Here is a 57,453-nt window from a genome sequence, read left to right on the forward strand (position 1 = left end):
CGCTCTATCTGGCCCGTACGGCGCCCGAGGACGCGTTCAGCGGCGCGGCGTTCTGGGTCGTCCTCGCCACGATCCTCGTCGGCACCGTGGGCAGCGTGACCCTCGGCGTCCTCGCCGCCCTGGCCCGCTTCCCGGACCTGCACCAGCGGTGGATGCTGCTCTGCTACGGCTACCTGATGACCGCGCCGCTGCTCAGGCTCGAATGGGGCGGCCTGCCCTGGCTGTTCCCCGGTCTCTCCATGGCCGAGATCAACCGGATCGCGGTCATGCACCTCGGTTCCGTGGTCGTGTTCGGGGCGCTGCTCGCCTCGCGCGCCCTCGACCGGCGGACCCCGGTCCCCGGCGTCGAGGGCACCTGGTGCCCGACGCCCGTCCTCGTCGCCGTGCACGTGGCGGGCGCGGCGGGCCTCGCCTGGATCACCGTGGCCCTCCTGGACGGCCCCGGGCCTGAGGGGCCGAGGCTGCTCCTCGGGTACCTGGTCCCGTACGCGGTGACGTACGCGGTCATGGCCGCCCGGCACGCGCGCGCGGGGCGGCGGGGCGCCGCGTGGGCGCGCGAGGAGTGGCGGCTGCACCTCGCCGCGCTCTGCCTGGCCCCGGTGTTCTCGGCGGGCGCGACGCTCGTACTGGAACGACTCGTCCACCTCGACGCCTGGACGTCCCTCGTCGCGGGCGTGGCCATCGGCTGCGGGGTCATGGCGTTCGCGGCGACCTGGGTGGTGAGCCTGCGGGTGATGCGCGGCCGCGAGGTGCCGGCGCGGCGGCGGGAGCGGTCACCGCTGGGTGAGCCGGCCGAACTGGGGATCTGATGTCCCGATCCTTGCGAAAGCTGTCATTCGGGCCAATGGTGGGGAGGGGTACGGCCCAGGAAGCTGTGTGACGTGCCCCAGACAACCAACACCTCCGCGCCGCTCACCCCCACCCCCAAGTCCTCCCGCACACACCGAGTCCACCGCGCGTGGTTCGTGGCGGTCGTCACCTTCGTGACGATCATCGGGGCGGCGGCCTTCGCCTCGTTGCCGGGGCTGCTGATCGAGCCGCTGCACGGCGAGTTCGACTGGTCGCGCGGCACGATCGGCTTCGCGGTGTCGGTGAACCTCGCGCTCTACGGCCTGACGGCGCCGTTCGCCGCCGCGCTGATGGACCGGTTCGGCATCCGCAAGGTCGTCGCGGTCGCGCTGAGCGTGATCGCGCTCGGCTCGGTGCTCACGGTGTCGATGACGGAGCCGTGGCAACTCGTCCTGTACTGGGGCATCCTGGTCGGTCTCGGCAGCGGCTCCATGGCGCTCGCGTTCGCGGCGACGGTGACGAACCGGTGGTTCGTGGCCCGGCGCGGTCTGGTGACCGGCATCCTGACGGCGGCCGGAGCGTCGGGCCAGCTGGTGTTCCTGCCGCTGCTCTCCTGGCTGGTCGAGAACGAGGGCTGGCGCCCGGCGGCCGTGACCGTCGCGCTCTCCGCGCTCGCGGTCGTCCCCTTCGTGTGGCTGCTGCTCCGTGACCACCCGGCGGACGTGGGCCTCGCCCCCTACGGCGGGGAGTACGTTCCGAAGCCCGCCCCGGTCACGGGCGCGGCGCGGCGGGCCGTGACCGTCCTCCTCAAGGCGGCCCGCACCGGCCCCTTCTGGCTCCTGGCAGGCACGTTCGCGATCTGCGGGGCCTCGACGAACGGCCTGGTGAAGACCCACTTCGTACCGGCAGCCCACGACCACGGCATGCCGATCACCGCGGCGGCCGGGCTGCTCGCCGTGATCGGTGTCTTCGACGTCGTCGGCACGATCGCCTCCGGCTGGTTCACGGACCGCTTCGACGCACGCCGCCTGCTGGCGGTGTACTACGCGCTGCGGGGCGTGTCCCTCCTGTTCCTGCCGATGCTGCTCGCCCCCACGGTCCACCCGCCGATGCTCTTCTTCATCGTCTTCTACGGCCTGGACTGGGTGGCCACCGTCCCGCCGACGATCGCCCTGTGCCGCGAGCACTACGGCGAGGACAGCGCGATCGTCTTCGGCTGGGTCCTCGCCTCCCACCAGGTCGGCGCCGCGGTCATCGCCTTCGCGGGCGGCGTGGCCCGCGACGTCTTCGGCTCCTACGACGTCGTCTGGTACGCCTCGGGCGCCCTCTGCGCGGCAGCGGCCCTGATGGCCCTGGTCATCCGCCACCGCCCCACTCCGGTCGCCTAGGAGACTCCCGCTACAGTGCGCGCCGTGGACATACCCGACTGGCTCGTCTGGATCGCCCTGGGCCTGGCCGCCCTGCAGGCCCTCGCTCTCGTCCCCCACGTCCGCCGACTGCGCGGACCCGACCCCGCGGTGCGCTCCAAGGCGCGGCTCGACCTGGTGGAGTCCGTCGGCAATCTGCTGCTCTTCGGCGGCATGATGCTGGCCCTCTTGGTGGCGGACCGCTGGTTGTGGCTCGGCCTCGCCGGCATCGTGCTCATGGGCGCCGTCTTCGCCGTGAAGGGCCTCCACCTGCTCCGCGCCCGCCGCCGCCCCACGACCTGAAGCTCCTAGCCGCTGAACCGCCCGAACCGCCCCCGGTGGAAGAGCAGTGGCTCCCCCTCCGGGGCGGCGCCCAGGGCCTCCACCCGTCCCACCACGATCAGGTGGTCGCCGCCCGTGTGGACGGTGGCGATCGTGCAGTCGATCCAGGCCGGGGCGCCGGTCAGACGGGGGGAGCCCGTCGCCGGGGCGGCGTCGTAGGGCACCCCCGCGAACTTGTCCGCGCCGCTCTTCGCGAAGCCCAGGCACAACTCCCGCTGGTCCGCGCCCAGGACGTTCACGCAGAAGACCCCGGCCCGGGCGAGCCGGGGCCAGGTCGTCGACGTACGGGCGACCATGAAGGCCACCAGGGGCGGGTCCAGGGAGAGCGACGCGAACGACTGGCAGGCGAAGCCGGTCGGCCCGTCGGGATCGAGGGCCGTCACGACGGTGACCCCGCTCGCGAAGTGCCCGAGCACGCGCCGGAACTCGGCGGGATCCACGAGCAGCCGCTCGTCCTCCCCGACCGCCCGCAGCCGGGGCCGCGGCAGCGCATCGACGGCCGTCGGCGACCCGGCCGACCTGAGGTATCGGACGGCGGTGGCCGCCATCCCAGCGTGTCCCATCACATCTCCCATTGAAGCTGACGGATCGTCAGATGGGAACCCGTGTACCGAGGGCGTCCCGTCCGCCGCATGGCGGGTACCGGGCCGTGGTGATCGAGTGAAGCGGCCGAGGCGCCCGTAATCGGACCGTCACCCGGTGCGTTGCCGACGTGCAGGAATCCGTGGACCGCGCCGCTGCCCAGCAGTCCGAGCCGGTCGTGACGGACCCCCCACACGACAGGAGACGTACATGGCCACGCACACGTTCAGCCGCCGGATGTCGGCCGTCGGCACCGTCCTGGGGCTCGGCCTCGGGCTGCCGTTCGCCTTCGGGGTCACCCCCGCCTACGCGGCGGCCCAGCTGGAGATCACGAAGACCCACACCGGCGACTTCGCCCGGGGTGGGGAGGGCGTCTACCGGATCACGGTCACCAACACGGGCGACGAGGCGAGCAGCTCGACGGAGATGTCGGAGACGCCTCCGACAGGGCTCCAGATCACCGACTCGAGCGTCACCGACAACAGCGTCGGGGTCAGCTGCTCCTTGGACCAGACGCTCACGTGCAGCACCGACGCGATCCCCGCCAGTGGGGGCTACACCGTCGTCGTGACGGTCTCGGTCGCCGCCGACGCTCCCTGCAGCGTGACCAACACCGCGACCGTGCGGGACGAAACGAGCGGCGCCTCGGACAGCGCGAGCGACCCCACGACCGTCACCGGTGGGGACTGTGACGACGACGGAGGGAACGGAAGCCTCCTGTCGATCCTCCCCGTCAACCTCAACGGCGTCCTGCCGATGTTCAACAACATCAGCACCAACAACAACATCAACAGCCCTGGCGCCAGCAACACCACCGGGCAGAAGTTCTCGCTGACCGCGCCCTGACACCTCGCGGGCCCCGGCCGCGGTCCGGCCCGGGGGCGTCTCAGCGTCCCTCGTACCGAGCCGTCCGCCGTTCCACGAAGCTCGCGACGCCCTCGTTCGCGTCCCTGGTCGTCATGTTGATCTCCTGCGCCGCCGCCTCCGCCGCGAAGGCGGCGGCGCGGTCGGCGTCCAGGGAGGCGTTCACCAGCTGCTTGGTGAGCGCGAGCGCGCGCGTCGGGCCCTGGGCAAGCCGCTCGGCCCATTCCCGCGCGGTCTTCTCCAGCTCCTCCGCCGGCACCACCCGGTTCACCAGGCCCAGTTCCCTTGCCTCGGGGGCCGTCACCGCGTCGCCGAAGAACATCAGCTCCTTCGTCCGCTGCGGCCCGATCAGCCGGGGGAGCAGGTACGCCCCGCCGCCGTCCGGTACGAGGCCGCGGCGTACGAAGACCTCGATGAACTTCGCCGACTCGGCCGCCAGCACCAGGTCGCACGCGAACGCCAGGTGCGCCCCGATCCCGGCCGCCGTCCCGTTGACCGCCGCGATCACCGGCTTCTCGCAGTCCATGACCGCCGCGATGAACCGTTGCGCCCCCAGCCGGATCGTCCGCGCCACGTCCCCGGGGACACGGTCCCCGGACGCCGGTGCGCCCCGCAGGTCCGCGCCCGCGCAGAAGCCCCGGCCCGTGGCCGTCACGACCACCGCCCGTACGTCAGGGTCGGCCGAGGCCTCCCCGAGGAGCGCGATGATCCGCTCCCGCTGGTCCCAGGTGACCGCGTTCATCGCCTCGGGCCGGTTGAGCGTGATCCACGAGACGCCGTTCTCGACGGCGTGCAGGACGTCGGTCATGAAGGTCTCCTCAGCGGCACACCGCGAGCGCGTCGAGCGCCACCGCGCCCTGGCCCCGGGGCAGCACCATCAGCGGGTTGATGTCCAGTTCGGATAGGTCGCCGTCCAGCTCAAGGGCCATCCGCTGCACCCGCAGCACGACCTCGACCAGCGCGTCCACGTCGGCCGGCGGAGCTCCCCGTACGCCCTTCAGCAGAGCCTGCCCGCGCAGTTCCCCGAGCATGTCCCTGGCCTGGTCCTCGCCGAACGGCGGCACGCGCACGGCCGCGTCGTTCAGGACCTCCACCAGGACGCCCCCGAGCCCCACCGTGACCGTCGGGCCGAAGAGCGGGTCGCGGGTCACGCCCACCACCATCTCGACCCCGCGCCCCACCATCTGGCAGACCAGGATCCCGTCGAGGTCCACCCCCTCGTAGCGCGCGATGTCGGTGAGCTCCCGGTACGTGTCCCGGACCTGGCTCGCCGAGGTCAACCCGACCTTCACCAGGCCAAGTTCGGTCTTGTGGGCGAGCTGCGCGCCCGAGGCCTTCATCACCACCGGGTAACCGACGAGCCCGGCCGCCCGGACCGCCGCCGCCGCGCTCGTCACCAGCTGCTCGCGCGGCACCCGGATCCCGTACGCCCGCAGCAGCTGCTTCGCCGCGTGCTCGCTGAGCTGCCGGCCCGGCCGCATCAGGGCCTGCGCCTTGCGGAAGGAGGGCGACGGGGTGCGCGGGGCCTCGTCGAAGGGGGAGCGGTAGGCGGTGGTGAAGCGATGGTGGTCGAGGTAGGCCTTGACGGCCCCGATGCAGTTGGCGAACGTACGGAAGGTGGCGACGCGCGAGGAGCCGAGCAGGGTCTCCCGGTAGGCCGCCTCCGTCCCGACCGGCGAACCCCACACCACGCACACCAGCTTGTCCGTGGCCTCCGCCGCGTCCACCAGGTCCTGCGCGAGCTTGTCGCTCATGGGCGGGAAGGGGCCGGTGATCGGACAGATGAGGACGCCGACGGACGGGTCGGCGAGGATCGCGTCGATGATCTTCCGGCCGCGCCAGTCGCCGACCGGGTGGCCGCCGTTGTCGACGGGGTTCGCGACGTTCAGGTACTCCGGTATCCACTGGTGCAGCTCGTCCTGCTTGGCCTCGGGGAGGGTGGGTAGGTGGAGCCCGGCGGCCGTGGCCAGGTCGGAGAAGTGCGCGCCGGTCCCGCCGGAGATCGAGTACACGACGACGCCGTCCGCGACGGGCTTGCGGGCCCGGGCCAACAGGGCTGAGGTGTCCTGGAGTTGGTCGAGACCGTCGACCCGGATCACCCCGTACTGGCGCATCGCCGCGTCCACGACCTGGTCCGCGCCGGTGAGCTTGCCGGTGTGCGAGGCGGCCATCCGCGCGCCGGTCTCGGTCCGCCCGACCTTCACGGCGACCACGGGCACGCCCTCGCGGGCGGCGCGGTCGGCGGCGAGGAGGAAGGAGCGGCCGTCCTTGAGGCCCTCGACGTAACAGGCGATGGCCCCCACCTCGGGCCGGGTCGCGAAGTACGAGATGAAGTCGGCGGTCTCCAGGTCGGCCTCGTTGCCGGTCGGCGCCCAGTGGGAGAGCCGTACCCCCAGCTCCTGGAGGGTGTGGACGGGGCGGCCCTGGTGCCCGGACTGGGTGATGAGCGCGATCGCGGGCCCGTCCAGGTCGTCCCGGAACCGCTCGAAGGCGTTGAGGTTGGTGTTCGGGCCGAGGAGGCGGATGCCGGAGCGCCGTACGGCGTCGGCGAGGCGTTCCTGCGCGGCGGCCCCCTCGTCGCCGGTCTCGGCGAACCCGGAGGCGAAGGCGACGGCGAACTTCACCTTGGCCTCGGCGAGTTCCTCGATCACGGGCAGCGGGTCGGCGACCAGCAGGACGGCGAGGTCGACGGGTTCGGGGAGCGCGCCGACGGACGGCACGCAGTCGATCCCGAACACGGTCGTACGGGTCGGGTGCACGGGCACGAGCCGGGCGCCGACCCGCTCGGCCCAGGCGATCAGCTGCCGCGTGATCCCGGTGTTGGGGCGCCCCTCGGCGTCGGAGGCCCCGACGACGGCGACGGACCCGGGCCGGAAGAACCGGTCGAGGTCCGGCACGGGCGCGTGCAACGCCCGCCCGCTGACGTCCACATCGCCTTCGACGGCGGTCACGCCGTGCACGACGTGACCGCTCGGCCCGGGGTGTTCGCCGCAGGCGACCACGCGGGCGCGGAGATCGGTGGTGAAGGTGCCGTGAGTCGATCCGAGCATCGTTCCGCTCCACCCTTCCGCCCATGACGATTAACTGACGCCCTGTCAGATTACAGAACTGACGGCAAGTCAGGAATGGTCGAGACGTGAGGATCTCGGGAGGGGAAGCGCTTGTCGGCTTGCGCGCCTTCCGGATCGCCCGCGCCGTCTACCCGGCGGACGGCTTCCGGATCGCCGCGCGCCGCCTACCCGGCGGACGCCTTCCCGATCGCCCGCGCGATCCGCTCCGCGTCCCGTGCCATCTCCCGGAACATCCCGCTGATCGGGTTCGTGAACCCGGTGAAGTACAGCCCCGGCGCCTCGCGCGGCGTCCGCGCCCCGTGGGCCACCGGCCGCCCCCGCTCGTCCAGGACGCCGAGGTGGCCGAGGAGCGGCTCCAGGCCCCGGCGGTACCCCGTCGCCGCGATCACCGCGTCCGGGGTGATCGCCGAGCCGTCCGCGAGGACGACCTTGTCGCCGTCGAAGGAGGCGACCGCGCCCACGATCTCCACCTTGCCCTGCCGCACGGCGTCGATCAGGCCCACGTCCTGCACCGGGATCGCCCCCTCGCGCACCCGCGAGTACAGCCCCGTGTCCGGCCGGGGGAGCCCGTGCTCGGAGAGGTCCGGTACGGCGACGCGCGCCACCAGCTCGCCCACCTTGTCCACCAGGCGTACCGGCAGGCGCCGCACCAGGATGCCGGTGCGCTGGGCGGGCCACCCGGCCGTCGAGCGGCGCACGATGTGCGGGACCGTGCGCACCGCGAGCCGTACCCGCGCCGCCCCGCCCTCGACGAGGTCGGCCGCGATCTCGGCGCCCGTGTTCCCGGCGCCCACGACGAGGACGTCACGGCCGGCGTACGGGGCCGGGTTGCGGTACGCGCTCGCGTGGGCGAGGTCGCCGCCGTACGTGTCCAGGCCCGGCCACTCGGGCAGGCGCGGAGTGTGGTTGTAGCCGGTGGCGACGACCACGGCCCGGCCGGTCAGCCTGCGCCCGCCGGTCGCGTGCAGCAGCCAGTCCTCGCCGGCCCGCTCGACACGGCTGACCTCGACTCCTGTCACGATCTCCAGCTCGTGCACGTCGGCGTACTTCTCCAAGTACCGCACCACGTCCGCGCGGGCGACCCAGCGCCCGAAGGAGCGGGGCATCGGGAGGCCCGGGAGCGCGGAGAGCCGGCGGGTGGTGTGCAGCCGCAGCCGGTCGTAGTGCGAGCGCCAGGAGGCGCCGACCGCGTCGGACTTCTCCAGGACGACGGCCCGGACGCCCTTCGCGCGCAACGAGGCGGCGACGGCGAGGCCGCCGGGCCCGCCCCCGATGACGTATACGGGGTGATCGGGTCTGGATTGGGGGGTGTTGGCCATGAGTGCTCAGCGTAACGAGCTGCTCACTTGTTGGGTCTCGGTCAAGAGGGGGTTCGGTTGCGAAACGGTCACGCCTGGGTGGAATCCATGGAGGCGTGCGGGGGTCTTGCGCGGCCGGAGCTCCATCCGCTGAACTGACATCCATAACTGACGTACCGTCAGATCAGATCGATCGGATCTCTGGAGGGGCAGGTATCGCCGATGCAGACCGTCTGGCTCACCGGCGCCGAATGGCTCGCCGTCCTCCGCATCGGCCTCGGCCTGTGGTGGCTGGAGAGCTGGCGCCACAAGGACAAGAAGGGCTGGTTCGAGCGCGGCACCGGCATAGCGTGGGCGGCCGACGTCGCCGGCAAACACCGGTGGCCGTTCGTGAAGCGCGGCTTCGAGTCGGTCGTCGCCCCGCGCCCCAAGCTGATGGCGTACGTCGTCGTCTACGCCGAACTCGCCCTGGCCCTCGGCCTGATCTTCGGCTTCCTCACCCCGTTCGCCCTGGTCGGCGGCCTGCTCCTCAACCTCCTCTACCTCGTCCTGATGATCCACGACTGGGCCGAGCAGGGGCAGAACGCGATGATGGCGCTGATCTCGCTCGTCGCGCTCTTCTCCCTGTCCTGGCAGACCTGGTCCCTCGACCACGCGATCGGACTCTTCCGGTGACGGCCGCCGACCCCGACATCGACGCCTTCACCCGCCCCTACTGGGAGGCCGCGGGCGAAGGCCGCCTGCTGCTCAGGCACTGCGCCGGCTGCGCCCGGGCGCACCACTACCCGCGCGAGTTCTGCCCGCACTGCTGGAGCGAGGACGTGACCTGGGAGCCCGCGAGCGGCCGGGCCACGCTCTACACCTGGTCGGTCGTCCACCGCAACGACCTCCCGCCGTTCGGCGAACGCGTGCCGTACGTGGCAGCGGTGGTCGACCTCGCCGAGGGCCCCCGGATGATGACCGAGGTGGTGGGGGTGGCAGAGGGGGACCTCCGGATCGGGATGGACCTGGAGGTCACCTTCCGTACGGAGGGCGAGACGGCCGTCCCCGTCTTCGGCCCGGCACCGCATGGGTCACATGGGTGAGATGTTGCGCCAAAGCTGAGTGCGGCTGCTGGAGTCGCAGGCGTACGTGTCCAGGAACGGCGTTCCGACGTTCAGGCACTGCCCGTTGCTCAGGTTCTTGATCGTCCGGCCGGAGGGCGTGGTGGCGTGGATCTTCCACGTCTGCGTACTGGAGCCGTTGCAGCCGGCCACGCCGACGGGGCCGGGATTGCCGCCGCCTACCTGGAGGCAGCGGCCGGTGTGCTTGTTGACCAGCCGGAAGGTGCCGTTCGAGCCCGCCGAGTAGGTCCAGGCGTACGAGGCGCTGCCGCTGTTGTTGGGCAGGACGCCGCAGTCGTGGGTGTTGGCGTAGATGCCGTACCCCGGGTTGTACTCGACCAGGCACTTGCCGTTGGAGGCGTTTTCCAGGGAGTACGTCCCCGAGGGCCCCGAGCCGCCGCCACCGGCGGGCGGGGGCGCCGGCTTCGTGGTCTTCGGGGTGGACGGCTTGGAGCCACCCCCGGAAGCGGCGCCTCCACCACCGTTGCCGCCGCCGTTGCCGGGTGTGGTGCCGGTGCCACCGGCCGCGGCGCCACCACCCGCGCCACCGCCGGCAGCCGCACCGCCCGCCGCCGCACCGGACCCGTCCGTTCCGGGCCCGGAGGGCGAAGGCGCCCCGGACGAGGACGAGGACGAGGGAGAGGCGGAGGAGGACGGGGTTCCGGTCGTCGTGCTGGGCGGCGGCGCGGAGGTACCGGGCGAGGCCGACTGCGAGGCGGAGGCGGACGGCGGCCCCGCGGCCGAGGCGTCGGGACCGCCCTGCCGGCCGATCTGGTACGGGCCGAGGGCGACGGTCAGGGTGGTACCGGTGGCCACGACGACGGGCACGGCGAGCATGGCGAACCGCTTGCGCCGGGTCTGCTGCCTGCCGGTGGGGGCGACGACCTCGCCCCCGGCGGTGACGGGCTCGCCGGCTCCCCGCTGAACGAGCGCCACGGTCCCGATGTCTTCGGTCGCACCGGCCTCCCCCTCGGCCTCGTCCCCCGCGAGCTCCTCGGCCGTGGGCGCGGTCGCGGCGAACGCGTCCCGTGCCTCGACCGGCGCCATGACGGCGGCCGGCCAGGGGGTGTCGTCGGCGTAGTCCTCCGTCAGCTCGACGACCTCGGCGGCGGTCGGCCGGGCGGCGGGGTCCTTGGCGAGGCAGGAGCGTACGAGGTGGGCCAGGGCGGGGGCGGTCTCCGCGAGCCGCCCGAAGTCGGGGTCCGCGTGGACGACGCGGTAGAGCAGGCCGGGCCCGGAGCCGTCGCCGAAGGGAGGGCGGCCGGTCGCCGCGTACAGCAGCAGGCTGCCGAGGGAGAAGACGTCCGCCCGGCCGGTCAACCGCGGGTCGGCGACGGCCTGTTCCGGGGCCATGTACGCGGGCGTTCCGATGACCATGCCGGTCCTGGTCAGCCGGCTCTGGTCGGCCGCGCGCGCGACGCCGAAGTCGATGAGCGAGAGGCCGTCGGAGGTGAGCATCACGTTGGACGGCTTGAGGTCCCGGTGCACCATGTCGGCGGCGTGCACCGCCCGCAGCCCGAGCGCCGCCTCCCGCAGCAGCCGCCACAGGGCCTCGGTGGGCAGCGGCCCGCCGTTGAGCCTGAGGGCTTCGTCGAGGGTGACGCCGGGGATGTACTCCGTCGCGAACCACGGCGGCTTCGCCGTCCGGTCGCTCGCGAGCAGCCGCACACTGGCCCCGCCGGGCAGCCGGGCCAGGTTGTCGAGCTCGTGCCCGAAGTGCCTCAGGAAGTCGGCGTCCTCGGCAAGGACGGGCAGCACCCGCTTGACCGCCGCGAACTTCCCGGGCACGGCGCCGAGATAGACCCGCCCCATGCCTCCGGAGCCGAGTACGCCGAGTAGCTTGAAGGCACCGATCTGCCGGGGGTCCCCCGGTTCGAGCGGTATGGCTCCGCTGCCGTCCAAGCGCGCGTTGATGTCCGGTTCCCCCTGCATGATCAACAGGATAGCCAAGCTATCCTGCGATCCGCATCGCTCTTCAAGTCACAGAATTGTACGGATAGTTGGTGCGAGTGAGCGCTGTGGAGTGAACTTCCCGGTCCATGCGGGTGGAGCCCGGTGACCCAGGACGGCACCCCTCGTTGCGCGGGTCATGAAAAGTACCCTCGCGTTCCCGCTGGCCACGGCCGCCCTCACCGGTCTCGCCGTCACCGGTCTCGCCCTCCCCGGGACGGCCGACGCCGACGACCCCGAGCCGGCCACCCGGATCCTCCTCACGGTCACCTCCGGGGCGACCGGCGACACCGAGAGCGCCTCGCTCGGCTGCAGCCCGGCCGGCGGCGACCACCCCGAGGCCGAGGCGGCCTGCGACGAGCTCGACACCGCCGACGGCGACTTCGACCGGCTCGAGGTCACCCCCGACGCCATCTGCCCGATGATCTACGACCCGGTCACGGCCACGGCCACGGGCACGTACGACACGGAGCCGGTCGCCTGGAAGAAGACCTTCTCCAATGCGTGCCTCCTGAACGTGGAGACGGGAAAGGTCTTCGCGTTCTGACCGCTGCGGCCGGGGGCTCGGAACGACCGATGCCCGGGCTCGCGAGGAGCGCCGGGCACCGGGCCGGGATGCATTCCGCCGTCAGAACACCGTGGGTGCCTGGGTCGTGTGCAGATAGCCGTTGGCCGCCGGCTTGAACGGGGCCGCCGTGTTGCCGGTGCCCGCGTAGAACCTGGGGCCCGACGCGCCGACCGCGTAGAGGTCGGCCCGCCCATCCCGGTCCGCGTCGCCGACACCGACGAGGTGGGTGAAGGCGCCCCAGCCCGCGCCGATCTTCGTACGGGCGGCGAAGGTGCCGTCGCCCTTGCCCTCGTACAGCCACAGGACGCCGCTCTTGTCGCGGGCGACGAGGTCTCCGGCGGCGGTACCGGCGATGTCGCCGGTGGCGGTGAGCTGGTTGTAGATGTCCCAGCCCCAGCCGATCTTCGTGCGGGGCGCGAAGGGCGCGGCGGCGTCGCCCGTGCCCTTGTACAGGTACAGGTCACCGGCCGTGTCGGTGGCGACGAGATCGGCGCGACCGTCGCCGTTCAGGTCGCCGCCACCGGCGAGCGACGTGTACCCGTTCCAGCCGGCGCCGATCTTCGTACGGGCGGCGAAGGTGCCGTCGCCCTTGGCGACGTACAGCCAGAGGATGCCGTCCTTGTCGCGGGCGACGAGGTCTCCGGCGGTGGAGCCGGCGACGCTGCCGACGGCCTCCAGCTGGTTGTAGATCTGCCAGCCGGGGCCGATCCGGACCTGTCCGGTCGTGACGGGCTCCCCCGAGGTCGCCGTCTTGATGGAGTCCTCGCGCCACAGCACACCCGCGGCGTCGCGGGAGAGCAGGTCCGGGCTGCCGTTGTCGGTGTAGTCGTGGGCGCCGGCGGTGCGGGTGACCTTGAAGGTGCCCGACTGCTTGAGGTCCGGGCCGATGCCGTTGAGGGGGGACGCGACGAATTCCCAGGCGTAGTCGCCGCTGGAGGCGAACTCCTTCACGCCCTCGGCGTTCGGGAGGAGACCGTCCCAGAGGAACTCGACGGACGCCTTGCCCTCGAAGGGGACCGCCTGGGAGAAGTCGTGCCGCATCGTGCGTCCGGTGGGGACGTGGCGAACCGTCACCGAGCCCTGCGCGTTGGTCCGGGAGAGCACCCAACGGAGCCGGGTCTGGCCGTTGTTCTTGTCGAGGTCGATCACCGGCGGCGTGGCCGCGGTGTACAGCGTGAGCGCGGTCGGCTCGCCCGTGCCGGCCACGAGGGTCGCGGCCGGCTTGCCGTCCGCGCCGAGCGCGACGCGGTAGATGCCCTCGCCGTGGGCGACGGAGCCGCCGCGGACCAGGAGCGCGCCGTCCGCCGCGGGGACGGAGGACGAGGCGTGGTCGAGGAGCTTGACCGTGGACTTGTCGACGACGTTGACCGCGGTGAGCGCGTGGTGCGGGGAGACGCCGGTGGCGGTGTTGCCGTCGGGCGCGGCGTAGGTCACCCAGTCGCCCAGGAGGCCGACATGGGTGCGGATGGCGTTGCCGAGGTCGACCAGCTCCGTGGCGGGCGAGGCCTCCGACCCGTCGCGCGCGGCGTACTTCAGCTTGGTGTCGGCGTTCGTCGCCGCGTCGACCCAGACCCAGCGGTCGCCGGAGAGCGTGGCGTCCTGGGCGGAGGGACCGGCGCCCACCTCGCGCTTCTCGACGACGGCGGCGGTGGCGACGTCCACGACGGCGAGGTAGTAGCGCTCCTTCGGGCCCTCGCCGGCCGTGTCGTAGCGGACGAGCAGCTTGGAGTCGGAGAGGACCTCGATGTCCATGAGGCCGAAGTCCGCCGGGAGTCCGGTGACCTGACGGTCGCTGCCCGGCTGGTTGCCCTCGCCGATGAGGCGGAGCTGACTCTTCTGGGTCGCGCCGTCGTAGTGGGAGAAGACGAGCGTCCGGCCGACGGCGCCCTGCCAGACGAGGCGGGTGTCGGGCTGCTCGATGACGGCGGGAGCGCTGCCCGGCTGCGTCATGTCCTGGAGCAGGTAGCGGGTCTTGCCGTCCTCCTTGGCCACGACGGTGTCGGACGCGCCGCCGCGCCACCCGCTGGACCACTCCGGGAGCTCGGTGGTGGTGCCGTCGACGGTGCTGGTCCAGAAGTAGTCGTTGCCCTGGGGCCAGCCGGTGCGCAGGACGGAGGTGAGGAATCCGCTGGGCCCGGCGCTGATGATCTGCGACGGGGCGGGGAAGGAGATGGTGTCGCTGACACCGGCGGGCGCGGCGCTCACGGCGCTCACGGCCGCCGCCGGCGACGCGGCGGTCGCGGGCACCATCCCGACGGCCGTTCCGGCGGTCACGGCGAGGACGGCGGTCACGGCTGCGGCGAGCCGGCGCCGCGGTATGCGGGTTCTGATCACGTTCGGTTCCTCGGAGGGGGGAGGGGAGGGGGAGAGTGTGCGGAGGTCGGTCAGGCGACAGTGGGGCTCAGCGTCAATGCGCCGTCCACGCCGGTCAGTTCCCGCCCCTTGAAGGGGGCGCGCCAACTGCCGGTGCCCTGGTAGAAGGATCCGCTGCCCATGCTGTACTCGGTGCCAGGGGTGTACGCGTACAGGTCGTTGCGGCCGTCGCGGTTCGCGTCGCCGACGCCGACGAGGTGGCTGTACGTGTTCCAGCCGCCGCCGATCCTCGTGCGGGCGGCGAAGGTGCCGTCGCCCTTGCCGAGGTAGCTCCACAGGACGCCGTTCTTGTCGCGGGCGACGAGGTCGCCGGCGGGGGCGCCGGCGATGTTGCCGACGGCGGTGATCTGGTTGTAGATGCCCCAGCCGTGGCCGATCTTCACCCGGGCGGAGAAGGGGGCCGTCGCGCTGCCGGTGCCCTTGTAGAGGTAGAGCCCGCCGGCGGCGTCGGTGGCGAGGAGGTCGGCCTTCCCGTCGTTGTTGAGGTCGCTGCCGCCGGTGATCTTGTTGTAGACGCCCCAGCCGGCGCCGACCTTCGTACGGGTGGCGAAGGTGCCGTCGCCCTTGCCGAGGTAGAGCCAGAGGATTCCGGCCCTGTCGCGGGCGACGATGTCCCCGGCGGGGGCGCCGGCGACGTTGCCCGCGGCCTCGATCTGGTCGTAGATGTTCCAGCCCGAGCCGATGACCTTCTTCTCCGCTTCCACCAGCTGGCCGGTGGTGTTGATGTACGGGGAGTAGTAGGTGTCGACGCGGATCAGCCGGCCCGACGCGTCCCGCAGGAGGACGTCCGGCGAACCGTTGTCGTCGTAGTCGTGCGGTGCGGGCTTCCGGACGATCTTGAAGCTGCCGGAGGCGGTCAGGTCCGGCCCGATGCCATTGAGCGGCTTGGCGCTGAGCTCCCAGGTGTAGGCGCCGTTGTAGGCGCTGCGGGCCCAGTCGAGATCGCCTTCCCAGTCGAACGCGTACGTCGGCGTGTCCGGCTGGTCGTAGAGGTACGCGACGGTCGCCTTCCCGGTCCGGGTGTGGCGCAGCGTGACCTTGACCTCGGCATGGCCCCGGGACAGGTTCCATACGAGCGGGACCCGGCCGCCGTTGGCGTCGAGGTCGATCGTGCTCGGGACGTTGTGGTCGACGAGCGTGAGCTTGGTCTGTTCGCCGGTGCCGGCCACGAGGGTGGCGGCCGGGACGCCGTCGGAGCCGGGCGCGATCCGGTACACGCCTTCGCCCTGGGCGATCGTTCCGCCGCGCACGGCCTGCGTGCCGTCGGGCGCGGCGGCGGCCGAAGTCAGGTGGTCGAGGAGCTTGACGGTGGTCTTCCCGTCGGTGAGGTTCCGGGCGGTCAGCGCGTTCGTGGCGCCGGGGGCGCCGTTCGCGAGCGCGCCCCGCTCTCCGTACGTCACCCAGTCGCCGACCAGGCCGACCTCGAGGTCGCTCACCCACTCGTCGGCGAGCAGGATGCGCTGGTCCCGGCCGGTGGAACGGTCGAGGACGACCACCGTCGCCCGGTTCGCGGGGGTGGTCTCGACCCAGGCCACGTGCGTCGCGGAGACGGCGATGTCCCCGTTCGCGGCGGCTGCGGGGAGAGGGTACGTCTCGGTCACCACGCCGGTGTTGACGTCGACGAGGCTCAGGAAGCGCTTGGCCTCCGTCCCCGCGCCGGTGGAGTAGGTCAGCAGGCCGTGGTCGGCCGTTCCCGCCCTGACGGCCATGTCCTCCGCCCCGGCGGGGAGACCCGTCACCAGTGTCTCTCCGACGGACCGGTGCAGGTGGAGCTCGTGGCCCCCGGTCCCGTTCTCCGAGGTGGTGAAGAGGGCTTGGCCGGCCGCACCGACGTACCGGCGGAGCGTCTCGCGCGGGCCGAGGAACGTGCGCGTGACTTCCCGGCCGGTGGAGACGTCCAGGAGGATCGCGTCGGAGCCCACCCGCGTACCCACGAGGTTCCCCGAGCCGGTGCTCTGGAGGGGGTTGCTAGACGACAGCTTCTTCGGAGTGGATCCGTCCAGCGGTACCCAGCGCCGCTCGAAGAGGGCGCCCCCACCCGGGGAGTTGGAGGTCAGGAAGCCCGAGGAGGTGGCCCCGAAGATCTTGTCGCCGCGCGGGAACGCGATGACGTCCTGTGCGGCCGTCCCGCCCGTCGTCGTGCCTTCGGCGGCGGGAGCGGCCGTCGCCGGGACCGCGAGGGCGGTCGTGCCGAGGGTCACGGCGAGAACGGCGGTGACGGCCGCGACGAGCCGGCGACGGGTGGGGCGTGCGTGCGTCAAGGTGTGCATTCTCCTCGGAGTGCGACCAGGCGTATGTATGTGCGACGGGTGGGACTGATGATCAGGCGAAATGGTTGTACTGGCGGTCGGCTGCGTCGGAGTACACGCCGACCCCCTCGCGCGGGCGGAAGGGCACGCGCCAGTCGCCGGTGCCCTTGTAGAGGTACGTCCCGTCGGCACCGTGGGCGAGGAGGTCTGGTCGTCCGTCCCTGTTCGCGTCGCCGACGCCCACGAGGTGGCCGTAACCGCCCCAGCCGCCGCCGATTCTCGTACGGGGGGTGAACGTGCCGTCGCCCCTGCCGCTGTACAGCCACAGCACCCCCGCCTTGTCGCGGGCCACGAGGTCGCCGGCGGGGGCTCCGGCGATGTTCCCGGTGGCGGTGAGGTCGTTGTAGATGCCCCAGCCGTGGCCGATCTTCTTGCGCGAGGAGAAGGGGGCCTTGACGTTCCCGGTGGCCGGGTAGAGCCAGAGGTCGCCGGCCTTGTCGGTGGCGAGGAGGTCGGGGCGGCCGTCGTCGGTGAGGTCGCTGCCGGCGGCGAGTTGGGTGTACGTGTTCCAGCCCGCGCCGATCTTCGTGCGGGCGGTGAAGGTGCCGTCGCCCTTGCCGAGGTAGAGCCAGAGGACGCCGGCCTTGTCGCGGGCGACGACGTCTCCGACGGAGAGCCCGCCGAGGTTGCCCGCCGCCTCGATCCGGTCGTAGACCTGCCAGCCGGCGCCGATGAGTTCGACGGGGTTCTGGGCGAGCTGGTTGATGCCGGGAAGGTAGAACGTGTCGGCCCACCCCAGCCGTCCTGTCGTGTCCCGGGCGAGGACGTCGGGGGAGCCGTCGTTGTCGTAGTCGTGCGGGGCTGCCGTGCGGGTGAGTTCGAAGGTGCCGGAGGCGACCAGGTTCGGACCGATGCCGTCGAGCGGCTTGGCGTCGATCTTCCAGGTGTACGTCCCGTTCGGCGCGCCGGTGGGCATGTCCGGGTAGCCATTCCAGGGGACGTCGCCCGACCAGTCGAATCGGACGGTGTGCGGATCGTCGAGGAGGTCCCCGTAGGGGCGCAGGTCCTCCGTCCTCGTCTTCCCGCTCTGGACATGGCGCAACGTCACCTTTGCGTCGAGATTGACGCGGGACAGCCGCCAGTCCAGCCGGATCCGGCCGTTGCCGGGCTCGGGGGCGACTCTCGCGGGGATGTCGTCGCCCAGCAGCGTGACCTTGGTCGACTCGCCGGTGGAGGCGACCGGTTCGGCGACCGGGGCACCGTCCGCGCCGATCGAGATCCGGTAGAGGCCCTCGCCCCGCGCCAGCGTCCCGCCCCGGACGAACTGAGCCCCGTCCGGCCCGGGCACGGCCGACTTCACGTGGTCCATCAGCGTCCGGGTCTCGCCGGTCGTCAGGTTGCGCGCCCGCAGGGCGCCCTCGGGTCGCGGGTGGTAGTCGCCCAGCGCGTCGCGGTCGGCGTAGGTCACCCAGCCGCCGACCAGGCCGACCTCGACAGTGCTTGCGCGGAGGGGCAGGCGCTGCGTCTTCCCCGTGGCCCGCTCCCGGACGACGACCGATCCCAGCAGGGAGGCGTCGTACTCCACCCAGGCGACGTGCGTCGCCGACAGCGCGACCCTGCCGGTCCACTGGCCCGGGCTGACGATCTCGTGCGTCTCGGAGATCGTGGCGGTGGCCCGGTCCATCAGAGCCCAGAACCGCTTCGCCGCTGCTCCGGTCCCGATCTTGTACGTCAGCAGGACGTGCTCGGACGTCGGCGCCATGGCGAACACCTCGATGGCGCCGGCGGGCAGCCCGCTCACAGGCCGTTCGGACAGCTTCCCGCCGTCTTTGCTCACGAGGTGGACGATCTCGCCGCCCGTCGTGTCGTGGATCCGGACGAGGAGCGACGACCCGACGGCTCCGCCGAACTGGGCGCCCACGGGTCCCATATTCCGCAGATCGACGCTCAAGATGTCCGTCCCGGCGGCCATGTTCCGCAGGGTGACGTTCGAGCCCTCGTTCACGACGACGACGTCGGAGGCGGCGGACCCCGTTGTCCAGGTGACGCCACCCGACAGCACCGTCGACGACCCGTCCGAGAAGCGCGTCCACCGCTCCTCCATGCCGCCGCCCGAGACTCCCCAGGTCAGGAAGCCGGTGCTACCCACGCTGACAACCCGGGCATCGCCGGGGTAGGGGACGACCGCGTTCTCGTTCCGCTCCGCCGCGTCGGCGGTGGTGAGCGCGAGCGCCGGGGCGGGCACGGCGAGGGTGCCGCCGCCCAGGGTCACGGCGAGGGCGACGCCCACCGACAGTGCGAGTTTGCGGTGTCGCGGGACATGGGCGTGCTGCACGGCGGGCCTCCCCTGGGGCGACCGCGCACGCGCCGGGGCGGGCTCGTGGACGGTCGGAGTCACACGGAGGCGGCCGGAGGTTTCCCCCCATCCGGATCATCGCCCCGTGTTGAGTGATCGCCGGAGAATAACAAGCGGTTCAGCCGCCCGTCACAGGGGATTCCCCGACCGACCCCGCTCCCGTGAAGCCCGCCGTACGCCGCCTGGCCGCCCCCACCGTCACGCCCCCGCGCGCCGCTCCACCACACCCCGTACGTACGCCGCCTGACCCGCGTGCTGGTTGTCCTCCGCGATCACGCTCACCAGGCGGACGCCCAGCGTGACCGGGGGGTCCCAGGCCTCGTCCACGACGCGGTCGAGGTCCGTGTTGGTCAGGGTGGCGAGGTGGTCCAGGCTCCGGGTGTGCACGGCGTCGTAGTAGCCGAGCAGCAGCTCCGCCGGGGCGCGGACGGCGGCGACCTGGCTGCTGGAGTGGCCGTAACCGGTGGCGCGCGCGGAGAAGGGGAGCCCGAAGCGGGCCTTCCAGCCCCCCGCCGTCCAGACCTGCTCGGTGTCGAACACGCCCGCGATGTGGTCGTCCTGGATCCGGGTGAGGTGCCAGACCAGCCAGGCGATCGAGTTCGCGTCCGCGTCGATCCTGGCCGCCAGCTCCTCCTCCGACAGCCCCTCGACCGCCCCGTGCACGGCCTCCTGGACGCGACCCAACGCGTCCACGAGCAGGTCGGCACTCCTCATGTCACCCAACTCCTCGCTCGCCGTCCACACCTGGACGCGACTCCCGCCACTCCGCCAACACCGTCTCCACGTCGAACGGCTTCAGGTTCAGCGGCGGGCCCGGGGGCGGGCGGTGGAGGGCCTCCGCGATCCTGGTGTTGATCTCGCCGAGGATCCGCCGCACCTGCGCCTCCGAGACGGCCCCGTCGACCGCCTCCCGCGCGTCCTCGGCATCCTTGCGGAGCGCCAGCGCCGGCGGGAGGACCGACGCGCCCTCGCGGTGCATCTTCAGCTTGATCCACCACAGCTCGTCGTACGGCGCGGTGTCGTCGGCCAGCGGTCTGCCGAAGCCGGCCAGCTTCCGGAACTCGCCGCGTTCCGCGGCCTCGCGGATCTGCTTGTCCACGAACGACTCGAAGCTGACTCCGGGCGGTTTCCGTTCGGTCATACGACCAGATTAGAAGCCGTCCGGACCAAAAGGCAGGAGCCCCGCTCGTGCCCGAAGGCACGGAGCGGGGCTCCTTGGGTACTTCTCTAGCCGTGCGCGATCGCCGACCCGGGCAACTTAGGCCGGGGTGACGTTCTCCGCCTGCGGGCCCTTCGGACCCTGCGTGACGTCGAAGTTCACGAGCTGGTTCTCCTCGAGGGAGCGGAACCCAGCCGCGTTGATCGCGGAGTAGTGGACGAAGACATCCGGGCCGCCGCCGTCCTGGGCGATGAAGCCGAAGCCCTTTTCAGCGTTGAACCACTTGACGGTTCCGGTAGCCATAAGCCCTCCTTGGGCCAAAGGGTTGCCCTGCTCCAGAACCTGCAAACAAGTCTGAAAACTACAAAAGCCTGCGGGTTACATGCTCCGCAGGCTCTGTACTGCAAGGGAAACCAAACTGCAACTTGCGATGAGCGTAGCACGCAGCGTGGGAGACGCACTAGAGGGAAAGATCACGTCACCCGCACGTTTGACGACCTTCTGACGTGCTGACGTTCGGCGCCACGCGCGCCCCGGCGATGTCCACCGTCCGGGACGGGTCTAGCCTCGCGATGTGGACAATGCAACCGACGACCACCAGCGCAGCCGGCCCCGCGTCGGACACATCCAGTTCCTGAACTGTCTGCCCCTCTACTGGGGCCTGGCCCGCACGGGAACGCTCCTCGATCTGGAGCTGACCAAGGACACCCCCGAGAAGCTCAGCGAGCGGCTCGTGGGCGGCGGCCTCGACATCGGGCCCATCACCCTCGTCGAGTATCTCCGCCACGCCGACGATCTCGTCGCCCTGCCCGACATCGCCGTGGGCTGCGACGGCCCCGTGATGTCCTGCGTGATCGTCTCCCAGCGGCCGCTGGACCGGCTCGACGGGGCGCGGGTGGCCCTCGGCTCCACCTCCCGTACGTCCGTACGGCTCGCCCAGCTGCTGCTCAGCGAGCAGTACGGCGTCCGGCCCGACTACTACACGTGCCCGCCCGACCTCGGGCTGATGATGCAGGAGGCCGACGCGGCCGTGCTCATCGGCGACGCGGCCCTGCGGGCCTCGCTGCACGACGCCCCGCGCCTCGGGCTTCAGGTCCACGACCTGGGGCTCATGTGGAAGGAGTGGACGGGGCTGCCGTTCGTCTTCGCGGTGTGGGCGGCGCGCAAGGACTTCCTGGCCCGCGAGCCGGAGACCGTACGCGAGGTCCACGAGGCGTTCCTGGCCTCGCGGGACCTGTCGCTCGTCGAGGTCACCAAGGTCGCGGAGCAGGCGGCGCGCTGGGAGTCCTTCGACGCCGAGCTGCTTGAGCGGTACTTCCGGACCCTGGACTTCCGGTTCGGCCCGGAGCAGCAGGCGGGGGTACGCGAGTTCGCCCGCAGGACCGGTCCGACGACCGGCTTCCCGGCGGACGTACGGGTGGAGCTGCTCGGCGCCCACCGGCGGTGACGCGTCAGGGGGACGGGACCGGGCCCTGCATCTGCTCGCTGATCCAGGCGATCGAGCCGTCCCCCATGCCCCGGACGTACGTCTTCGCGTTGTGCGTGCCGTCCTGGATGACCTGGAGGCGGGTCTTCACCGGGCCCTTCGTGTAGTCCTTGACGAACTTCTTCAGGCTGCCCAGGCCGGACTCCTCGGTCCCTATCTGGAAGGCCAGGTAGACCCGGTTCTTCTCGGTGTCCGGCTTCGTGCCGAGCGCCTTGGCCAGCTTCTCCGGGTTGTTCGCCTGTCGCGCCGCCTCGTGTCCCGCCCACAGCGGCGAGTCGGGCACGGTGTCGGGACCCGAGGCGATCACGGCCTTGAACTTGTCCGGGCGCTGGAGCACCGCCTTGAGTCCGGCGAAGCCGCCCGAGGACGAGCCCATGAATGCCCAGCCGTCACGGGACGCGAAGGTACGGAAATTCGCCCGGACAAAATCGGGGACGTCCTCGGTGAGCCAGGTGCCCATTTTCGGCTGCCCCGGAATATCGCTTCCGTCGTAGTAGTACTTGTCATCCGGGTTGAGCACAGGCATCACCACAATGAACGGAAGGCTCTTTCCCTCCTGCGACCACGAGCTGATGCTCGACTGGAGTTTGAGGTCCGTGCCCATCCAGTAATTCATCGGGTACCCGTTTCCGCCCGGAAGAGCCACGAGGACCGGGAAGCCGCTCTTCGCGTACTTCGGGTCGAAATACTGCTTCGGCGCCCACACCCACACCTTGCCCGTGAAACCGGACTTCGCGCCGGCGAGCGTGGTGACGCCGATCTTGGTGCCGTCGTCGAGGGTGTTGGCCGTCGTGAAACTCGCCTTGGGGCCGGTGGGGAGAATCGTTTCGGGACCGCCGCCGGTGCTCTTGCCCGCGCCGTCCTTGCCCGTGCCCCCGCCGGGATCCTTCGCCTGCCGGCTCGTGCTCGTGTCACCCGTGGGGGTGTCGAACGTGAGCGGCGCGCCCTCGTCCGAGCAGCCGGTCACCAGTGCGGCCGCGGTGCCGAGTGCGAGGGCGGTGGCGAGGAACCTGGGGAGGCGGTTCATGGGGCGACTCCGGATGTTTCGGACACGACGGTCGATTACGGCAGGGGCTACGGAAGGGAGGAGGGACGTGGTGGGCGATCGGTTGGCTGGGTACCGTTCCGAATCGTGGTGATCCGGCCCACGGGTCGGCCCATGGTTCGGGGTACGGGTCGGGGCGCGGCCACCAGGGGTACGGCCATCTAGGGGGAGACATGCAGCCGCTCGACGCGGGGGAGCCCAGGACCATCGGCGCGTACCGGATCCTCGGCCGGCTCGGTTCCGGCGGGATGGGGCGCGTCTATCTGGCCCGTACGGAGGGCGGCAGGACCGTCGCCGTCAAGATCGTGCACCCGCACTTCGCCCTGGACGAGCAGTTCCGGGAGCGGTTCCGGCGCGAGGTGGCGGCCGCGCGCCGGGTCGGCGGCCGGTGGACGGCGCCCGTCCTGGACGCGGACCCCGACGCGCCCGTCCCGTGGGTCGCGACCGGGTACGTCGCCGGGCCGACGCTCACCCACGCCGTGGCGGCGACCGGGCCGCTGCCCGAGCACGCGGTACGGGCCCTGGGCGCCGGTCTCGCCGAGGCGCTCGCGGGCGTGCACGGGCTCGGGCTCGTCCACCGCGACGTGAAGCCGTCCAACGTGCTTGCCACCCTGGAGGGCCCCCGCCTCATCGACTTCGGCATCGCGCGGGCCACCGACGGCACGGCCTCGCTCACCGCGAGCGGGGTCTCCATCGGCTCGCCCGGCTACATGGCGCCCGAGCAGATCCTCGGGCACGGCGCGACGGGCGCGTCCGACGTCTTCTCGCTCGGCGCGGTCCTCGCGTTCGCGGCGACCGGGGCCCCGCCCTTCCCCGGCGACACCTCGGCGTCCCTGCTCTACAAGGTGGTCCACGAGGAGCCCGAACTGGGCGCCCTCTCGGGGGAGCTGCGCGACCTTGTGACGGCGTGTCTCGCGAAGTCCCCGACGGACCGCCCGACTCCGACCGCCCTCGCCGCCGCGCTCGCCCCGGCCGGGGCGGCGGCCCTGGTGGCGTCCGGCTGGCTGCCGCCCCGCCTCGTGGAGGAGATCAGCCGAACCGCCGTACGCCTCCTGGACATCGACGCGGCCCTCGACGAAGCGCCCGGTCCCGCCCCCGACCGCCCTTCGGGCCCCGTGCCGTTCACCGCCCCCTCCGTGGACGGGGGCCTGACCGGCCCGCCGTCGGGCGTCTTCGGCCCTCCGACGACCCTGCCGCCGCACCACGGTGTCTACGGCCCCCCGCCGGCCACACCCCCCACGCCCGCCACACCCCACCCGGCCGACGCCGTACCCACCGCCTCCGGCGAGCGGCGGGCGACCTTCGCCGTGGCGGGGCGGCGGGTGAGCTGCACGCTCGCGCTCGCCGTCGCGGGAGCCCTCGCCGCAGTGACGCTCGGGGCCGGGTTCCTGTACGACCTGCTGCCCGGCGGCACCAGGGGCGACGACGCGGGCAGGACCGGCGGGACCGGCACCTCGTCGAAGCCACCGGCGGCCAACGAACCGACCACAAAAGCCCCCACGACCCCGACGAGCCCCACGGAGAGCCGCACCCCCAACCCCACGAGCACCACCCCCAACCCCACGAACACGGCCCCCCTCGCCTCCGTCCCCGCCGCCTTCCTCGGCACCTGGACCGGGCCCACCACGGAGGCCAACGGCTCCCCGCACGGCGACTTCACCGTCGTCGTGGCCAAGGGGCGTACCGGCGAGGACATCGTCCGTACCACCCACACCATCAGCCTCCTGGGCACCACCGTCAGCTGCCACGGCATCGGCCGGCTCAGCTCCGCCACCGCCGCCGAACTCGAGATCGCCGACCGCACCGACCCCGACCGCCCCGGCACCGCGGGCCTCTGCACCACCGGCGCCTCCTCCTTCACGCTCACCCTCGGCGCCGACGGGACCCTGGCCTACCGCTCCGACGAGGAGGCCGCGGGCCGACCTACCGGCACCCTGCGGAAGTCCTGAGAAGTGCTGGCGTAGGCTGGTTCGGCCCGCCAAGAAGCCCCAAGAACCCCTCCGAAAGGGACGCACCCGGTGACCGAGAAGGCCGACCTCCAGTCCGTGCTCGACCGCGCCGCCGAGGGCGGCCGGATCGCCCCCGAGGAGGCGCTCGACCTCTACCGCTCCGCGCCGCTCCACGCGCTCGGCGCGGCGGCCGACGCGGTGCGCCGCCGCCGGTACGCGGGGACCGAGCACATCGCGACGTACATCATCGAGCGGAACATCAACTACACGAACGTCTGCGTGACGGCGTGCAAGTTCTGCGCCTTCTACGCGCCGCCCAAGGACACCGCCAAGGGCTGGACCCGCGACCTCGACGACATCCTGCGCCGCTGCGCGGAGACCGTGGAGCTCGGCGGCACGCAGATCATGTTCCAGGGCGGGCACCACCCCGACTTCGGCGTCGAGTACTACGAGAAGCACTTCGCGGCCATCAAGAAGGACTTCCCGCAGCTGGTCATCCACTCCCTCGGCGCCTCCGAGGTCGAGCACATGGCCCGGATCTCCGGCGTCTCCGTCGAGGAGGCGATCACCCGCATCCACGCGGCCGGTCTCGACTCCTTCGCGGGCGCCGGCGCCGAACTGCTCCCGGAGCGGCCGCGCAAGGCGATCGCCCCGCTCAAGGAGAGCGGCGAGCGGTGGCTGGAGATCATGGAGATCGCGCACAAGCTCGGTGTCGAGTCGACGTCCACGATGCTGATGGGCACGGGCGAGACGAACGCCGAGCGGATCGAGCACCTCCGGATGATCCGTGACGTGCAGGACCGGACGGGCGGCTTCCGGGCCTTCATCCCGTACACGTACCAGCCCGAGAACAACCACCTCAAGGGCCGCACGCAGGCCACGCTCTTCGAGTACCTGCGGATGATCGCCATCGCCCGGCTCTTCATGGACAACATCGCCCACATCCAGGGCTCGTGGCTGACCACGGGCAAGGAGATCGGCCAGCTGACGCTGCACTACGGCGCGGACGACCTCGGCTCGATCATGCTGGAGGAGAACGTCGTCTCCTCGGCGGGCGCCAAGCACCGCTCCAACCTGGGCGAGATGATCGACATGATCCGTACGGCGGACCGCGTGCCGGCGCAGCGCTCCACGACGTACGAGCACCTCGTCGTCCACACCGACCCGGCGAACGACCCGGTCGACGAGCGGGTCGCCTCGCACATCTCCTCCACCGCGATCGCGGGCGGTACGGCCCACCCGGAGCTGAAGCTCCTGGACGCCAACTGATGTCCGCGTGCTGACGATCCACGTCGCCGAGGCGTCGCCCGAGATCGCCGTCCTGGTCGACGGCGCGCGCCTCGCCGCCGTCGGCCCGTACGAGGACCTCGTCGCCGTACGGCCGGAAGCACGGGTACGGCGCTGGCCGGGCATCCTCACGCCCGGGCTGCTCAACCCGTACGCGCCCGAGCTGCTCGAAGGCATGTACCACCCGGATCCGCGGGAGGCCGAAGGGTTCGGCACCGAGCCGATCACGGGGGAGCGGGCGCAGCGGATCTTCCGCGCCGACCCCGCGCGCCGGGGCGCTTCGGCGCGGCGCGGCGTGCAGCGGATGCTGGCGCACGGCACGGTCGCCGTCGCCGGTGAACTGCGCGGCCGGGCCGCCGTGGACGCGGTGCGCCGAGCCGGCCTCGCGGTCGGCCGGCGCCCTGAGGTCCTCCCGGGCCCGCCGTCCTTCTCCCCGGTCCCGCTCGTCCTCCTCCCGCGTCTGGCTCCGGGCGCCCCCGCCCGCTTCGCGGTCTTCGACGTCCCCGACCCGGCCACCCTCGTCCGCCTGGGCGCCTCGACGTGCGTGGCCACGGTCGTCGAAGGCCGCCTGGTCCACCGCCGCCGGTAACTCCCGTCGGGGGCGGTCGTTCCGCAGGGCCGTGGCCCGTACGCGCGGAGCACCCCCTTCCACACGGCCGGGCCCGCCCGTGGATCGGGCGGGGCGCCTGCGAGAATGGGCAGGTCCGTCCGTACTCCATCCGTACCCGAGCCGTACCCGAGTCTGCGAGGCCGAACGCCAGTGACCCGCGCATCCCTGGACAAGCAGCCGCACGAAGTCGCCTCGATGTTCGACGACGTCGCGGCCAACTACGACCTCACCAACGACGTGCTCTCGCTCGGCCAGGACCGGCGCTGGCGCAAGGAGGTCGCCAAGGCGGTCGACGCCCGCCCCGCGCAGCGCGTCCTGGACCTGGCGGCCGGCACCGCGACCTCCTCGCAGCCCTTCGCCCGCGCGGGCGCGTACGTCGTGCCCTGCGACTTCTCGCTCGGCATGCTCCAGGTCGGCAAGAAGCGGCACCCGTGGATGCCGTTCACCGCCGGCGACGGCATGAACCTCCCGTTCCGCGACGACGTGTTCGACGCCGTCACCATCTCCTTCGGGCTGCGCAACATCCAGGACACCGAGGCCGCGCTGCGCGAGCTGTACCGCGTGACGAAGCCCGGCGGCCGGGTCGTGATCTGCGAGTTCTCGCACGCCACCTGGGCGCCGTTCCGCACGGTGTACGAGGAGTACCTGATGCGCGCCCTCCCGCCGGTGGCCCGCGCGGTCTCGTCCAACCCGGACGCGTACGTCTACCTCGCCGAGTCCATCCGGTCCTGGCCCGACCAGCCGACCCTCGCCGGCCTGCTCCAGAAGGCGGGCTGGTCGAAGGTCGCCTGGCGGAACCTCTCGGGCGGCATCGTCGCCCTGCACCGAGGCTTCAAGCCGTAAGGGCCCGGGCGTCCCCCGGATGCCCGAAACCGCCCGCCATAGACTGCAACCGCAACCGACTGCCCTCGCCCTCAGACCTTCGGGAGACCCCGCCGTGACCGAGCAGCCCCTCTCCGAGCACAGCGCTGATGTGATCGTCGTCGGGGCGGGCCCGGCCGGTTCGACGACCGCGTACTACCTCGCCAAGGCCGGACTCGACGTCCTGCTCCTGGAGAAGACCGCGTTCCCCCGCGAGAAGGTCTGCGGCGACGGGCTCACGCCCCGCGCCACCAAGCAGCTCGTCTCCATGGGGATCGACATCTCCGAGGAGGCCGGCTGGCTGCGGAACAAGGGCCTGCGCATCATCGGCGGCGGCGTCCGGCTCCAGCTCGACTGGCCCGACCTCGCCTCGTACCCGGACTACGGACTCGTCCGCAAGCGCGACGACTTCGACGAGCAGCTCGCGCGCCAGGCGCAGAAGGCCGGCGCGCGGCTGTACGAGCGCTGCAACGTCGGAGCGCCGGTCATCGACGACCGCACCGGCCGCATCACCGGCGTCACCGCCAAGCTCGGCGAGGAGAAGCGCGAGGTCACCTTCCACGCGCCGCTCGTCGTCGCCGCCGACGGCAACTCGACCCGGCTCTCGCTCGCGATGGGCCTGCACCGGCGCGAGGACCGGCCGATGGGCGTGGCGGTACGGACGTACTTCACCAGCCCCCGCCACGACGACGACTACCTGGAGTCCTGGCTGGAGCTGTGGGACCGGCGCGGCCCGCAGGACCGGCTCCTTCCCGGCTACGGCTGGATCTTCGGCATGGGCGACGGCACGTCCAACGTCGGCCTGGGCATCCTCAACTCGTCCGCCGCCTTCCGGGAGCTGGACTGGCGCGAGGTCCTCAAGGCCTGGTGCGCCTCGATGCCGGAGGACTGGGGCTTCACCCCGGAGAACATGACGATCCCGATCCGGGGCGCCGCGCTGCCGATGGCCTTCAACCGCCAGCCGCACTACACCAAGGGCCTGCTGCTCGTCGGTGACGCGGGCGGCCTGGTCAACCCGTTCAACGGCGAGGGCATCGCGTACGCCATGGAGTCCGGCCAGATCGCGGCCGACGTCATCGTCCAGGCACACGCCCGCGCGACCCCGGCCCAGCGCGAACTGGCCCTGCACAACTACCCGAAGATCCTGAAGGACACCTACGGCGGGTACTACACGCTCGGCCGCGCCTTCGTGAAGGTCATCGGCAACCCGAGGGTCATGAAGATCGCGACCCAGCGCGGCCTGACCCACCCGGTCCTGATGAAGTTCACGCTGAAGATGCTCGCGAACCTGACCGACCCGACGGGCGGCGACGCGATGGACCGCATCATCAACGGCCTCTCGAAGGTGGCCCCGAAGGCCTGAGGAGACCGTCCGCGACCCGGCGGCGGCGCGCAGCGCCTCGCCGGGCTGCTCGGGCTGCCGGGGCAAGTAGGGCGAAACATCACGCATACGGGAAAAGCCGTCACTCCCCCGAGGAGTGACGGCTTTTCGAGGTGTGGGTGATCAGAGGATGCGGACCGCGCCCGACGGGGTGTCCCAGTCCAGGGAGCGCTCGACGACGCCGGTCGACGGGTTCTGCGCGCCGACGTACTTGCCGCCGCCCACGTAGATGGCCACGTGGTACGAGCCGCTGCGGCTGCCCCAGTACAGGATGTCGCCCGGCTGGAGGTTGCTCAGGGAGACGGACGTGCCCCTGGACGACTGGTCGCCGGAGATCCGGGGCAGGTCGATGCCGGCCTGGCTGTACGCGGCCTGGACGAGGCCGGAGCAGTCCCAGGAGTTGGGGCCCGTGCCGCCACGGATGTAGGCGTCGCCGACCTGGGCGCGGGCGAAGGCCACGATCGCGGCGGCGGAGCCGGTGGGGGCCTGGGTCTCGCTGCTGGACGAGGAGCCGCCGTCCGAGGAGGACGAGGAGCCGGAGGACGACGAGAGCTGGGTGCGCGTCTGCGTGCGGGAGGCGCGCTCGCGCTCCGCCTCGCGGGCCTTCTCGGCCTTCTCCGCCTTCTCGGCGGCGGCCTTGCGGTCGGCGTCGGCCTTGGCCTTCTTGGCGTCCTTGGCGGCCTTCTCCAGGGCGGCCTTCTCCTGCGTCTGCAGGCTGAGGTCCAGGGCCTCCTGCTGGGACGCCTCGGCCGAGGCGGAGACGGCGCTCGCCAGGTCGGTGTCGAGCGAGCCCAGCGTCGGCATCTCGATGGTCTCGGTCACCGGCTCGGCATTCGCCGGCCCGGCAGCACCGGCCACCGCGATGGTGCTGAGGACGCCACCGGCAACTCCGGCACGGAGCGCGAGCTTCGAGGCGCTGCGGCGGGGCTTCCGGTGGCTGGGTATGTGAGCGGTGTGGGACATGAGTACAACCGCTATCAGGGCTTCACGGTTCCCTTCAAGAAACGTGGGGTGCGCCACAGTTTGGCTCAGAACCACCTAATCCGCTTATCTGGCGGCCTTATTGACGCCGTAACGGACAATCCGGGCAGACGCCATCCGGCCCTTGATCACGGGTTTTCCGTGAAACGTCCGAATTGACCGCCGCTTACCACCTCTTCACACCGTTGGCCAAGCCCCGATTTCTCCGGCCCTTTCCGGTGTGGTGCAGGTCACATTCTGAGTCCACGAGGCGGGCGGTCGGCTCGTGAATCGGCGCACACGTCCACTTCGCTCCCGCCGACCCCTCGACCGGGCGACGGCCCGCTCCTTTATCACCCGGCCGGAGTCCATCGCCAATTTGCCTGTAGATGCCACCGCTTGATAGTGCGCCACCTCTCCGACCAGGGGTTTCCGGTCCGGATGTCACATCTGGTGATCACCTGGGCGCTTCGCGTGCCAAGATCACCGCTCATCCGACTTCATGATCCTTCGTCAGGTGGTGGAGATCACAAAGTCCTTGCTGTACCCCGTGTCGCAGATCACAGAGGGGCGGGCATAAGATGCGGGGCAGCCGGGCTTGTGAACTGCCTCACATGGGGGCGATCTTCGCGGTCCGGCCGTGCGGTCCAACGGTCAAGGACGACTGGAAGGAGCGAGGAGCGTGAATGCGTACGCGCCCATCCTCGTGCTCGGTGCCCTGGGTGCGGGGTTTGCGATCTTCTCCGTGGTCATGGCCACGCTAATCGGCCCAAAGCGGTACAACAGGGCAAAACTTGAGGCGTACGAGTGCGGTATCGAACCGACGCCCACTCCGGCCGGAGGCGGCCGTTTCCCCATCAAGTACTACCTGACGGCGATGCTCTTCATCGTCTTCGACATCGAGATCGTCTTCCTCTACCCCTGGGCCGTCACCTTCGACGCCCTGGGGCTTTTCGGGCTCGTGGAGATGCTGCTCTTCGTGCTCACCGTCTTCGTCGCCTACGCCTACGTGTGGCGGCGCGGCGGCCTGGAATGGGACTGAGGGGCTGAGGGGCACCTATGGGACTCGAAGAGAAGCTGCCTAGCGGCTTTCTGCTGACGACGGTCGAACAGGCCGCGGGCTGGGTGCGCAAGTCATCCGTCTTCCCCGCCACCTTCGGCCTCGCGTGCTGCGCCATCGAGATGATGACGACCGGCGCCGGCCGCTACGACCTGGCGCGCTTCGGCATGGAGGTCTTCCGCGGCTCGCCGCGCCAGGCCGACCTGATGATCGTGGCGGGCCGGGTCAGCCAGAAGATGGCGCCGGTCCTGCGGCAGGTCTACGACCAGATGCCCAACCCCAAGTGGGTCATCTCCATGGGGGTTTGCGCGTCCTCGGGCGGAATGTTCAACAATTACGCGATTGTGCAGGGCGTTGACCACATTGTGCCGGTTGACATCTATTTGCCGGGTTGCCCGCCGCGCCCGGAGATGCTGATGGACGCGATTCTCAAGCTCCACCAGAAGATCCAGACCTCCAAGCTCGGCGTGAACGCCGAGGAGGCGGCCCGCGAGGCGGAGGAAGCGGCGCTCAAGGCGCTGCCGACCATCGAGATGAAGGGGCTCCTCCGTTGAGTGACGAGACTCCCAACCCCGAGAAGGAGCTCTCCGGGCAGAACCTTCCGGGCCAGCGCGGGGAGCACGGTGAGGAGGTCCGCGTCCAGCGCGGGATGTTCGGCGCCAACAACGGCGGCGACACCTCCGGCTACGGCGGCCTCGTCCGCTCCGTACGGCTGCCCGGCGCGGCCACCCGCCCCTACGGCGGCTGGTTCGACGAGGTAGCCGACGAACTGGAGGGCGCGCTCGACGAGCAGGGGCTCCTGCCGGAGAACGCGATCGAGAAGACGGTCGTCGACCGCGACGAGCTGACCTTCCACATCGCCCGCGAGCACCTCGTCCGCGTCGCCCGCACCCTGCGCGACGACCCGGCCCTGCGCTTCGAGCTCTGTACGGGCGTGTCCGGCGTCCACTACCTCGGTGACAAGGGCCGCGAGCTGCACGCCGTCTACCACCTGCGCTCGCTCACCCACGGCCGGCTGATCCGCCTTGAGGTGTCCGCCCCGGACGCCGACCCGCACATCCCGTCGCTCGTCGCGGTCTACCCGACCAACGACTGGCACGAGCGCGAGACGTACGACTTCTTCGGCATCGTCTTCGACGGCCACCCCGCCCTCACCCGGATCATGATGCCGGACGACTGGCAGGGCTTCCCGCAGCGCAAGGACTACCCCCTCGGCGGCATCGCCGTCGAGTACAAGGGCGCCCAGATCCCGGCTCCTGACCAGCGGAGGTCGTACAGCTGATGAGTACTGAACATGCCTCCGCCCGCGAGACGACCGAAGGCACCGTCTACACCGTCACCGGTGGCGACTGGGAAGAGGTCGTCGAGTCCGCCGCCAAGGCCGACGACGAGCGCATCATCGTCAACATGGGCCCCCAGCACCCGTCCACGCACGGTGTGCTCCGGCTGATCCTGGAGATCGACGGCGAGACCGTCACCGAGGCCCGCTGCGGCATCGGCTACCTCCACACCGGCATCGAGAAGAACCTCGAGTTCCGGAACTGGACGCAGGGCACCACCTTCGTCACGCGCATGGACTACCTCACCTCGTTCTACAACGAGACGGCGTACTGCCTGGGCGTCGAGAAGCTGCTCGGCATCACCGACCAGATCCCGGACCGCGCCAGCGTCATCCGCGTGCTCCTCATGGAGCTCAACCGGCTCTCCTCGCACCTGGTGTGCATCGCCACCGGCGGCATGGAGCTGGGCGCCACCACGATCATGATCTACGGCTTCCGGGACCGCGAGCTGATCCTGGACCTGTACGAGCTGATCACCGGACTGCGCATGAACCACGCGTTCATCCGCCCCGGCGGCCTCGCCCAGGACCTCCCGCCCGGCGCCGTCGACGCCGTCCGCGAGTTCGTGAAGACCATGAAGAAGAACCTGCCGGAGTACGACAAGCTCGCCACCGGCAACCCCATCTTCAAGGCCCGCATGCAGGACGTCGGCTACCTCGACCTCACCGGCTGCATGGCGCTCGGCGCCACCGGACCGATCCTGCGCGCCGCGGGCCTCCCGCACGACCTGCGCAAGACCGACCCGTACTGCGGCTACGAGGACTACGAGTTCGACATCCCGACCGCCGACACCTGCGACTCCTACGGACGCTTCCTCGTCCGCCTGGAGGAGATGCGGCAGTCGCTGCGGATCGTCGAGCAGTGCCTGGACCGTCTCCGGCCCGGTGGCCAGGACCCGATCATGGTCGGCGACAAGAAGATCGCCTGGCCCGCGCAGCTCGCGGTCGGTCCGGACGGGCTCGGCAACTCCCTCGACCACATCAAGAAGATCATGGGCACCTCCATGGAGGCCCTGATCCACCACTTCAAGCTGGTCACCGAGGGCTTCCGGGTGCCGGCCGGACAGGCCTACGCGGCCGTCGAGTCGCCCAAGGGCGAACTGGGCGTGCACGTCGTCTCCGACGGCGGCACCCGCCCCTACCGGGTCCACTTCCGCGACCCGTCCTTCACCAACCTGCAGGCCATGGCGGCCATGTGCGAAGGCGGCCAGATCGCCGACGTCATCGTCGCCGTCGCGTCCATCGACCCCGTGATGGGAGGCGTCGACCGATGACGGACGGACAGACCAGTCTCGGGATGCCCCAGCTCCCCGCCCCCGACTACCCGGCCGAGGTACGCGCCCGGCTGGAGGCGGACGCCAAGGAGATCATCGCCCGCTACCCGGGGTCCCGCTCCGCGCTCCTGCCGCTGCTGCACCTCGTGCAGTCGGAGGAGGGCCATGTGACGCGCACCGGCATGAAGTTCTGCGCCGAGATCCTCGGCCTGACCACCGCCGAGGTCACCGCGGTCGCCACCTTCTACACGATGTACCGGCGCAAGCCCTCCGGCGACTACCAGGTCGGGGTCTGCACCAACACGCTCTGCGCGGTCATGGGCGGCGACGCCATCTTCGAGGAGCTCAAGGAGCACCTGGGCGTCGGCAACAACGAGACGACCGAGGACGGCAAGGTCACGCTGGAGCACATCGAGTGCAACGCGGCCTGCGACTTCGCGCCCGTGATGATGGTCAACTGGGAGTTCTTCGACAACCAGACGCCCGGCTCCGCGAAGAGGATCGTCGACGACCTGCGGGCCGGCCGGCCCGTCGAACCGACGCGCGGCGCGCCCCTGTGCACGTACAAGGAGACCGCCCGCATCCTGGCCGGCTTCCCCGACGAGCGCGAGGGGGCCGTCGAGGCCACCGGTGGGGCCGGCCCGGCCTCGCTCGTCGGGCTGCGGCTTGCCAAGGGCGAAGCCCCGCACCACAAGATCGTCCACCCGCGCGGCGAATCGGCCAGTGGGGAGGGGGAGTGATGACCTTGGCAGCCGAGATCAACAACAGCAGCCCCGAGAAGCTTCTCGCGCCGGTCCTTTCGGCGTTCTGGGACCAGCCCGACTCCTGGACTCTGGAGACGTACAGGAGGCACGAGGGGTACGAGGGTCTGCGGAAGGCCCTCGCGATGTCCCCCGACGAGGTCATCGCCTACGTCAAGGACTCCGGTCTGCGCGGCCGCGGCGGCGCCGGCTTCCCCACCGGGATGAAGTGGCAGTTCATCCCGCAGGGCGACGGCAAGCCGCACTACCTCGTCGTCAACGCCGACGAGTCCGAGCCGGGCACCTGCAAGGACATCCCGCTCCTCTTCGCCAACCCGCACTCCCTCATCGAGGGAATGATCATCGCCTGCTACGCGATCCGCTCCGAGCACGCGTTCATCTATCTGCGCGGCGAGGTCGTGCCCGTCCTGCGCCGCCTGCACGAGGCGGTGCGCGAGGCGTACGAGGCCGGCTTCCTCGGCCAGGACATCCTCGGCAGCGGCCTGAACCTCGAACTCACCGTGCACGCGGGCGCCGGCGCGTACATCTGCGGCGAGGAGACCGCCCTGCTCGACTCGCTCGAAGGACGGCGCGGCCAGCCCCGGCTGCGTCCCCCCTTCCCCGCGGTCGCCGGTCTGTACGCGTGCCCCACTGTGGTGAACAACGTCGAGTCCATCGCGTCCGTTCCCGCGATCATGAACCGGGGCAAGGACTGGTTCAAGTCGATGGGCAGCGAGAAGTCCCCCGGCTTCACGCTCTACTCGCTCAGCGGGCACGTCACCACGCCGGGCCAGTACGAGGCCCCGCTCGGGATCACGCTGCGCCAGCTCCTCGACATGAGCGGCGGGATGCGGGCGGGCCACCGGCTCAAGTTCTGGACCCCGGGCGGCTCCTCCACCCCGATGTTCACCGACGAGCACCTCGACGTCCCGCTCGACTACGAGGGCGTGGGCGCGGCCGGCTCGATGCTCGGCACGAAGGCGCTCCAGTGCTTCGACGAGACCACGTGCGTGGTCCGCGCGGTGACCCGCTGGACCGAGTTCTACGCCCACGAGTCCTGCGGCAAGTGCACGCCCTGCCGTGAAGGCACGTACTGGCTCGTGCAGTTGCTCCGCGACATCGAGGCCGGCAAGGGCGTGATGTCCGACCTCGACAAGCTGAACGACATCGCCGACAACATCAACGGCAAGTCGTTCTGCGCGCTCGGTGACGGCGCCGCCTCGCCGATCTTCTCCTCGCTGAAGTACTTCCGCGAGGAGTACGAGCAGCACATCACCGGCCGGGGCTGCCCCTTCGACCCGGCCAAGTCGACCGCCTGGGCGGACAACCACAAGGAGGTGACGGCATGACGGTCACCACGGCCGGCCCCGCCGGCGGCGGCTCCCCGGCGGTACCGCCCGAGGACCTGGTCACGCTGACCATCGACGGCGCCGAGATCTCCGTCCCCAAGGGGACCCTGGTCATCCGCGCCGCCGAGCAACTCGGCATCGAGATCCCGCGGTTCTGCGACCACCCGCTCCTCGACCCGGCCGGCGCCTGCCGGCAGTGCATCGTCGAGGTCGAGGGCCAGCGCAAGCCGATGGCCTCCTGCACCATCACCTGCACCGACGGCATGGTGGTGAAGTCCCAGCTGACCTCCCCGGTCGCCGAGAAGGCCCAGCACGGTGTGATGGAGCTGCTGCTCATCAACCACCCGCTGGACTGCCCGGTCTGCGACAAGGGCGGCGAGTGCCCGCTGCAGAACCAGGCCATGTCCCACGGGCAGGCCGAGTCCCGCTTCGAGGGCCAGAAGCGGACCTTCGAGAAGCCGGTACCGATCTCCACGCAGGTGCTGCTCGACCGCGAGCGGTGCGTGCTCTGCGCGCGCTGCACCCGGTTCTCCAACCAGGTCGCGGGCGACCCGATGATCGAACTCCTTGAGCGGGGCGCGCTCCAGCAGGTCGGCACCGGCGAGGGCGACCCGTTCGAGTCGTACTTCTCCGGGAACACCATCCAGATCTGCCCGGTCGGCGCGCTGACCTCGGCCGCGTACCGGTTCCGCTCCCGCCCCTTCGACCTGGTGTCGTCGCCTTCGGTGTGCGAGCACTGCGCGGGCGGCTGCGCCACGCGTACGGACCACCGGCGCGGCAAGGTCATGCGGCGCCTCGCGGCGGACGACCCGGAGGTCAACGAGGAGTGGGTGTGCGACAAGGGGCGCTTCGCGTTCCGGTACGCCCAGCAGCGCGACCGGCTGACGACCCCGCTCGTACGGAACGCGGAGGGCGTCCTCGAACCGGCCTCCTGGCCCGAGGCGCTTGAGGCGGCGGCCCGCGGCCTCGTCCGGGGCCGTACCGGCGTCCTGGCCGGTGGCCGGCTGACCGTCGAGGACTCCTACGCGTACGCCAAGTTCGCCCGGGTCGCCCTCGACACCAATGACGTCGACTTCCGGGCCCGGGTCCACTCCGGCGAGGAGGCCGACTTCCTGGCCTCGCAGGTCGCCGGCCGTGGCCGGGACCTGGACGGCACGGGGGTCACGTACACCTCGCTCGAAGCCGGCCCGGCGGTGCTGCTCGTCGGCTTCGAGTCCGAGGAGGAGGCCCCCGGCGTCTTCCTGCGGCTCCGCAAGGCCTGGCGCAAGCACGGCCAGAAGACGTACGCGGTGGCCGCGTTCGCGACCCGGGGCCTGGAGAAGGCGGGCGGCACACTGCTTCCCGCCGCGCCCGGCACCGAGACCGAGTGGCTGGACGCGCTCACCTCGCGTACCGGCCTCGACGAGGCCGGTACGCGCGCGGCGGAGGCGCTCCGCCAGGACGGCGCGGTCCTCGTGGTCGGCGAGCGGCTCGCCGCCGTACCGGGCGGGCTCACCGCCGCCGTACGGACGGCGACGGCGACCGGCGCGAAGCTGGTGTGGATCCCGCGCAGGGCCGGCGAGCGCGGCGCGCTCGAAGCCGGCGCGATCCCCACGCTGCTGCCAGGCGGCCGCCCCGCGACCGACCCACGCGCGCGTGAGGAGGTCGCGGCCGCCTGGGGCGTACGCGACCTGCCGCACGGCTACGGCCGCGACACCGGCCAGATCGTCGAGGCCGCGGCCACCGGCGAACTGGGCGCGCTGCTCGTCGGTGGAGTCGAGCTCCGCGACCTGCCGGACCCGGCACGCGCGCGTGAGGCGCTCGACGCGGCGTTCGTGGTCTCCCTGGAGCTGCGGCCGAGCGAGGTCACCGAGCGGGCCGACGTGGTCCTGCCGGTCGCCGCGGTCGCCGAGAAGCCCGGCACCTTCCTCAACTGGGAGGGCAGGGCACGGCTCTTCGAGGCCGCGCTCAAGCCCGAGCAGATGACCCGGGCGCTGCCCCCGGCGGACGCGCGCGTGCTCCACATGCTCGCCGACGCCCTCGACGCCCACCTGGCCCTGCCCGACCTGCGCTCGGTCCGCCGGGAGCTGGACCGGCTCGGCGGCTGGGACGGCGAGCGGGCCTCCGAGCCGACCGAGCCCGCACAGCCCGCGCCCCGCCCGGGCGAGGGCGAGGCGGTCCTCGCCGGACACCGGCTCCTGCTCGACCTCGGCCGCCTCCAGGAGGGCGACACGGCGCTCGCGGGCACCCGCCACGCGGCCGTCGCCCGGCTCTCGGCCACGACCGCCGAGGAGACGGGCGTCAAGGACGGCGACCTCCTCGCGGTCACCGGCCCGGCGGGCTCCACGCACTTCCCGCTCCAGGTGACCGAGATGCCCGACCGCGTGGTCTGGCTCCCGCTCAACTCCGCGGCGGGCGGCGTCCTCTCCGACACGGGCGCCCACCCGGGCGACCTGGTCCGCATCGGCGCAGCGACGACGGAGGTGCAGGCATGACCACGCTGCTCGCCGCGGAAGACCTCTCCATGTTCGGGACGGACCCCTGGTGGCTCGTCGCGATCAAGGCCGTCTTCTGCTTCGCCTTCCTCATGGTCACCGTGCTCTTCTCCATCGTGTGGGAGCGCAAGGTCGTCGCCTGGATGCAGCTGCGCATCGGGCCCAACCGGCACGGCCCCTGGGGTTTCCTCCAGTCCCTCGCGGACGGCATCAAGCTGATGCTGAAGGAGGACCTCGTCGTCAAGCGCGCCGACAAGGTCGTCTACATCCTCGCGCCGATCATCGCCGCCGCCCCCGCGTTCATGGCGATCGCCGTGATCCCGTTCGGCCCGGCCGGCAACGAGGTCTCGATCTTCGGCCACCGCACCACGATGCAGCTCACCGACCTGCCGATCGCGATGCTGTACGTCCTCGCGATCGCCTCCGTCGGCATCTACGGCATCGTGCTCGCCGGCTGGTCCTCCGGCTCCACGTACCCGCTCCTCGGCGGCCTGCGCTCCTGCGCCCAGATGATCTCCTACGAGATCGCCATGGGCGCCGCGTTCGCCTCCGTCTTCCTCTACTCCGGGTCGATGTCGACCTCGGCGATCGTCGAGGCGCAGGCGGACCGCTGGTTCGTGATCCTGCTACCGGTCTCGTTCATCATCTACATCATCACGATGGTCGGCGAGACCAACCGCGCCCCCTTCGACATGCCGGAGTCCGAGGGCGACCTCGTCGGCGGCTTCAACACCGAGTACTCCTCCATCAAGTTCGCGATGTTCATGCTCGCCGAGTACGTGAACATGGTGACGGTCTCCGCCGTCTCCGTGACGCTCTTCCTCGGCGGCTGGCGCGCCCCGTACCCCGTCTCCACCTTCTGGGAGGGCGCGAACCACGGCTGGTGGCCGATGCTCTGGTTCATCCTCAAGGTGCAGCTGCTGCTCTTCTTCTTCATCTGGCTGCGCGGCACGCTGCCCCGCGTCCGCTACGACCAGCTGATGAAGCTCGGCTGGAAGGTCCTCATCCCGGTCTCGGTGCTCTGGCTGATGCTGGTCGCCACCGTGCGGGCCCTGCGGAACGAGAACTTCGCGTTCCAGACGATCGTGCTCTACGTCGCCGGAGCCGTGATCGGCGTCCTGTTGATCTCCTTCGTCGCCGACATGTTCCGCGACAAGAGGTCCAGGGCCGGCGAGGAACTGCCCGCGGACGAGCTCCCGTTCGACCCGATGGCCGGCGGGTTCCCCGTACCGCCCAAGCCCGGACAGTCCCTGCCGCCCGTGCCGCGGCGCAGGCCGCGGCAGGACCGCGACCTGGTTGTCAGTGGCGCCCCCGATACTGCTACTGCGAGTGAGGGAAAGGAGACGGACGGTGTCTGATTTCCAGAATCCGGTGGCCGGCTTCGGCGTGACCTTCAAGGCCATGTTCAAGAAGCGGCTCACCGAGCAGTACCCGGAGGAGCGCAAGACGACGGCGCCGCGCTTCCACGGCCGGCACCAGCTCAACCGTCATCCGGACGGACTTGAGAAGTGCGTGGGCTGCGAGCTGTGCGCCTGGGCCTGCCCCGCCGACGCCATCTACGTGGAGGGCGCGGACAACACCGAGGAGGAGCGCTACTCCCCGGGCGAGCGTTACGGCCGCGTCTACCAGATCAACTACGCCCGCTGCATCCTGTGCGGACTGTGCATCGAGGCCTGCCCCACGCGGGCGCTGACGATGACGAACGAGTTCGAACTGGCCGACTCCTCCCGCGAGAACCTGATCTACACCAAGGAGCAGCTCCTCGCGGGCCTCGAGGAGGGCATGGTCGACTCGCCGCACTCGATCTTCCCCGGCACGGACGAGCAGGACTACTACCGGGGGCTGGTCACCGAGGCCGCCCCGGGCACGGTCCAGCAGGTCGCCACGTCCAAGGGGGAGAAGGGCGAGCCGGAAGAGGTGGACGCATGAGCGCCACACTCGCGGCGTACGAGACGTCCGGCGGCGAGGCCTTCCAGTTCTGGGTCCTCGGCACCGTCGCCGTGATCGGCGCCCTTGCCACCGTCCTGATGAAGAAGGCCATGCACAGCGCCCTGTCGCTGGCCGGCACGATGATCATCCTCGCGGTCTTCTACCTCGCCAACGGCGCGTACTTCCTCGGCATCGTCCAGATCGTCGTCTACACCGGCGCGATCATGATGCTCTTCCTCTTCATCGTCATGCTCGTCGGTGTCACGGCCGCGGACTCGCTGAAGGAGACCATCAAGGGCCAGCGCTGGTGGGCCGCCGCCTGCGGGCTCGGCTTCGGCATCCTGCTGATCGCCGGCATCGGCCAGGCCTCCCTGACGGAGTTCAACGGCCTGGGCGCGGCCAACGCCGCGTACGGCGGGAACGTGGAGGGCCTCGCGGCCCTCATCTTCACCAAGTACGTCTTCGCCTTCGAGATCACCGGCGCGCTGCTCATCACCGCGGCCGTCGGCGCGATGGTCCTCACCCACCGCGAGCGCACCGAACGGGCCCGCACCCAGCGGGAGCTGTCGGAGCAGCGCGTACGGGACGGCAAGCACCTGCCGCCGCTGCCCGCGCCGGGTGTCTACGCCCGGCACAACGCGGTGGACGTCGCCGGTCTCCTGCCCGACGGCACCCCGAGCGAGCTGACCGTGATGCAGACGCTGCGCAAGCGCGGCCAGGTCCGCGACGTGTCCGGCGAGGCGCTGGCCGACCTGAAGGCGCTGGAGCAGCGCTCGGAGGAGCGGCTCGGGCGTACGCGGGACGAGCTCGACCGGGCCGAGCGTGACCGGGCCGATGAGGAGGCCTCCCGATGAACCCCGTGAACTACCTGTACCTCGCCGCCCTGTTGTTCACCATCGGTGCGGCCGGGGTGCTGATCCGGCGAAACGCGATCGTGGTCTTCATGTGCGTCGAGCTGATGCTCAACGCCTGCAACCTCGCGTTCGTCGCCTTCTCCCGGATGCACGGCAACCTCGACGGCCAGATCATCGCCTTCTTCACGATGGTCGTCGCCGCCGCGGAGGTCGTGGTCGGGCTCGCGATCATCGTGTCGCTCTTCCGTTCCCGCCACTCGGCCTCGGTCGACGACGCCAGCCTGATGAAGCTGTAAGGGGCTGAATTGTGGACAACCTGATCGCTCTGCTCGTCGCGGCGCCCCTGCTCGGCGCGGCCGTCCTGCTGTGCGGCGGGCGCCGCCTGGACAAGGTCGGGCCGCTGCTCGGCACGGCGCTCGCGGCCACCTCCTTCGTCATCGGCGCCGTCCTCTTCGCTGACATGCTCGGCAAGAGCGCCGACGACCGGGCCCTTTACCAGAACCTGTGGACCTGGATCCCGGTCGAGGGCTTCCAGGCGGACATCGCCTTCCAGCTCGACCAGCTGTCGATGACGTTCGTGCTGCTGATCACCGGCGTCGGCTCGCTGATCCACGTGTACTCGATCGGGTACATGGAGCACGACGAGCGCAAGCGCCGCTTCTTCGGCTATCTGAACCTGTTCCTCGCGGCGATGCTCCTCCTGGTCCTCGCCGACAACTACCTGCTCCTCTACTTCGGCTGGGAGGGCGTCGGCCTCGCCTCGTACCTCCTGATCGGCTTCTGGCAGCACAAGCCCAGCGCGGCCACCGCCGCGAAGAAGGCCTTCCTGGTCAACCGGGTCGGCGACATGGGCCTTTCGATCGCCATCATGATCATGTTCACCACGTTCGGGACCTTCACCTTCGGGCCGGTCCTTGAGGCGACCGGCGAGACGAGCCAGGGCACGCTGACGGCGATCGGCCTGATGCTGCTGCTCGCCGCCTGCGGCAAGTCGGCCCAGGTGCCGCTGCAGTCCTGGCTCGGGGACGCGATGGAGGGCCCGACCCCGGTCTCGGCCCTCATCCACGCGGCCACCATGGTCACCGCCGGTGTCTATCTGATCGTCCGCTCCGCCGACATCTTCAACGCCGCCCCGGACGCCCAGCTCGTGGTCGTCGTGGTCGGCGCGGTCACGCTCCTCTTCGGTGCGATCGTCGGTTGCGCGAAGGACGACATCAAGAAGGCCCTGGCCGGCTCGACGATGTCGCAGATCGGCTACATGATCCTGGCGGCGGGCCTCGGCCCGATCGGCTACGTCTTCGCGATCATGCACCTGGTCACGCACGGCTTCTTCAAGGCCGGGCTCTTCCTCGGCGCCGGTTCGGTCATGCACGGCATGAACGACGAGGTCGACATGCGGCGTTACGGCGGCCTGCGGAAGTACATGCCGGTCACCTTCATCACCTTCGGTCTCGGCTATCTGGCGATCATCGGCTTCCCGGGGCTGTCCGGCTTCTTCTCCAAGGACAAGATCATCGAGGCCGCCTTCGCCAAGGGCGGCACCGAGGGCTGGATCCTCGGCGCGGTCACCCTGCTCGGCGCGGCCATCACCGCGTACTACATGACCCGCGTGATGCTGATGACCTTCTTCGGCGAGAAGCGCTGGCAGCCCGACGACAAGGGCGAGCTGCCGCACCCGCACGAGTCGCCGAAGTCGATGACGATCCCGATGGTCCTGCTGGCCGTCGGCTCCGTGGCCGCGGGTGGCTTCTTCTCCATCGGCGACCGGTTCATCAACTGGCTGAAGCCGGTGACCGAGTTCGAGCACGGCCACCCGCCGATCAGCGCCGGGGCCATCACCTCGGCCACGGTCGCCGTCATGGTGATCGGCGTCGGGCTCGCCTACCTCCAGTACGGACGCAGGCCCGTCCCGGTCACCGCCCCGCGCGGCTCGCTGCTCACCCGGGCCGCCCGCCGCGACCTGCTCCAGGACGACTTCAACCACGCCGTCTTCGTGACGGGCGGCACGCACCTCACCCGCTCGCTCGTCTACGTCGACCACACCCTGGTCGACGGCGTCGTCAACGGCACGGCGGCCTCGGTCGGCGGTCTGTCCGGCCGGCTGCGCAAGCTGCAGAACGGCTACGCCCGCACCTATGCGGTCTCCATGTTCGGAGGTACGGCGGTGCTGATCGCCGCGACCCTGCTGATGAGGGCGGTGTAACTGCTCATGTCTGACATCAACACAGGCTTCCCGCTCCTTACGATGACGGCAGCGGTCCCGGCGGTCGGTGCGATCCTCACCGCCGCGGTCCCCGCCGCCCGCCGTACCGCGGCCAAGTGGCTGGCCCTGCTGGTCTCCCTGGTCACGCTGGTGCTCGCGGCGGTCGTCATGATCCGCTTCGAGCCCGGCGGCGACCGGTACCAGCTCGTCGAGTCCCACTCCTGGATCAAGGACTTCGGTGTCCGCTACGAACTGGGCGTGGACGGCATCGGGGTGGCGCTGATCGCGCTCACCGCGCTGCTGATCCCCTTCGTCATCCTGGCCGGCTGGCACGACGCCGACCCCCTGGAGACGAAGTCCAGCCGGTGGCGGCCGACCCAGGGCTTCTTCGCCCTGATCCTGATGGTCGAGGCGATGGTGATCCTCTCCTTCGAGGCCACCGACGTCTTCCTCTTCTACATCCTGTTCGAAGCCATGCTCATCCCGATGTACTTCCTCATCGGCGGCTTCGGCGACCGGGCCCACGCGGGCTCCGACGAGAACGCGGCGGCCCAGCGCTCGTACGCGGCCGTGAAGTTCCTGCTGTACAACCTGGTCGGCGGGCTCATCATGCTGGCCGCCGTCATCGGTCTCTACGTGGTCGCGGGGAACTTCTCGCTCACCGAGATCGCCGAGGCGCGGGCCTCCGGGCAGCTGGAGATGGCGACCAACACCGAACGGCTGCTGTTCCTCGGCTTCTTCTTCGCCTTCGCGGTGAAGGCGCCGCTCTGGCCGCTGCACACCTGGCTGCCGAACGCGATGGGGGAGGCGACCGCGCCGGTCGCCGTGCTCATCACCGCGGTCGTCGACAAGGTCGGCACGTTCGCGATGCTCCGCTTCTGCCTCCAGCTCTTCCCGGAGGCCTCGAAGTGGGCGACCCCGGTGATCATCGCGCTCGCCCTGGTCAGCATCGTCTACGGCGCGCTGCTCGCGGTCGGCCAGCGGGACATCAAGCGCCTGGTCGCGTACGCCTCGATCTCGCACTTCGGCTTCATCATCATGGGCATCTTCGCGATGACCACCCAGGGCCAGAGCGGCGCGACGCTGTACATGGTCAACCACGGGATCTCGACGGCCGCCCTGATGCTGGTGGCCGGCTTCCTGATCAGCCGGCGCGGCTCGCGGCTCATCGCGGACTACGGCGGTGTGCAGAAGGTCGCGCCGGTACTCGCCGGCACGTTCCTGATCGGCGGTCTGGCCACGCTCTCGCTGCCGGGGCTCGCGCCCTTCGTCAGTGAATTCCTGGTCCTGGTCGGCACGTTCGCCCGCTACCCGGTGGCCGGCATCATCGCCACCACCGGCATCGTCCTCGCCGCGCTCTACACCCTCGTCCTCTACCAGCGGACGATGACAGGACCGGTGAAGACGGAGGAGATCCGGACGATGCCGGACCTGCGGGTGCGCGAACTGGTCGTGGTCGCCCCGCTGATCGCCCTGCTGATCTTCCTCGGGGTGTTCCCGAAGCCGCTGACGGACATCGTGAACCCCGCCGTCAACCACACCATGTCCGACGTCCAGCAAAAGGACCCCCAGCCCGAAGTGGAGGCGGCCAAGTGAGTGCATCCGCCGTCGCGTCCGGCGCCGCGCCCGCTGTCCACAGCCTGTGGACGACGGCCGCCGAACCGTTGACCAAGATCCCGGCACCCCACATCGAGTACGTCCAGCTCTCACCCGTACTCATCGTGGTCGGCGCCGCGGTCCTCAGCGTCCTCGCCGAGGCCTTCGTGCCCCGCAAGGGCCGCTACTACGCCCAGGTGTTCCTGACCGTGCTCGCGCTGGTCACCGCCTTCGCCGCGATCGTCGGCCTCGCCGCCGGCGGGTACGGCTCCACCAAGGCGCACATCGCGGCCATGGGCGCCATCGCCGTCGACGGCCCGGCGCTCTTCCTCCAGGGCACGATCCTGCTGGCCTCGCTCGTCGCCGTCTTCACCTTCGCCGAGCGCAGGCTCGACCCGGCCGACCACGGCCACAGGGTCGACTCCTTCGCCGCCGAGGCCGCCGCCGTACCCGGCAGCGACCAGGAGAAGGCGGCGGTCAAGGCCGGGTTCACCACCACCGAGGTGTTCCCGCTGGCGCTGTTCGCCATCGCCGGCATGCTGGTCTTCCCGGCCGCCAACGACCTCCTGACGCTCTTCATCGCGCTCGAGGTCTTCTCCCTCCCGCTGTACCTGCTCTGCGCCGTCGCCCGCCGCAAGCGGCTCATGTCGCAGGAGGCCGCGGTCAAGTACTTCCTCCTCGGCGCCTTCTCCTCGGCGTTCCTGCTCTTCGGCATCGCCCTGCTCTACGGCTACGCGGGCTCCGTCTCGTACGCCACCATCGCGAACGTGGTCGACGGCTCGGTCGCCTCGGTCGACCCGGCCCTCGCCCAGACCATGGGCAACGACGTGCTGCTGCTCATCGGCTTCGCGCTGGTCCTCATGGGCCTGCTCTTCAAGGTCGGCGCCGTGCCGTTCCACATGTGGACCCCGGACGTCTACCAGGGCGCTCCGACCCCCGTCACCGGCTTCATGGCGGCCGCGACGAAGGTCGCCGCGTTCGGCGCGCTGCTCCGCCTGCTGTACGTGGTGCTGCCGGGCCTCACCTGGGACTGGCGGCCGGTCATGTGGGGCGTCGCCATCGTCACCATGCTGGGCGGCGCGATCGTCGCGATCACCCAGACCGACATCAAGCGGCTCCTCGCGTACTCCTCGATCGCGCACGCGGGCTTCCTGCTCGCCGGTGTCATCGCGGCCACGCCCACCGGCATCTCGTCGGTGCTCTTCTACCTGGGCGCGTACTCCTTCGTGACGATCGGCGCGTTCGCGGTCGTCACGCTGGTGCGGGACGCGGGCGGCGAGGCGACGCACCTGTCCAAGTGGGCCGGTCTGGGCCGGCGTTCGCCGCTGGTCGCGGCGGTTTTCGCGGTGTTCCTGCTGGCCTTCGCCGGCATTCCGCTGACGTCGGGCTTCTCCGGCAAGTTCGCGGTCTTCAAGGCGGCGGCGGAGGGCGGCGCGGGCGCGCTGGTCGTCGTCGGTGTCATCTCGTCGGCGATCGCCGCGTTCTTCTACATCCGGGTGATCGTGCTGATGTTCTTCAGTGAGCCGAAGGCGGACGGCCCCACGGTCGCCGTGCCCTCGGTCTTCACGGCGGCCGCGATCACGGTGGGTGTCGCGGTCACGGTGGTGCTCGGCGTCGCGCCGCAGTACTTCCTGGACCTGGCGGGCCAGGCGAGCGTGTTCGTCCGGTAGTTGCCGGGTAGCCCAAGGGCCCGGTCTCCGCCAAGGCGGGGCCGGGCCCTTTCGCGTGCTTACGGGAGCGGGATCAGGACGCCGGAACGATCCGCCCGGTCACCTCGCCGAGTGCGACCTGGGTCCCGTCAGGGCCCGGGGCCCACGCGGTGAGCGTGACCTCGTCGCCGTCCTCCAGGAACGTCCGCTTGCCCGTGGGCAGTTCGAGCGCGTCGCGGCCGTTCCAGGTCAGTTCGAGGAGCGAGCCGCGCTGGTGGACCTCGGGGCCGGAGACCGTACCGGAGCCGTACAGGTCACCGGTGCGCAGCGAGGCGCCGTTGACCGTCATGTGGGCCAGCTGCTGGGCGGCGGTCCAGTACATGGTGGCGAAGGGCGGCTCGGAGACGACCTCGCCGTTGATCTCGACGGTGATCCGCAGATCGAAGCCCCCGTGCTCCTCCTCGGCGGAGTCGTCCAGGTACGGCAGCAGGTCGAAGTCCCGGGCCGGCGGGGCCGTGCGGGCCGCGTCCAGGGCCTCCAGGGGGGTCACCCAGGCGGAGACGGACGTGGTGAAGGACTTGCCGAGGAACGGGCCGAGCGGCACGTACTCCCAGGCCTGGATGTCGCGCGCCGACCAGTCGTTGAGGAGCGTCAGGCCGAAGACGTGCTCGCGGAAGTCGGCCAGCGGGACGGGGGTGCCGAGGGTGGAGGGGGTGCCGACGACGAAGCCGACCTCCGCCTCGATGTCCAGCTTCACCGAGGGCCCGAAGACCGGCGCGGGGTCGGTGGGTGCCTTGCGCTGCCCGGCGGGCCGTACGACATCGGTGCCGGAGACGACGACGGTGCCGGCGCGCCCGTGGTAACCGATGGGCAGGTGCTTCCAGTTGGGGGTGAGCGCGTCGCCGTCGGGGCGGAAGATCCGGCCCACGTTGGTGGCGTGGTGCTCGCTGGCGTAGAAGTCGACGTAGTCCGCGACCTCGAACGGCAGGTGCAGCGTGACGGCGTCGAGGGGGTGCAGCAGCGGCTCTATGACCGGCCGGTGCGCGGGTACGGTCACCCAGGCCGTCAGGGCCCTGCGGACGTCGCGCCAGGCGGTGCGGCCGGCGGCGAGCAGCGGGTTGAGGCTGGGCTGGGCGAGCAGCGCGGCGTACGGCGAACCGAGCGCGTGCGCGGCGGCTCCCGCGTCGAGCACATGACCGCCGACGCGGACGCCGACCCTCCGCCGGTCGGGCTCGTCGGCGGGGGAGAAGACGCCGTACGGAAGGTTGTGCGGACCGAAGGGATCGCCCTCGGCCAGGTCGAGCGGGGACTGCTCGGGCATCGGTGCTGCCTCGCTTTCCAGGGTGTGGGGGACACGTTAATGGGCGGGCGGCCGGGCGCGGATGATATGGATCACAGAGAAAGTGCCGCCTCCGTGCACAACTGTCCATGTATGCGCGCTTTATGCGCCCTGTGGGCGAGCTGTGCGTGAGATGCGTGACTGAGCGCGTTCAATTCCTCCTTTTCCGGGGCCTTATTCGGGTCATACGATCACGGCACTGTCGCGCCGCGTGAGGTTCCCGCAGGAGCGACTCCCACTTTGCTCTGTCTTCACCCGACCGCGCTTTGACCAAAAGGGCCCACCTTGAAGATTCGCCGCATTCTCGCGACGGCCGTGGCCGCCGCCGTGACGACCCCCGTCGTCTTCCTGTCGGCCACCCCGGCCTTCGCCGACACGAAGCCGTCCGCGCCCGCGCAGAAGCAGAACGACAAGCAGGACCAGGCGCCGGACATCGAGCAGCTGAAGAAGGACGTCGCGGCTGCGCAGAAGGTGTACGACGCGGCGGCGCTCGCGGCGGACGACGCCACCAAGGTGTTCAAGGAGTTCGACGCGTCGACGACCCACCCGCTCAAGGTCGCCAGGGACGACGCGAAGAGGGCCGCCGAGGCCGCCGCCACGGCCAAGACCGAGGCGGACGCCAAGCTCGCCACGGCGCAGGCCGAGCTGGACGCCGCCAACGCCGGCACCGACGAGGCCGCGAAGGCCGAGGCGCAGAGGAAGTTCGACGCGGCCAAGCTGGTCGCAGAGACGGCCGCCACGACGAAGACCGCGGCGGACGCCACGCTCGCGGCCGCCGTCACGGCCGTCGGCGAAAAGAGTGTCGCCCTGTCCGCCGCTGAGGAAGCCGCGAAGAACGCCGAGCAGGAGGCCCTCAAGAAGCTGGACGCCGCCAAGAAGGCGCTGAAGGCGGCCGAGGAGGAAGTGGACGAGGAGGAGCCGCCGCACGAGGACTGCTTCCCCGACGAGAAGTTCACCGCCGTTCTGGACGGTCTGCCCTCCAAGATCGTCGCGGGTACCACGGTCGACCTCAAGCTCCGGCTGAAGAACGGTACCGAGGGCACCATGGACGAGGCGTACGCCTTCGTCGTGATGCACGCCTTCGACGAGAAGGGCTTCAAGCCGCTCGACAAGTACCTCGACCTGGAGTGGTACGAGGTCGTCGAGGGCAAGGGTGCCTGGAACGACGTCCCGGTCGCCGAGGAGATCCCCGTCGGCGCCCTGAAGCCCAACGCCGCCGCCGAGGTCAAGCTCCGTCTGAAGGTGGCCGCGAACGCCCCGGCCGGCCAGGGCTTCGCCTACGCCGCGGGCGACTTCTGGAACGAGGACGGTTCCTGCGGCGGTACGCCGGACGACATGAACGAGTACGACTTCCAGCTCCTCGCCAAGGGCAGCGACGCGGGCAAGGTCGACGACTCCAAGGGCACCCCGGGCGGTAAGAACACCACCACCCAGGGCGGCACCTCCACCACCGCGGTGACCACCGGCCAGCTCGCCAAGACCGGCTCGAACGACGCCATGCCGCAGATCGCCCTCGCGGGCGCCACGGCCGTCGCCCTCGGCGCCGGCGCGATGTTCACGGTCCGCCGCCGCAAGGCCGGCGCGGACGCCTGATCCGAGCGGTAAAGGAAAGGCCCGCATTCCATGAGGAATGCGGGCCTTTTCCTGCGCCCAGCGGTCAACCCGCCGTGCGCGGGATCCTTTTCTCCCATGTGCGGTGGAAGAGGACTTCGGCGCCCTCCTTGCAGACGACCTCGTTCGACGTCAGGAAGGTGTCCGCGTCGCAGGTGATGTCCGAGTGGGAGGTGATCGTCACGTCCCAGGACAGTTCCGGGCGGTGGAGGCGGATCGTCCAGGTGGAGTGGGTGTGGGCCGAGAGGGGGTCGGTCTCGGTGATCGTGTAGGTCTCCAGGGCGTCCTCGGTGAATTCCAGGCCGTCCGGGTAGACCCGGGTGCCGCCGTAGCGGGGGTCCACCTCCAGGCGCCATTCGCCCTTGGCCACGTCGCGGACGACCAGGCGTTCCGGGCGGGGTTCCTCCAGGGTGGCCGGGGTGACCACGCCCAGGGGTTCGGACTGTTCCGGGGGTTGCCATTCGACCGCGTCCGGTGTCGTCGCGTGGCGGACCGGGAGCGTCAACGTCGACGTGGTCGGGGAGAGGGTGAAGCCTGCCGCGTCCGGTTGTGGCCAGATCCAGGGCCAGTACGCGGAGGAGACCGCGAGGCGGATCCGGTGGCCCGGCGGGAAGGTGTGGCCGATGCCGTTCAGGGCGAAGACGTAGTCCTCCGTCTCGTCTACCGGGGCCTCCACCGCTCGGTCTCGGCCGTAGCGGGACGAGAAGTTCATCGCGCCCCGGGTGACCAGCGTCGACGAGCCGTCCGGCGCCACGTCGCACAGGCGGGCGATCACCTGGCCCGTCGGTGCCGGGGTCGTCAGGGTCAGGCTCACCTTCGGGCGGCCCAGGATCTCGATCGGGTCGCCGTCCTCCGGGACCACGAAGTCGAAGCAGGCCCCGTGCGCGTCCTCCTCGCGCTGGTCGGGCGGCAGGTCCCCGTCGTTGCCGAACGGGAAGAAGCGGCCCGCGTCCAGGCCCGTGTGCTGCGGGGAGTCCACGACCACCTCGGCGCCCTGGAAGGCGTACGTGACCGGGGTGACGTTCGGGGACGGCCAGGCCGGGTCCGTGACCCAGCGGCCCGGCATCTCGTCGTAGACGGTCGCAGGCGGGTGTGAATCGCTGATCCAGGAGCGGAGGAGTGGTTCCGCCATCACGTCGTTGTCCGTGCCCTTGAGGTGGTGGTCCCACCAGCGCAGGGTCTCCTGGAGGAAGCCGATCGCCGGGCCCGGGGGCAGACCTCTGTCCGGGTACTGGTGCGACCACGGGCCGATGATCCCGCGCACCCGGTCCTGCGGCAGGTGCTCCACCAGCCGCAGCACGGTGTCCCGGTACGGGTCGTGCCAGCCGCCCACCGCCAGGACGGCCGCCCGGATCGCGCCGTAGTCCTCGCAGACGCTGCCGCGCCTCCAGTACGCGTCCCGCGTCTGGTGGGCGAGCCAGGTGTGGATGAACGGGTCCACGGCCTCCAGGCGCCGCAGCCACATCTCCCGCCACTCCTCGCCCACGTGCAGCGGGTCCGGCGGCCGGCACACGAAGGCCAGCATGGTGGCCGCCCAGGCGTGCATGTCCACGGCGAGGACGGAGCCGCCCATGTAGTGGACGTCGTTGTCGTAGCGGTCGTCGGTCGAGCAGACCGTCACGATCGCCTTCAGCGGCTCGGGGGCCAGGGCGGCGATCTGGAGCGCGTTGAAGCCGCCCCAGGAGATCCCGAACATGCCGACCTTCCCCGAGCACCAGGGCTGCTCGGCGAGCCAGTTCACCACCGCCACGCCGTCCGCCAGCTCGACCGCGTCGTACTCGTCGCCCGGCAGCCCCTCGCTGTTCCCGTGCCCGCGCACGTCGACGCGTACGGAGGCGTAGCCGTGTCCGGCGTACCAGGGGTGCCGCTGCCAGTCCCGGGGCGCCGTCCAGTCGCTCAGGCGGTACGGGAGGTACTCCAGGAGGGCAGGGACGGGCTCCTCGGTGACCGGGCGCCAGATCCGGGCGTAGAGCCGCGTGCCGTCCGGGAGCGGGATCCGGACGTCCTCGCGGGTCGTCTCGTACGGGAACTCGGTACGGATGCGCATGACGGATCTCCGCGGAGCTCGGTGGACCTCAGTGGACGGGGTGCATGGTGCGGCGCAGCCAGGGCGCCATGGCGATCACGACGAGGCCCGTGACGACCGCGATGGCTCCGTTGACGCCGAAGTAGGCGGGCTTGGAGACGTCGTCGTACAGCTTCACCGTCTGGGCCTGGATGCCGTTGGCCAGCGCGAGGGAGAGGAACCAGAGCGACATCGTCTGGCTGGAGAAGGCCTTGGGCGCGAGCTTGCTGGTCGCCGACATCCCGGAGGTCTCCAGGAGCACGTCGCCGAGGCCGAGCAGCAGGTACGAGCCGACGATCCACCAGGCCGCCATCTGGTACGTGTCGTCCGCGTGCCCGGACGTCGGCACCACCATCAGCAGGAACGACAGGCCGCCGAGGATCACGCCGAAGGCGATCTTGTTGGAGGCGTGCGGCTGCTTGTGGCCCATCCGGGCCCAGGTGCCCGCCACGACGGGCGCGAGGGCCACCTCGAAGGCGCCGAGGGCGGAGGCGTACCAGCTCGCCGGGAAGTCGAAGCCGAGGATGGTGGTGCGGGCGTTGGTGGAGGCGAGCAGGATCATCGTCGAGTACGCCTGGAAGAGGATGAAGTTGAAGACCACCGAGGCCAGGAAGAGCACGATGTACGGTTTCAGCCGCCCGCGCTCCTCCGCCGTGACCCGGGGGCTCTTGAACATCACCCAGAAGTAGACGACCGGGGCGAGCACCGAGATCAGCGTCAGCAGGTCGACGAAGCGGTCCATCGTCAGCCAGCCGATGCCGGCCAGCAGCCCGCCCAGGGCCCCTACGACCACGACTCCGAGGGCGATCGTCCGTACCGCCCGGCGCATCGCGTCGGGGGCGAGCGCGAATTCGGCCGAATGCTTGCGCCCGGCCAGGTGACGGCGGCCGAGGACGTACTGGGCCAGGCCGAAGGTCATGCCGATGGCGGCGGCCGAGAAGCCCCAGTGGTAGCCGCGGTGGTCGGCGAGCCAGCCGGTGATCAGCGGTCCGGCGAAGGCGCCGATGTTGATCGCCATGTAGTAGAGGGCGAAGCCCGCGTCGCGGCGGTCGTCGTCGGTGGCGTAGAGCTTGCCGACCATGGTGGCGACGTTCGGCTTGAGCAGGCCGGTGCCGGCGCTGATCAGGCCGAGGCCCACCCAGGTCATGCCGGCCGTCGGCACCGCCATGGAGTAGTGGCCGAGCGCGATCAGGATGCCGCCCCACAGGACGGCGCGGTACGAGCCGAGGATGCGGTCGGCGAGCCAGCCGCCGGCCACGGAGACCAGGTAGACGAGGGTGCCGTAGGCCGCCGCGACGGAGGCGGCGGTGCCGGGGGACATGCCGAGGCCCTCGTTCGCGACGGAGTCGGCGAAGTAGAGGACGAGGATCGCCTGCATGCCGAGGAAGGAGAACCGCTCCCAGACCTCCAGGCCCGAGAGGGTGAGAAGGCCCTTCGGGTGCCCGAAGAAGGCATGATCGTCTTCGGGCGGTGGCTGCTCGCCGTTCGCTTCGGTATCGATCGCCGTTCGGGACAAAAGGGCCACTCCTGGTCGTATGAGCTGATCACGAACATACCGGGGGTGGCGGGAAGGCGCCCATGGTGATCGAAAGGCGACCGGATACGCTGACTTGAGCGAATCCAGCTACACATCGACAATCCGTGTGGTCGCCGGCAGCAGAAGCAGTCGTTGGAGCAGGCGTCAGCAGACAGGAGACCCCCTCGTGACCGTCGTCGGGCCGTTCGGTCTTAGCGTGCGGGACCAGGCTCTTGAGGCCGATGTCCAGACCGGATTGGCGGCCGTGGAGGCAGGTCTCCTCGACGCCACCAAGAGCGAGATCCCGTTCATCACGGAGGCCGCGCAGCACCTGGTCCTGGCAGGTGGCAAGCGGTTCCGGCCCCTGCTCGTGATGCTCGCCGCCCAGTTCGGTGACCCGCACGCGCCGGGTGTCGTGCCCTCGGCCGTCGTCGTCGAGCTCACCCACCTGGCGACGCTCTACCACGACGACGTCATGGACGAGGCGGACGTGCGGCGCGGGGTCGACAGCGCGAACACCCGATGGGGGAACTCCATCGCCGTCCTGACGGGTGACTTCCTCTTCGCCCGCGCCTCGCACACGCTGGCGGACCTCGGCCCCGAGGCCGTACGGATCCAGTCGGAGGCGTTCGAACGCCTGGTGACCGGCCAGATCCTGGAGACGGCAGGACCGCAGGGCGACCGCGACCCGGTCGACCACTACCTCGACGTGCTCGGCGGCAAGACCGGCTCGCTCGTCGCCGTCTCCTGCCGCTTCGGCGCGATGATGTCCGGCGCGGACGAGAGCGTCGTCGACATCCTCACCCAGTACGGCGAGCGGCTCGGCGTCGCCTTCCAGCTCGCCGACGACGTCCTCGACATCGCCTCCGACTCCCACGAGTCCGGCAAGACCCCGGGCACGGACCTCCGCGAGGGCATCCCGACGCTTCCGGTCCTCCACCTGCGCACCGCCGCGGCGGCGCACGGGCGCCCCGAGGACGTCGAGCTGGTCGAGCTGATCGACGGCGACCTCAGCGACGACGCCCGGCACGCCGAGGTCCTGCGCCGGCTGCGCGTCCACCCGGCCCTGGAGCAGGCCCGCCGGGACACCGTGCGGTTCGCGGAGGAGGCGCGGGCGATGCTGGCGCCGCTGCCGGAGGGGTACGCGAAGTCGGCCCTGATGGAGCTCTGCGACGCCGTGGTCCACCGCGCGGGCTAAGAGACCCTAGGGGTGTGTCATCCCATAGCAGTACGCGAGGTTGAGTCCGGAGTCTGACGATTCCGAGCCGCCGGTTTGGTCAGATGGAGTCATCGACCACGGAGGTTAGGACAGACCATGGCAGAGACCCGTAAGGCGAGCCGCTACGTCGTCCCGTTCGCGGTGGCCGGAGTGGCCGCGGCGACGATCGGACTCGTACCGGCGCTGGCCGCGTCCGGCGACCCCGATCTGCCGGAGATCACGGCACAGCAGCTGATCGAGAAGATCGCCGCGTCGGACACGCAGACGCTGTCCGGCACGTTCAAGGTGAGCACCGACCTGGGCCTGCCGTCGGTGGCCGGCCTCGCCGACAGCTTCGCGGGCGAGGCGGCCCGCGGCGCGTCCGGCGGCGCCCCGTCCACGGACCCGACCGAGATGCTGACGAAGCTGGTCTCGGGCACGCACACGCTGCGCGTGGCCGCGGACGGCCCGGACAAGCAGAAGCTGACGATCCTGGACGGCTCGGACGAGTACAGCCTGATCCACAACGGCGACGACGTCTGGGCGTACGACAGCAAGTCGAACGAGGTGTTCCACGAGAAGGGCGACGCCTCGGACCGCCCCGCCGGGGAGAAGGGCGAGAAGGGCGAGCAGGACGGTCTCCCGGGCACGCCCAAGGAGCTCGCGGACGAGGTCCTGAAGGAGGCGGGCGACACCACGTCGATCACCGTCGGCGGGACGGCCACGGTGGCCGGCCGGGACGCCTACCAGCTGGTGATCAAGCCCAAGCAGAGCGGCTCGACGGTCGAGTCGATCAAGATCGCGGTGGACGCGAAGACCGGTACGCCGCTGAAGTTCACGCTGGCGTCGGTCGAGGGCGGCAAGCCGGTCCTCGACGCGGGCTTCACGAAGGTCGACTTCGGCAAGCCGTCGGCCTCGACGTTCGACTTCAAGGCCCCCAAGGGCGCGAAGGTGACCGAGGGCACGGGCGAGGGCGGCCCGGCGGAGCACGGGAAGTCGCCCGAGGACGTCGAGAAGGACCTGGAGAAGGAGTTCGGCGGCCCCGGCGGCCTGGGCGGTCTCTTCGGCGGCGCGGTGCCCGGTGCGGCTGCCGACGGCGAGGGCATGAACGTCATCGGCGAGGGCTGGACGGCGATCGCGACCTTCGACACCGGCGCCAAGGCCCCGAAGACCGACGAGGCCCCGAAGGAGGTCCAGGGCTTCCTGGACTCGCTCGGGGACGAGGTGAACGGGAAGTTCGGCTCCGGCACGGTCTTCAAGACGAAGATCGTCAACGCCCTGATGACGGACGACGGCAAGGTGTACGTCGGCGCGGTGACGAAGCAGGCGCTCGTGGACGCGGCGAACGCGGCGAAGTAGTACCGCGCGGGGAAGAGCACGGAATGGGACCCCGGGTGGGTCGGGGGCGATGGTCACCGACCCACCCGGGCGTTTTCGTGCGGAACGGCTACTGCCTTACGGCTACTGCCTTACGGCTACGGCCTTACGGGAACGTCAGCTTGAAGCTGTTGATGTACCCGGTGTCCTGGGCGGCCCGGTCCTGGACGCGGAGCTTCCAGGCGCCGTTGGCGACCTCCGAGGAGGCGTTCACGGTGTAGGCCTGCACGAGGTTGTCGGCGCTGCCGCCGCTCTGGTTGTGCAGGTTGTAGACGGAGCCGTCCGGGGCGACGAGGTCGACGACGAGGTCACCGCGGTAGGTGTGGACGATGTTGACGTCCACCTTGAGGGCGGCGGGCGCGTTGCCGGTGATGCCGGTCACGTTGACCGTGGAGGTCACCGCGGCGCCGTTGTCCGGGACGGACACGTCGGCGGTGTTCTCGAAGACCGTGCCGGGCGGCGTGGTCGTACCGGCCGACAGGGTCCAGATCGCGTGGGCGACGGCGTCGCTGTTGCGGTCGAGGGCCGTGTCGTTGATGTTCGAGGTCGTGTCGCAGGAGGAGTGGTAGCAGCGGTCGAAGGCCGTGGCCGTACCGCCCCACTTCTGGACCTGCGCGCTGCTCTTCACACGGCTGGCGCCGGTGAACAGACCGCCGACGGGGATGCCGACGTTCTTGAACGAGGCGTGGTCGGAGCGGCCGTCGCCCTCGGTCTCGATCTCCGTGGGGACGCCGATGCCGGCGAAGTAGCCCTTGAAGGTCTGCTCGATGGCGGGGTCGTCGTCGTAGACGAAGTAGCCCGGGTTGGGCGAGCCGATCATGTCGAAGTTCAGGTAGCCGGAGAACTTCGAACGCTCCGTGGACGGGAGCTGGTTGACGTAGTACTTCGACCCGACGAGGCCGAGCTCCTCCGCGCCCCACCAGCCGAAGCGCAGGTGCTTCGTGGGCTGGAGGTTGGCGCGGGAGACGGCGAGCGCGGTCTCCAGGACGGCGGCCGAGCCGGAGCCGTTGTCGTTGATCCCGGCGCCGGAGGAGACCGAGTCGAGGTGCGCGCCGGCCATGAGGACCTGATTGGGGTCACCGCCGGGCCAGTCGGCTATCAGGTTGTAGCCGGTGGCGCCGCTGGAGGTGAACTGCTGGAGGGTGGTGGTGAATCCGGCCGCGTCCAGCTTGGCCTTGACGAAGTCGATGGAGGCCTTGTAGCCGGTACGGCCGTGGGCGCGGTTGCCGCCGTTGGCGGTGGCTATCGCCTGGAGGTCGGTGAGGTGCTGCTTGACGTTGGCGAGCGGGATGTCGGGCGCGGCGGTCGGCGCTGCGGGCGCGGCCACGGGGGCCGCGTTCGCTGAGGCGCCGGTGAAGCCGGCGAGGGCGAGTGCTGCCACGGCGGAGAGCGCGGCGGCACGTCTGGGAACGGAGAACTTCATGTGGGGGCTCCGGATTCCGAACGGGGATGGGACGGAAACGTGCGAGACGCCCCGGGGCGTGGGTGCCACGAGGCGCTGGAGCTGTGCGGGTGGTTCGTGGGCTGAATGTTCGGGGAGAATGTGACTCTCCGTCAAGAGCGGAAACCGGTCAGGATTGTTCGCTCACCGAACGAGCCGTCTCACTGACGTCCGGGTCGTGGTCCCGCGCCAACTCCCGTAGCAGATCGGCGACTCCGGGAGTCGACCAGTACGCGACCGCCTCCGCGAGCGCGACCCGTACGGCCGGGTCGGGGTGCCGGGCCAGCCGGGCCAGGCGCTCCAGGGGGCCGCGCCGCCGGTACGCGAACCAGCGCAGCGCCTCGCCGAGGGCGACGACGTCCCCCGCGGCCTCGGCCGCCTCCACGCGCGCGAGCAGGACGCGGGGCGGCGGAGGGGGCCCGTCCAGCGGATGCGGCCGCCGCTCGCGCAGCCGCCGCGCCCCGTACTCCCCGCGCGCCAGGCACCCCTGGCAGGTGCAGGGCGTCCGGCCGTGCGCGTCGGGGAAGTACCGCCACCCGTTGACCCCGCGCACCGGCCGGACGCTCCGGACCTCGCCGCGCGCGACGGCCCGGGGCAGGAACACCTCCCACCCCCGCGGATCGTCCAGCCCGCGCACCGCGCGCACGGCCTCGGCAACCGTCACCTCGGCCGGCTCCCGCTCCCCGTACCGCCCGACGGTGACGGCCTCCCCGTCCGCGAGCCTGACGTGCACGGCGACGGCCTCGCGGG

At 70.9% G+C, this 57,453-nt stretch carries 48 protein-coding genes (2 of these 48 running past the window's edge); 30 read left to right on the plus strand and 18 right to left on the minus strand.

Annotated features, from left to right (window positions below; translation table 11 throughout):
• The 3 genes from ACFWRO_RS10105 to ACFWRO_RS10115 form a co-directional block, all read left to right on the plus strand.
• Positions 1-809, plus strand: the 3' portion of a protein-coding gene (locus tag ACFWRO_RS10105) for a DUF2306 domain-containing protein (RefSeq protein WP_384507014.1). Its footprint begins 355 nt before the window's first position; 809 of the gene's 1,164 nt are visible here — the last part of the coding sequence; its start codon lies off the left edge, out of view; the stop codon is at positions 807-809.
• A gap of 72 nt (positions 810-881) precedes the next feature.
• Positions 882-2,177 carry an MFS transporter gene (locus ACFWRO_RS10110; protein ID WP_384507017.1) on the plus strand — a complete coding sequence of 432 codons (1,296 nt, stop codon included), beginning with the start codon at positions 882-884 and terminating at the stop codon, positions 2,175-2,177.
• Between the two features lie 24 nt (positions 2,178-2,201).
• Positions 2,202-2,498 carry a hypothetical protein gene (locus ACFWRO_RS10115; RefSeq protein ID WP_384507020.1) on the plus strand — a complete coding sequence of 99 codons (297 nt, stop codon included), beginning with the start codon at positions 2,202-2,204 and terminating at the stop codon, positions 2,496-2,498.
• A gap of 5 nt (positions 2,499-2,503) precedes the next feature.
• Here the strand turns inward: ACFWRO_RS10115 and ACFWRO_RS10120 are convergent, their stop codons facing one another.
• Positions 2,504-3,085, minus strand: a complete 582-nt coding sequence (locus ACFWRO_RS10120) for a flavin reductase family protein (protein WP_384507203.1) — start codon at positions 3,083-3,085, stop codon at positions 2,504-2,506.
• 244 nt (positions 3,086-3,329) lie between these two features.
• On the opposite strand from ACFWRO_RS10120, the gene ACFWRO_RS10125 reads away from it, so the two are divergent.
• Entirely contained in the window at positions 3,330-3,965 is a 636-nt protein-coding gene (locus tag ACFWRO_RS10125; protein WP_384507023.1) for a hypothetical protein, read from the plus strand.
• A gap of 40 nt (positions 3,966-4,005) precedes the next feature.
• Here ACFWRO_RS10125 and ACFWRO_RS10130 read toward each other — a convergent pair whose 3' ends face one another.
• The 3 genes from ACFWRO_RS10130 to ACFWRO_RS10140 all read right to left on the minus strand — a co-directional run bounded on the left by ACFWRO_RS10130 (position 4,006) and on the right by ACFWRO_RS10140 (position 8,373).
• A complete protein-coding gene (locus ACFWRO_RS10130) occupies positions 4,006-4,791 on the minus strand; it encodes an enoyl-CoA hydratase/isomerase family protein (RefSeq protein ID WP_384507026.1) in 786 nt (261 codons plus the stop codon).
• A gap of 10 nt (positions 4,792-4,801) precedes the next feature.
• A complete protein-coding gene (locus tag ACFWRO_RS10135; protein WP_384507029.1) occupies positions 4,802-7,033 on the minus strand; it encodes an acetate--CoA ligase family protein in 2,232 nt (743 codons plus the stop codon).
• Between the two features lie 185 nt (positions 7,034-7,218).
• Positions 7,219-8,373 carry a flavin-containing monooxygenase gene (locus ACFWRO_RS10140; RefSeq protein ID WP_384507032.1) on the minus strand — a complete coding sequence of 385 codons (1,155 nt, stop codon included), beginning with the start codon at positions 8,371-8,373 and terminating at the stop codon, positions 7,219-7,221.
• A gap of 201 nt (positions 8,374-8,574) precedes the next feature.
• On the opposite strand from ACFWRO_RS10140, the gene ACFWRO_RS10145 reads away from it, so the two are divergent.
• Positions 8,575-9,027, plus strand: a complete 453-nt coding sequence (locus ACFWRO_RS10145) for a DoxX family membrane protein (protein WP_384507035.1) — start codon at positions 8,575-8,577, stop codon at positions 9,025-9,027.
• Positions 9,024-9,437 carry a Zn-ribbon domain-containing OB-fold protein gene (locus tag ACFWRO_RS10150; RefSeq protein WP_384507038.1) on the plus strand — a complete coding sequence of 138 codons (414 nt, stop codon included), beginning with the start codon at positions 9,024-9,026 and terminating at the stop codon, positions 9,435-9,437. The genes ACFWRO_RS10145 and ACFWRO_RS10150 overlap by 4 nt, the downstream gene beginning before the upstream one ends.
• Here the strand turns inward: ACFWRO_RS10150 and ACFWRO_RS10155 are convergent.
• Positions 9,426-11,387 (minus strand): protein kinase, encoded by a 1,962-nt coding sequence (locus ACFWRO_RS10155; RefSeq protein WP_384507040.1) that lies wholly within the window; start codon positions 11,385-11,387, stop codon positions 9,426-9,428. The two genes, ACFWRO_RS10150 and ACFWRO_RS10155, sit on opposite strands and share 12 nt — an antisense overlap.
• A gap of 157 nt (positions 11,388-11,544) precedes the next feature.
• Between ACFWRO_RS10155 and ACFWRO_RS10160 the strand changes: the two genes are divergently transcribed.
• A complete protein-coding gene (locus ACFWRO_RS10160) occupies positions 11,545-11,952 on the plus strand; it encodes an SSI family serine proteinase inhibitor (RefSeq protein WP_384507042.1) in 408 nt (135 codons plus the stop codon).
• Between the two features lie 81 nt (positions 11,953-12,033).
• On the opposite strand, the gene ACFWRO_RS10165 is transcribed toward ACFWRO_RS10160, so the two are convergent.
• The 6 genes from ACFWRO_RS10165 to ACFWRO_RS10190 form a co-directional block, all read right to left on the minus strand.
• Positions 12,034-14,307 carry an FG-GAP repeat domain-containing protein gene (locus tag ACFWRO_RS10165; protein ID WP_384507045.1) on the minus strand — a complete coding sequence of 758 codons (2,274 nt, stop codon included), beginning with the start codon at positions 14,305-14,307 and terminating at the stop codon, positions 12,034-12,036.
• Positions 14,308-14,357: 50 nt separating this feature from the next.
• On the minus strand, positions 14,358-16,607 hold the full coding sequence (locus ACFWRO_RS10170) for an FG-GAP repeat domain-containing protein (RefSeq protein ID WP_384507048.1): 2,250 nt from the start codon (positions 16,605-16,607) through the stop codon (positions 14,358-14,360).
• Between the two features lie 61 nt (positions 16,608-16,668).
• Positions 16,669-18,930: an FG-GAP repeat domain-containing protein gene (locus ACFWRO_RS10175; protein WP_384507051.1), complete on the minus strand. Its 2,262-nt coding sequence runs from the start codon at positions 18,928-18,930 to the stop codon at positions 16,669-16,671.
• A 219-nt stretch (positions 18,931-19,149) separates the two neighbouring features.
• The gene (locus ACFWRO_RS10180) at positions 19,150-19,665 is read right to left on the minus strand and encodes a DUF664 domain-containing protein (protein WP_384507053.1); all 516 of its coding nucleotides are present in this window, start codon (positions 19,663-19,665) and stop codon (positions 19,150-19,152) included.
• 1 nt (position 19,666) lies between these two features.
• Positions 19,667-20,092, minus strand: coding sequence for a DUF1992 domain-containing protein (locus ACFWRO_RS10185; protein WP_384507056.1), 426 nt, complete (start codon positions 20,090-20,092; stop codon positions 19,667-19,669).
• Positions 20,093-20,209: 117 nt separating this feature from the next.
• Positions 20,210-20,413 carry a cold-shock protein gene (locus tag ACFWRO_RS10190; RefSeq protein ID WP_112451444.1) on the minus strand — a complete coding sequence of 68 codons (204 nt, stop codon included), beginning with the start codon at positions 20,411-20,413 and terminating at the stop codon, positions 20,210-20,212.
• A 271-nt stretch (positions 20,414-20,684) separates the two neighbouring features.
• Between ACFWRO_RS10190 and ACFWRO_RS10195 the strand changes: the two genes are divergently transcribed.
• Complete coding sequence (locus ACFWRO_RS10195; protein WP_384507060.1) at positions 20,685-21,557, plus strand: menaquinone biosynthetic enzyme MqnA/MqnD family protein; 873 nt, start codon at positions 20,685-20,687, stop codon at positions 21,555-21,557.
• Between the two features lie 4 nt (positions 21,558-21,561).
• Here ACFWRO_RS10195 and ACFWRO_RS10200 read toward each other — a convergent pair whose 3' ends face one another.
• On the minus strand, positions 21,562-22,623 hold the full coding sequence (locus ACFWRO_RS10200; RefSeq protein WP_384507062.1) for an alpha/beta hydrolase: 1,062 nt from the start codon (positions 22,621-22,623) through the stop codon (positions 21,562-21,564).
• 191 nt (positions 22,624-22,814) lie between these two features.
• Between ACFWRO_RS10200 and ACFWRO_RS10205 the strand changes: the two genes are divergently transcribed.
• The 5 genes from ACFWRO_RS10205 (at position 22,815) to ACFWRO_RS10225 (ending at position 28,711) form a co-directional block, all read left to right on the plus strand.
• Positions 22,815-24,590 (plus strand): serine/threonine-protein kinase, encoded by a 1,776-nt coding sequence (locus ACFWRO_RS10205; RefSeq protein WP_384507064.1) that lies wholly within the window; start codon positions 22,815-22,817, stop codon positions 24,588-24,590.
• Positions 24,591-24,659: 69 nt separating this feature from the next.
• Complete coding sequence (gene mqnC / locus ACFWRO_RS10210; protein ID WP_384507067.1) at positions 24,660-25,859, plus strand: cyclic dehypoxanthinyl futalosine synthase; 1,200 nt, start codon at positions 24,660-24,662, stop codon at positions 25,857-25,859.
• A gap of 7 nt (positions 25,860-25,866) precedes the next feature.
• A complete protein-coding gene (locus ACFWRO_RS10215) occupies positions 25,867-26,466 on the plus strand; it encodes a hypothetical protein (protein ID WP_384507069.1) in 600 nt (199 codons plus the stop codon).
• A 171-nt stretch (positions 26,467-26,637) separates the two neighbouring features.
• Positions 26,638-27,330: a demethylmenaquinone methyltransferase gene (locus ACFWRO_RS10220; RefSeq protein WP_384507072.1), complete on the plus strand. Its 693-nt coding sequence runs from the start codon at positions 26,638-26,640 to the stop codon at positions 27,328-27,330.
• A 94-nt stretch (positions 27,331-27,424) separates the two neighbouring features.
• Positions 27,425-28,711 carry a geranylgeranyl reductase family protein gene (locus ACFWRO_RS10225; protein WP_384507075.1) on the plus strand — a complete coding sequence of 429 codons (1,287 nt, stop codon included), beginning with the start codon at positions 27,425-27,427 and terminating at the stop codon, positions 28,709-28,711.
• A gap of 141 nt (positions 28,712-28,852) precedes the next feature.
• Here ACFWRO_RS10225 and ACFWRO_RS10230 read toward each other — a convergent pair whose 3' ends face one another.
• Positions 28,853-29,692: a C40 family peptidase gene (locus tag ACFWRO_RS10230; RefSeq protein WP_384507077.1), complete on the minus strand. Its 840-nt coding sequence runs from the start codon at positions 29,690-29,692 to the stop codon at positions 28,853-28,855.
• A 679-nt stretch (positions 29,693-30,371) separates the two neighbouring features.
• Between ACFWRO_RS10230 and ACFWRO_RS10235 the strand changes: the two genes are divergently transcribed.
• From ACFWRO_RS10235 to nuoN, 14 genes are read left to right on the plus strand one after another with little or no spacing between them, the layout of a single operon-like run.
• Positions 30,372-30,731 carry an NADH-quinone oxidoreductase subunit A gene (locus ACFWRO_RS10235; protein WP_030494815.1) on the plus strand — a complete coding sequence of 120 codons (360 nt, stop codon included), beginning with the start codon at positions 30,372-30,374 and terminating at the stop codon, positions 30,729-30,731.
• A gap of 17 nt (positions 30,732-30,748) precedes the next feature.
• Entirely contained in the window at positions 30,749-31,303 is a 555-nt protein-coding gene (locus ACFWRO_RS10240; protein WP_010041554.1) for an NADH-quinone oxidoreductase subunit B family protein, read from the plus strand.
• The gene (locus ACFWRO_RS10245) at positions 31,300-32,031 is read left to right on the plus strand and encodes an NADH-quinone oxidoreductase subunit C (RefSeq protein ID WP_362007054.1); all 732 of its coding nucleotides are present in this window, start codon (positions 31,300-31,302) and stop codon (positions 32,029-32,031) included. The genes ACFWRO_RS10240 and ACFWRO_RS10245 overlap by 4 nt, the downstream gene beginning before the upstream one ends.
• Positions 32,031-33,362: an NADH-quinone oxidoreductase subunit D gene (locus ACFWRO_RS10250; RefSeq protein WP_384507082.1), complete on the plus strand. Its 1,332-nt coding sequence runs from the start codon at positions 32,031-32,033 to the stop codon at positions 33,360-33,362. The genes ACFWRO_RS10245 and ACFWRO_RS10250 overlap by 1 nt, the downstream gene beginning before the upstream one ends.
• On the plus strand, positions 33,359-34,102 hold the full coding sequence (nuoE, locus tag ACFWRO_RS10255) for an NADH-quinone oxidoreductase subunit NuoE (protein ID WP_384507084.1): 744 nt from the start codon (positions 33,359-33,361) through the stop codon (positions 34,100-34,102). Before ACFWRO_RS10250 ends, nuoE begins: the two co-directional genes overlap by 4 nt.
• Positions 34,102-35,451, plus strand: a complete 1,350-nt coding sequence (gene nuoF / locus ACFWRO_RS10260; protein ID WP_384507086.1) for an NADH-quinone oxidoreductase subunit NuoF — start codon at positions 34,102-34,104, stop codon at positions 35,449-35,451. The genes nuoE and nuoF overlap by 1 nt, the downstream gene beginning before the upstream one ends.
• A complete protein-coding gene (locus ACFWRO_RS10265) occupies positions 35,448-37,925 on the plus strand; it encodes an NADH-quinone oxidoreductase subunit G (protein ID WP_384507089.1) in 2,478 nt (825 codons plus the stop codon). The genes nuoF and ACFWRO_RS10265 overlap by 4 nt, the downstream gene beginning before the upstream one ends.
• Positions 37,922-39,283 carry an NADH-quinone oxidoreductase subunit NuoH gene (gene nuoH / locus ACFWRO_RS10270; protein ID WP_384507091.1) on the plus strand — a complete coding sequence of 454 codons (1,362 nt, stop codon included), beginning with the start codon at positions 37,922-37,924 and terminating at the stop codon, positions 39,281-39,283. The genes ACFWRO_RS10265 and nuoH overlap by 4 nt, the downstream gene beginning before the upstream one ends.
• On the plus strand, positions 39,276-39,854 hold the full coding sequence (gene nuoI / locus ACFWRO_RS10275; RefSeq protein WP_361764558.1) for an NADH-quinone oxidoreductase subunit NuoI: 579 nt from the start codon (positions 39,276-39,278) through the stop codon (positions 39,852-39,854). The genes nuoH and nuoI overlap by 8 nt, the downstream gene beginning before the upstream one ends.
• Positions 39,851-40,708, plus strand: coding sequence for an NADH-quinone oxidoreductase subunit J (locus ACFWRO_RS10280; RefSeq protein ID WP_384507094.1), 858 nt, complete (start codon positions 39,851-39,853; stop codon positions 40,706-40,708). The genes nuoI and ACFWRO_RS10280 overlap by 4 nt, the downstream gene beginning before the upstream one ends.
• A complete protein-coding gene (nuoK, locus tag ACFWRO_RS10285) occupies positions 40,705-41,004 on the plus strand; it encodes an NADH-quinone oxidoreductase subunit NuoK (protein WP_069927518.1) in 300 nt (99 codons plus the stop codon). Before ACFWRO_RS10280 ends, nuoK begins: the two co-directional genes overlap by 4 nt.
• A gap of 11 nt (positions 41,005-41,015) precedes the next feature.
• Positions 41,016-42,911 carry an NADH-quinone oxidoreductase subunit L gene (gene nuoL, locus ACFWRO_RS10290; protein WP_384507097.1) on the plus strand — a complete coding sequence of 632 codons (1,896 nt, stop codon included), beginning with the start codon at positions 41,016-41,018 and terminating at the stop codon, positions 42,909-42,911.
• A 6-nt stretch (positions 42,912-42,917) separates the two neighbouring features.
• On the plus strand, positions 42,918-44,507 hold the full coding sequence (locus ACFWRO_RS10295) for an NADH-quinone oxidoreductase subunit M (RefSeq protein WP_384507099.1): 1,590 nt from the start codon (positions 42,918-42,920) through the stop codon (positions 44,505-44,507).
• On the plus strand, positions 44,504-46,177 hold the full coding sequence (gene nuoN, locus ACFWRO_RS10300) for an NADH-quinone oxidoreductase subunit NuoN (protein ID WP_384507101.1): 1,674 nt from the start codon (positions 44,504-44,506) through the stop codon (positions 46,175-46,177). The genes ACFWRO_RS10295 and nuoN overlap by 4 nt, the downstream gene beginning before the upstream one ends.
• A 73-nt stretch (positions 46,178-46,250) precedes the next feature.
• Here nuoN and fahA read toward each other — a convergent pair whose 3' ends face one another.
• Positions 46,251-47,477, minus strand: coding sequence for a fumarylacetoacetase (fahA, locus tag ACFWRO_RS10305; protein ID WP_384507103.1), 1,227 nt, complete (start codon positions 47,475-47,477; stop codon positions 46,251-46,253).
• A 303-nt stretch (positions 47,478-47,780) separates the two neighbouring features.
• Here fahA and ACFWRO_RS10310 point away from each other — a divergent pair, with 303 nt between their 5' ends.
• Complete coding sequence (locus ACFWRO_RS10310; protein WP_384507106.1) at positions 47,781-49,088, plus strand: LPXTG cell wall anchor domain-containing protein; 1,308 nt, start codon at positions 47,781-47,783, stop codon at positions 49,086-49,088.
• A 64-nt stretch (positions 49,089-49,152) separates the two neighbouring features.
• Here ACFWRO_RS10310 and ACFWRO_RS10315 read toward each other — a convergent pair whose 3' ends face one another.
• Complete coding sequence (locus tag ACFWRO_RS10315) at positions 49,153-51,153, minus strand: CocE/NonD family hydrolase (RefSeq protein ID WP_384507108.1); 2,001 nt, start codon at positions 51,151-51,153, stop codon at positions 49,153-49,155.
• A 28-nt stretch (positions 51,154-51,181) separates the two neighbouring features.
• Complete coding sequence (locus ACFWRO_RS10320) at positions 51,182-52,687, minus strand: peptide MFS transporter (RefSeq protein WP_384507111.1); 1,506 nt, start codon at positions 52,685-52,687, stop codon at positions 51,182-51,184.
• 187 nt (positions 52,688-52,874) lie between these two features.
• On the opposite strand from ACFWRO_RS10320, the gene ACFWRO_RS10325 reads away from it, so the two are divergent.
• Entirely contained in the window at positions 52,875-53,885 is a 1,011-nt protein-coding gene (locus ACFWRO_RS10325; RefSeq protein ID WP_384507114.1) for a polyprenyl synthetase family protein, read from the plus strand.
• 117 nt (positions 53,886-54,002) lie between these two features.
• Complete coding sequence (locus ACFWRO_RS10330) at positions 54,003-55,244, plus strand: outer membrane lipoprotein carrier protein LolA (RefSeq protein ID WP_384507117.1); 1,242 nt, start codon at positions 54,003-54,005, stop codon at positions 55,242-55,244.
• Between the two features lie 124 nt (positions 55,245-55,368).
• Here ACFWRO_RS10330 and ACFWRO_RS10335 read toward each other — a convergent pair whose 3' ends face one another.
• Both ACFWRO_RS10335 and ACFWRO_RS10340 read right to left on the minus strand, forming a co-directional pair.
• On the minus strand, positions 55,369-56,685 hold the full coding sequence (locus ACFWRO_RS10335) for a M28 family metallopeptidase (protein WP_384507120.1): 1,317 nt from the start codon (positions 56,683-56,685) through the stop codon (positions 55,369-55,371).
• A 148-nt stretch (positions 56,686-56,833) separates the two neighbouring features.
• On the minus strand, positions 56,834-57,453 hold the 3' portion of the coding sequence (locus ACFWRO_RS10340; RefSeq protein WP_384507123.1) for a HEAT repeat domain-containing protein. It continues 190 nt past the right edge of the window; only the last 620 of its 810 coding nucleotides appear in the window; the start codon falls outside the window, past its right edge — the gene reads right to left on this strand; the stop codon is at positions 56,834-56,836.

The organism is Streptomyces sp. NPDC058579 (assembly GCF_042718575.1).
GTDB lineage: Bacteria > Actinomycetota > Actinomycetes > Streptomycetales > Streptomycetaceae > Streptomyces.

Excerpts from the sequence above, each read along its gene's own strand:
- ACFWRO_RS10330 (WP_384507117.1), top strand. The coding sequence starts at position 54,003 with ATGGCAGAGACCCGTAAGGCGAGCCGCTACGTCGTCCCGTTCGCGGTG.
- ACFWRO_RS10160 (WP_384507042.1), top strand. The coding sequence starts at position 11,545 with ATGAAAAGTACCCTCGCGTTCCCGCTGGCCACGGCCGCCCTCACCGGT.
- ACFWRO_RS10135 (WP_384507029.1), bottom strand. The coding sequence starts at position 7,033 with ATGCTCGGATCGACTCACGGCACCTTCACCACCGATCTCCGCGCCCGC.
- ACFWRO_RS10230 (WP_384507077.1), bottom strand. The coding sequence starts at position 29,692 with ATGTCCCACACCGCTCACATACCCAGCCACCGGAAGCCCCGCCGCAGC.
- ACFWRO_RS10335 (WP_384507120.1), bottom strand. The coding sequence starts at position 56,685 with ATGAAGTTCTCCGTTCCCAGACGTGCCGCCGCGCTCTCCGCCGTGGCA.
- ACFWRO_RS10240 (WP_010041554.1), top strand. The coding sequence starts at position 30,749 with ATGGGACTCGAAGAGAAGCTGCCTAGCGGCTTTCTGCTGACGACGGTC.
- ACFWRO_RS10190 (WP_112451444.1), bottom strand. The coding sequence starts at position 20,413 with ATGGCTACCGGAACCGTCAAGTGGTTCAACGCTGAAAAGGGCTTCGGC.
- ACFWRO_RS10155 (WP_384507040.1), bottom strand. The coding sequence starts at position 11,387 with ATGCAGGGGGAACCGGACATCAACGCGCGCTTGGACGGCAGCGGAGCC.
- ACFWRO_RS10295 (WP_384507099.1), top strand. The coding sequence starts at position 42,918 with ATGTCTGACATCAACACAGGCTTCCCGCTCCTTACGATGACGGCAGCG.
- ACFWRO_RS10315 (WP_384507108.1), bottom strand. The coding sequence starts at position 51,153 with ATGCGCATCCGTACCGAGTTCCCGTACGAGACGACCCGCGAGGACGTC.
- ACFWRO_RS10280 (WP_384507094.1), top strand. The coding sequence starts at position 39,851 with ATGAGCGCCACACTCGCGGCGTACGAGACGTCCGGCGGCGAGGCCTTC.
- ACFWRO_RS10185 (WP_384507056.1), bottom strand. The coding sequence starts at position 20,092 with ATGACCGAACGGAAACCGCCCGGAGTCAGCTTCGAGTCGTTCGTGGAC.
- nuoK (WP_069927518.1), top strand. The coding sequence starts at position 40,705 with ATGAACCCCGTGAACTACCTGTACCTCGCCGCCCTGTTGTTCACCATC.
- ACFWRO_RS10145 (WP_384507035.1), top strand. The coding sequence starts at position 8,575 with ATGCAGACCGTCTGGCTCACCGGCGCCGAATGGCTCGCCGTCCTCCGC.
- ACFWRO_RS10140 (WP_384507032.1), bottom strand. The coding sequence starts at position 8,373 with ATGGCCAACACCCCCCAATCCAGACCCGATCACCCCGTATACGTCATC.
- ACFWRO_RS10125 (WP_384507023.1), top strand. The coding sequence starts at position 3,330 with ATGGCCACGCACACGTTCAGCCGCCGGATGTCGGCCGTCGGCACCGTC.
- ACFWRO_RS10200 (WP_384507062.1), bottom strand. The coding sequence starts at position 22,623 with ATGAACCGCCTCCCCAGGTTCCTCGCCACCGCCCTCGCACTCGGCACC.
- ACFWRO_RS10205 (WP_384507064.1), top strand. The coding sequence starts at position 22,815 with ATGCAGCCGCTCGACGCGGGGGAGCCCAGGACCATCGGCGCGTACCGG.
- nuoF (WP_384507086.1), top strand. The coding sequence starts at position 34,102 with ATGACCTTGGCAGCCGAGATCAACAACAGCAGCCCCGAGAAGCTTCTC.
- nuoH (WP_384507091.1), top strand. The coding sequence starts at position 37,922 with ATGACCACGCTGCTCGCCGCGGAAGACCTCTCCATGTTCGGGACGGAC.
- ACFWRO_RS10180 (WP_384507053.1), bottom strand. The coding sequence starts at position 19,665 with ATGAGGAGTGCCGACCTGCTCGTGGACGCGTTGGGTCGCGTCCAGGAG.
- ACFWRO_RS10250 (WP_384507082.1), top strand. The coding sequence starts at position 32,031 with ATGAGTACTGAACATGCCTCCGCCCGCGAGACGACCGAAGGCACCGTC.
- fahA (WP_384507103.1), bottom strand. The coding sequence starts at position 47,477 with ATGCCCGAGCAGTCCCCGCTCGACCTGGCCGAGGGCGATCCCTTCGGT.
- ACFWRO_RS10265 (WP_384507089.1), top strand. The coding sequence starts at position 35,448 with ATGACGGTCACCACGGCCGGCCCCGCCGGCGGCGGCTCCCCGGCGGTA.
- ACFWRO_RS10130 (WP_384507026.1), bottom strand. The coding sequence starts at position 4,791 with ATGACCGACGTCCTGCACGCCGTCGAGAACGGCGTCTCGTGGATCACG.
- ACFWRO_RS10120 (WP_384507203.1), bottom strand. The coding sequence starts at position 3,085 with ATGGCGGCCACCGCCGTCCGATACCTCAGGTCGGCCGGGTCGCCGACG.
- nuoE (WP_384507084.1), top strand. The coding sequence starts at position 33,359 with ATGACGGACGGACAGACCAGTCTCGGGATGCCCCAGCTCCCCGCCCCC.